The following is a 53,969-nucleotide window of genomic DNA, read 5'->3' as shown; positions in this document are numbered from 1 at the left end:
CCTTAACGATCGGCGTCAGCAGGGCGGCACGGGCCTTCCAGCTTTCGTCACCCGTTGCGGTGGCCATGTCGATGGCTTTGGACAGCGACAGCGCCATGGCGCGGGCGGCGAACAGTTCGCAGCGCATTTGGGTCAGCATCCGGCGCACATCGGCGAAATCGATGATCATGCCGGTGCCGTTTTCGCCAAGAGGGGTGCGGCCCTGTTTGCGTTCCAGCGCGTAGGCCAGAGCCTTCTGATACGCGCCTTCACCTGCACCCAGACCCTGCACGCCCACACCCAGACGGGCGTTGTTCATCATGGTGAACATGGCGGCCATGCCCTTGTGCGGCTCGCCAATCATCCAGCCCTTGGCGCCTTCAAACGACATCACGGCGGTCGGGCTGCCGTGCAGCCCCATCTTGTGCTCTAGGCTGACCACGCGCAGGTCGTTCTGTTCGCCGGGGTTACCATCGGCATCGGGGATGAACTTTGGCACAAGGAACAGCGAGATGCCTTTGGTGCCGGGGACGCCATCGGGCAGACGTGCCAGAACAAGGTGGCAGACATTTTCCGTGATGTCATTGTCACCCCAGCTGATGAAGATCTTTTGGCCAGTCACCGCATAGGTGCCATCGCCGTTGTCTGTGGCTTTCGAGGTTAGCGCGCCCACATCCGACCCGGCCTGCGCCTCGGTCAGGTTCATGGTGCCTGCCCATTCGCCGGAAATCAGCTTGGGCAGGTAGAGCGACTTGATTTCGTCCGAGGCGTGATGCTCTAGCGCCTCGATCTGGCCTTGGCTCATCAACGGACAAAGCTGTAGCGATAGGTTCGCAGCCGACATCATGTCATTCACGGCGGTTTGCAGCGTCAACGGAAGGCCCATGCCGCCATATTCGGGGTCTGCGGCCATGCCGATCCAGCCACCCTCGGCGATCGCTTGATAGCTGTCTGCAAAGCCCGGCGAGGTGCGCACAACGCCGTTTTCCAGCACGGCGGGGGTCAGATCACCGTCACGGTGCGAGGGGGCCAGTTTGTCTTCGCACATCTTGCCCGCTTCAGTCAGAACGGCAGTTGCCATATCGCTGGGCGCATCAGAAAACAGGTCGGTTGCAGAGATGTCGTCATAGCCAATGATGTGATCGAATAGGAATTGAAAGTCGTCGGTTGTGGCGCGATAAGTCATGTTCGATCCTTGGCGTCATAGGCATTGACCCTTATCAGGGCTTTAATGATCCCATACCGAAGGTCATTTGAAGGGCAAAGGAAAACGCAGCGTCATGGTTGAACGCGAGTTGAAAACCGAGCATTTGCAAGACAACGCGGGGGGGATTTCCCGCGCCGCCGAATTGCTGCGCGCGGGGGCGCTGGTGTCTTTCCCGACCGAAACGGTCTATGGGCTTGGCGCAAATGCGACGGATGACCGGGCCGTTGCACGGATTTTTGAAGCTAAAGGCCGCCCGCATTTCAATCCACTGATCGTGCATCTGCCATCGGTGGATGCGGTTTCGGAATATGCCGAGCTGTCTGGGATCACGCATGATCTGGCGCACGCCTTCTGGCCGGGGCCGTTGACACTTGTGTTGCCTTTGAAACCCAATGGGCCTTTGTCAGCTTTGGTGTCCGCCGGCTTGCCGACCGTCGCGGTCCGCGTTCCTGCGCATGCGTTGGCGCAAAAGGTGCTAGAGGCTGCAGGCGTGCCTGTGGCGGCACCGTCGGCCAATCCATCTGGCCGGATCAGCCCGTCGACCGCACAGCATGTGTTGGATGGGCTGTCGGGCCGGATAGAAGCGGTGCTGGATGGTGGCCCATGTGGCGTGGGGGTGGAAAGCACGATCGTGGGCATCGAACCCACGCCCGTGCTGCTGCGCCCCGGCGGCTTGCCGGTCGAAGCGCTTGAAGCGGCTTTGGGGGCTCCGCTTGCGGTGCGTGGTGACGGCGCAGCGATTAACGCTCCGGGTCAGATGACATCGCATTATGCGCCCAATGCGCAGATGCGATTGAATGCCGAACGTGTTCTGGAGGGCGAGCGCCTGTTGGGGTTTGGGCCCGTTGATGCCGCACTGAACTTGTCACCCTCGGGCGATTTGGTCGAGGCTGCGGCGAATCTGTTTGGCTTTCTGCACCGCTTGGATGCCGAGGGGGACGCACCGATTGCGGTGTCTCCTATTCCCGACCATGGGTTGGGACGTGCGATCAATGATCGATTGCGCCGGGCAGCGGCTCCGCGTGACTGATCGCGATTAGGCGTGACCGCCTTCGGCTGACAAAAGCAGTGGATCGACACCCAATTGCGCCAGCGCAGCAGACCATTTCCCGTCGTCATCTGCCGCAAAGACAATCGCCTTCTCGGCGTCACAGGTCAGCCACGCATTTTGCTGGATCTCATCCTCGATCTGGCCGGGCGACCATCCGGCATAGCCCAAAGCGGCCAGCGCCTCTTCCGGGCCTTCGCCATGCGCCATCGCTTCCAGAATGTCGCGGGTGGCGGTCATGGAGAACTCGTCATCCACTTTCAGCGTCGAATCGTCGTTGTTATATTCGCCTGAATGCAGAACAAAACCGCGACCGCCTTCGACCGGACCGCCGAAAAACACTTTACCTGCCTTGGTGATCGAGCTTGCATCGATGTCCAGCTGGGTCAGTACGTCGCCCAAGGAAAGCTCGGCCGACGGCTTGTTCACGATCAATCCCATCGCCCCTTCCGGCGAATGGGCGCACATGAAGACCACGGAATTTTCGAACCGTGGATCCCCCATGCCCGGCATGGCAATCAACAGCTTACCGCTGAGATTCATTTCGGTGTTTTTGGTGTCGCTCATAGTAAATAGAAAAGCGACCCGACGGGCATATTGCAAGGGGTGGTCACAACTTATCCAGTTTTTGTGATTTTACACTGGGCGCTGGCGGCTTATGTATTGCGGTATGAAGATTAAACATGCTTTCCTTGCGGCCTGCCTTGGGGCTGTGTCGCTGGTGTCTCCGGCGATCTCGCAATCCGGTGCGCCCATTTCGGCCGAGGATATTGCGCAGATCGACATTCTGCCCGGCTGGCGCGATGCGTCGGGCAAGCATATGGCGGCGCTGCGTGTCCGGCTGGCCGATGGCTGGAAAACCTATTGGCGCAGCCCCGGTGACGCGGGAATCCCACCTCGTCTGGATTGGCGCGGATCGGGCAACCTGCAAGGTGTGACCTTCCATTGGCCCGTGCCCGAGGTATTCGACACCGCCGGGATGCAGACCATTGGCTATACCCATGACCTGATTCTGCCGATCAGTTTGACACCGCAGCAAGCGGGTAAGCCGATTACGCTGAAAGGCAAAGTGAACCTTGGCGTTTGCAAGGACGTTTGCATGCCGATGGATGCGCGGGTTTCGGTTACGTTGCCAGCGCAGGCTGGGGGCGAAACCCGCCAGATCAAACGTGCGCTGAGAGATCGTCCCGACACCGCATCCGAGGCTGGGTTGCGCAAAGCAATTTGTCAGATCGAGCCCACCAAGGACGGGTTGCGCCTGACCGCCCAGATCGACATGCCCCGCGTTGGACGCGGCGAGGTGGTCGTGGTGGAAACCTCAGATCCGTCGCTTTGGGTGAATACGTTGTCGACGGCGCGCAGTGGTAAGGTTCTAACCACGGTGGCCGAGCTGGTGCCAACCTCGGGCAAGCCGTTTTTGCTGAACCGTTCGGATGTACGGCTGACTGTTCTGGCGGCCGGGCGTGGCGTGGATATTCGCGGCTGCACGGGCGGGTAACGCCTGTTAGCGCCCAAACCCCGATCGGATGTCGCCAAACGGCCCTTCTGTGCCGTCTTTCCCATTGCGCCGCCCCCCTGTGCTTTCTATAGAAAACCCAACGAAGCCCATTGGGGCCAGAGAGGTTGGCTGTCGACGATTGACCCAGATAGGGGATCAGACACAGCGTCGTTGAACGAAAGAGGCAGCCTCTTTGCGCCCGCTTTATGCGTGAAAGGATGCCGCATGACCCGTTTTGCTCTTGTTGTTCTTGGCCTTCTGGCCGGTCCGGCCATTGCCCACCCCAGCCATATCGGAGAGGTCGCAGGACATGACCATATCGGGGCGATTATCCTGATTGGTCTGGCAGCAGCCATTGGCCTCTGGGCGGCGCTGAAAGGTCAGAAAAACAATGACGCCAAGGCCGAAGACGCCGAGGCAGACGAGACTGATAACGAACCGCAGGAGGCATAACCCGTGTCGAAAATTGGTGTGATGATCTGCGGGCATGGCTCGCGTAGCCAGGACGCTGTTGATCAGTTCGCAGTCCTAGCTGAAAAACTCCCGGCCTATTTCCCGGACGACTGGATGACCGACTATGGCTATCTGGAATTTGCCAACCCTGTGATCCGCGATGGCTTGGACCGTCTGCGTGAAGCGGGCTGCGACCGCATTCTGGCCGTGCCGGGCATGCTGTTTGCGGCGATGCACACCAAGAACGACATTCCGACGGTTCTGAACTCCTATGCTGAAAAGCATGGGGTCGACGTGACCTATGGGCGAGAGCTGGGCGTGGATCCCAAAATGATCGCTGCCGCCGGTGCGCGCATTCAGGAAGCTGTCGAGGCTGCTAATGCCGAGAAAGGCGACGTGCCGCTGGAAGAGACCTGTCTTGTGGTCATCGGTCGTGGTGCCTCGGACCCCGACGCCAACGGCAACGTCGCCAAAGTGGCACGTCTGTTGCAGGAAGGTATGGGCTTTGGGTGGCTGGAAGTGGGCTATTCCGGCGTGACCTTCCCGCTGGTCGAGCCGTGCCTGAACCACGTAACCAAGCTGGGCTATAAGCGCGTCATCGTTTTCCCGTATTTCCTGTTCTCGGGCATTCTGATCGACCGGATCTATGGCTTCACTGATAAGGTGGCTGCTGAAAATCCGGACATCCATTTCGTGAAAGCGGGCTATCTGAACGACCACCCGAAAGTGCTGGAAACCTTCGCCGAGCGCGTGACCGAGCAGTTGGGCGACGTGCGCCCGCCGAACTGTGGCACCTGTGGCTATCGCACGCAGGTTCTGGCGATGGATGGCGGTGAAGAGAAAACCATTTCTGTCGAGGATCGCGAGAAGCACCCTGCTTTCGCAGATGTCCCGCCGCCCACTTGCGTGATGTGCAAATACCGCGTGGAAGTTCTGGGATTTGAGGCCGAGGTCGGCGCCATTCAGGAAAGCCACCACCACCACGTTGAAGGGCAGGGGGCATCGGCGCCGGGTTCGAACGTGGCGGATTGTAAGATGTGTGACGCCTTCTGCACAGGCGAATGCCGCCTGCATATGGGGCATCACCACCACCATGATCATGATCACAGCCACGATCACGGGCATGACCATGGCCATCACCATCATCACCACGATCATGACCACGACCATGTGCACGCGGAATACCCCCATGCGAAACACCCGCATGGCCCAGAATCGGCACGCTCGAAATGAGCACGGGACGCCCCCCTTTGCGCTATGAACGCGACCCAATGGCGATCTATGCCGAAAGCTTCGCGACCCTGCGCCGCGAAGCTCGGCTAGAGCGTTTCCCGGGCGGCATGGCGGCCTTGGCGACGCGCGTGATCCACGCCTGTGGCATGGTCGAGGTTGCGGACCGTCTGGCCTTCTCGGCGAACGCCTATGAGGTTGGGCATGCCGCGCTTAAGACGGGCGCGCCGATCTTTTGCGACTGCGAGATGGTCGGCGCGGGTATCATTCGCCGCTATCTGCCTGCCGAGAACGAGGTGATCGTCACCCTAAACGACCCGCGTACGCCTCCGCTTGCGAATGAGATCGGCAACACGCGCTCTGCCGCTGCGGTCGAACTGTGGGCGGACAAGCTGGAAGGTGCTGTCGTCGCCGTCGGCAACGCCCCCACTGCGCTGTTCCACCTGTTAGAGCTGATCGACGCAGGCGGACCAAAACCCGCCGTGATCCTTGGCTTCCCGGTGGGGTTTGTAGGTGCGGCGGAAAGTAAGGCAGAACTGGCGAACAACCCGCGTAGTTGCGAGTTCGTTGCCCTGCGCGGACGACGCGGCGGCTCGGCGATTGCATCCGCTGCTGTAAACGCGCTGGCGGCGGGACTTCCGGAGGAAAACGCATGACCCAACCTTGGTTGCATATCATCGGTATCGGTGAAGATGGCGTCGACGGGCTGGCCCCGGCGACCCGCGCGGTTCTGGATGCGGCCGAGGTCATCGTGGGCGGCAAGCGCCATCACGAGATGCTGGAGACCGAGGCCGAGCGCCTGGCCTGGCCCTCGCCCTTTGACAGCCTGATCGCTGAGTTGGAAATGCGGCGCGGCAAGCGCGTGGCCGTGCTGGCGACGGGGGATCCTTTGTGGTTCTCGGTCGGGGCCAAAATTGGCCGCCACTTCGATGCGTCCGAAATCGTCTATCACCCGCAGGTCGGCGCGTTCCAATTGGCCGCGGCCCGCATGGGCTGGTCGATGGCGGATCTGGAAACCCTGACGGTGCATGGCCGCCCGGTCGAGCAGATGATTGCCTTCATCCAACCCGACGCCCGTCTTCTGGTTCTAACCACCGGCGCCGAGACCCCGGGCCAAATCGCAACCTTCCTGACAGAACGTGGCTTTGGAAAATCCCGCATGACGGTTCTGGCTCATATGGGCGGCGACAAGGAAGCGCGGTTCGATGGGCTGGCGGAAAGCTGGGACCATGAGGTGCCCGAGTTCAACACGCTGGCGGTTGACTGTGTTGCCGCGCCCGACGCTGCGCTTTTACCGCGCGTACCAGGTCTGGCGGACGAGCTGTTCCAATCCGACGGCACCATGACTAAGCAAGAGGTCCGCGCGATTACGCTGGCGAAGCTGATGCCGATGCGCGGTGCGCTTTTGTGGGACATCGGAACGGGCTGTGGGTCGGTCGCTGTGGAATGGATGCGCGGTGCACGCTATGCCCGCGCCATCGGGATCGAACCGAAGCCCGAACGCCGCGCTATGGCCGCCGCGAACGCATTGGCGCTGGGCGTGCCGCGTTTGGAACTGATCGACGGCATGGTCCCTGCTGCTCTGGACGGGCTCGATGCCCCAGATGCCGTATTCATCGGCGGTGGTCTGACCGAAGAAACCTTCGACGCCGCATGGGCCGCGCTGCGCCCGCTGGGCCGTTTGGTCGCCAATGCCGTTACCATCGAAAGCGAGATGTGCCTGACTGCCCTGCACAAGAAGCACGGCGGACAGTTGGTGAAACTGTCCGTGGAGCGCGCGGAAGCGCTGGGGTCATTATCCGGCTGGAAACCCCTGCGACCTGTCACCCAATGGAGCCTGATCAAACGATGAACGGAACCCTCTATGGGATCGGCCTTGGCCCGGGAGACCCCGAGCTGATGACGCTGAAGGCTGCGCGTCTGATCGCGGCGGCGAAGGTCGTGGCCTATCCGACGCTGGAGCGTGGCGACAGTTTTGCCCGCGCGATTGCCGCCGGTCTGATATCGGAAGATGCCTATGAAATCCGAATCCCGGTGCCGATGAGCGTCGAGCGTGCGCCGGCACAAGCCGCTTATGATGCCGGCGCTGCGAAAATTGCCGATCGTCTGGCCGCTGGCGATGATGTGGTCGTGCTGTGCGAGGGCGACCCGTTCTTCTATGGCTCGTTCATGTATCTCTTCGCGCGCCTCTCGGACCGGTTTGATTGCGAGATCATCCCCGGCGTGACCTCGATCACCACCGTTGCTGCCCGTGCGCAAAAGCCTTTGGTCGCCCGCAATGAACGCCTGACCGTTTTGCCCGGCCCGCTGGACGAAGCCGAACTTCGGTCGCGTATCGAAGGCGCAGAGTCGGTGGCAATCATGAAAGTGGGCCGCCACCTGCCCAAAATCCGCGCAGTCATAGAAGACCTCGGCCTGACGACGAAAGCCACATATGTGGAACGCGCAAGTCTGCCGGAAGAAGTCGTGCTGCCCCTGTCCGAGGCCCCTGAAAAGGCCCCCTATTTCTCGATGATCCTGCTTGCGAAAGGAACTGACCCATGGCTGTAACGCCTGTTGTAATTTGCCTGAACTCTTCGGGCGAGGCTTTGGCCCATCGGGTCGCCGAACACCTAGGCGCACAGGTCCATGGGCGTGAAGGCCGTGTGGAAAAGGCCGATGCGTTCTTTCCTAATGCGCTGGATCACGTGCGGATGCTGTTCGCGGCGGGCACACCGATTGTGGGTGTTTGTGCTGCGGGCATCCTGATCCGCGCGGTTGCGCCGATCCTTGCCAATAAACTGGCCGAGCCTCCCGTTGTGGCCGTGGCCGATGATGGTTCTGCTGTGCTGCCATTGCTGGGCGGGCATCGCGGGGCGAACCGTCTGGCCAGCCAGATCGCAGCCGAGATCGGTGCCACTGCTGCCGTGACCACTGCGGGCGACGTGTCGATGGGCGTGGCGCTAGACGAGCCACCTGTGGGCTATCGTCTGGCAAACCAGAAAGACGCCAAGGAAGCGATGGCAGAACTCTTGTCCGGCGCTGGCGTGTCCATCGTGGGCGAGAACATCTTTGACATCGAGGATGCAGGCGGTTCGGTCGAACTGGTTGTGTCTGAGGCCCCGGTCGAGACCGGCCCGACCTGTTTGGCCTATCACCCGCAGCGCTTCGCGCTGGGCGTGGGCTGTGCGCGCAATGCGGACCCGGAAGAGCTGTGGCAGAACGTGTCTGAGCAATTGGTGGCTGCCAATATCGCGCCCGATGCGATTGCCTGCGTCACGTCGCTGGACCTGAAAGCTGACGAGCGCGCGATGAACGATCTGGCGCGCCGTCTGGGTGTGCCGTTCCGTGTGTTTACCGCAGAAGAACTGGAAGCTCAGACCGCACGTCTGGCGAATCCCTCAGACGTCGTGTTCGACGAAGTGGGCTGCCACGGTGTATCGGAAGGTGCCGCGCTGGCCGCTGCCGGACCGGACGCCGAACTGGTTGTCGAAAAGGTCAAAACCGCCAACACAACCTGCGCCATTGCCCGCGCGCCCGAACCGATCACCGAGATGCGTGGCCGGACCCGTGGCAAGCTGTCCATCGTCTCGATCGGGCCGGGCCAGCATACATGGCGCACGCCGGAAGCCAGCCACCTGCTGCAAGAGGCCGAGGAACTTGTGGGCTACGGTCTGTATATCGACCTGATCGGCCCGCTGGCCGCTGGCAAAACCCGCTCGGACTTCCCGCTGGGCGGCGAGGAAGATCGCTGCCGTTATGCGCTGGAACAGGCGGGCAAAGGCAAGAACGTCGCGCTGGTTTGCTCGGGCGACGCAGGCATCTACGCGATGGGCGCGTTGGTGTACGAACTTCTGGACCGTACCGCCGAAGAAAAAGGCGTTTCGGATGCAGCGCGTCGGGTCGAGGTTGTGTCCACACCCGGCGTGTCCGCGCTGCAGGGCGCAGCTGCCCGCGCAGGCGCACCGTTGGGCCACGACTTCTGCGCCATTTCTCTGTCGGATCTGCTGACCCATCGCGAGGACATCGTGAAGCGTCTGCACGCTGCCGCTGAGGGCGATTTCGTCATTGCCTTCTATAATCCCGTATCGATGAAGCGCCGCACCCTTCTGGCCGAGGCCCGTGACATCCTGTTGAAACACCGTCCGGCAGACACGCCCGTCATGCTGGCCTCGAACCTAGGTCGCCCGACCGAGAACATCCGCTATCGCCGTCTGGACGAATTGCAGGTGGACGAGGTTGATATGCTGACCGTGGTGCTGGTGGGTTCGTCGAACTCGCGTCTGGCGCAACTGGGCGAAGGCCCCCGTATGTTTACCCCGCGCGGCTATGCCCGCCGCATTGATGGAGATCTGTCATGACCGTCTATTTCATTGGTGCCGGCCCCGGCGATCCCGAGCTTCTGACCCTGAAAGCGCAGCGAGTGATTGGCGAATGCCCCGTGTGTCTGTACGCTGGATCTCTGGTCCCGCCGCAGGTCGTTGCTTGCGCACCCGACGATGCGAAAGTCATGGATACCGCAGCGATGACGCTGGACGATACGCATGCCGAGATCAAAGCCGCCCATGAACGCGGTGAAGATGTGGCGCGCGTGCATTCCGGTGACCCGTCGCTGTACGGAGCAATCGCCGAACAGATCCGCCGTCTGAACGCCGACGGCATCGACTATCAGGTCATTCCCGGCGTGCCTGCCTATGCGGCAGCCGCCGCGGCCTTGGGACAGGAACTGACCATCCCCGAAATCGCGCAGTCCATCGTGTTGACGCGGATGTCGATGCAGTCGACCTCGATGCCCGAAGGTGAAACGCTTGAGAATTTTGCCAAGACGGGCGCGACGCTGGCCATTCACCTTGCCGTGCGCAACATGCGCGAGATTGAGCGCGTGTTGACGCCCTATTACGGCGAGGATTGCCCGGTGGTTGTCGCCTATCGCGTCGGCTGGCCGGACGAGATGTTCATTCGCGGCACCATCGCGGATATCCGCAAGAAAGTCCGGGCTGAGAAGATTACGCGCACTGCGTTGATTCTGGTTGGTCCTGCCCTGGATCGCGGTCGCGACTTCAAGGATTCGGCGCTCTATGATCCCGAGAAGCCTCACGTTCTGCGCCCGGTGGTGGGTGTTGATCTGGTCGAAGATCACAATACCTGATCTAAATGCGGGGGCGGGGCGTATACGGTACGTCCCATCCACGAGGTTTTCATGACCACACCCCGCCCCGCAATCCTGTTGTTCCGCAATGACCTGCGTTTGTCAGATCACCCCGCCCTGACTGTCGCTGCGGCAGGTGGAAAACCAGTTATCTGCCTTTATGTGAATGATCCCGACGCGCCCGATCCGATCGGGCGCGCTCAACTGTGGTGGCTGCACCATTCTTTGGCAGCGCTGGGGAGGCAGATTGCGGACCTGAGCGGGCAATTGGTGTTGCGGGCCGGTAAGACACGGGATGTTCTGGGCGACGTGATCCGCGCCACGGGTGCGGATGCGGTGCATTGGTCGCGTCGCTATACGCCGAATGCCATCGCTGCGGATACGGCGTTGAAAGCCCATCTGAATGATCGCGGAATTCACGTTGAAAGCCATGCGGGTCGATACCTGTTCGAGCCGTGGCAGATCGCGACCAAAGCGGGCACGCCGTTTCGCGTCTTCACCCCCTTCTGGCGGTCCTGTCTGGCGCAGTTGGATGCGGCCCCGGCACCTTTGCCCGCGCCTGATGCGTCGTTCATGCGAGATCTGCCTTCGGAGACCCTTGAGGGCTGGGGGGGCCTGCCAACGCGCCCGAATTGGGCCGCTGGATTCGGGTCACTCTGGACGCCCGGCGAAGCCGGCGCAATGGCACGGTTGGACAGTTTTCTGGACAAACGCGCGCAGGGCTATGCGCAGGGCCGTGATTTTCCGGCGGCGACGAACGTGTCGAATCTGTCGCCTCATTTGCAAATGGGTGAAATCACGCCGCGCCAGATTTTGGCAAGCCTGCGCCGTGCCGAGGTTCTTGGCGATGTCGGGCAGCGGGATGGGGCTAAGTTTCTGGCCGAAGTTGGCTGGCGCGATTTCTCGGCCTATTTGCTGTATCACAATCCGACCCTGCCATTGGAGGAATTTCAGCCAAAATTCGCCCCCTTCCCTTGGCGTGATGATGCGAAAGATCTGACCGCGTGGCAGCGCGGGCAGACAGGCTATCCCATCGTAGATGCGGGTATGCGCGAGCTGTTGCAGACAGGGACCATGCACAATCGCGTGCGGATGATCGTGGCGTCGTTCCTGATCAAGCATCTGCGGATCAACTGGCGGGCCGGGCTGTCGTGGTTTCACGACACGCTTTTAGATGCGGATGTGGCATCGAATGCCGCAAGTTGGCAATGGGTGGCGGGCTGCGGGGCGGACGCAGCGCCTTATTTCCGAATTTTCAACCCGATCACGCAAGCCACAAAATTTGACCCGGATGGCACCTATATCCGCCAATGGGTGCCCGAGATTGCAGCGCTTCCCGACAAGTATCTGGGGGCACCATGGAAGGCCCCAAGTGCTGTCCTACAGGCAGCTCATGTGACGCTTGGCATGACCTATCCCCATCCGATCGTTGATCACGCGCGCGCGCGGACCGCAGCGCTTGCTGCGTTTGAGGGACTGTCAGCATCGGCGGAAAACGTTGCCATTGGGGATGGTTAACTTGACCGCAACAATTCTTGTGGCATGATGTTCTTCGGCGAAAAGGGGATGAAGCGATGCTTGAGTATTTGCCAAAAGAAGTGCGTGAGGGGTTGGAAGCTGCGCGCAAAAAAGACCTGAAAAAGAAAAGCCGTTTGCGGATTCGGGTGAATGAGGAAGTATTTCCAATTCTGAAATTCTGGGAGACAGGCTTTGCGCTGGATGCTGAACGTGCGCCGCATCTGCGTGGGCTGGTCGACCTGTATGACGGATCGCGGCACCTGTATCAGTGCCTGATCATCGCCTCGGAAGAGGAAGAGGGTCAGATGAAATACGAATTCAAACGTAAGGCTGAAGCCCACGACGCTGTGCCGCGCGATTATGCCCGTGAAGATGACGCACCCGTTGCATTGATCGAAGGATCGTGATGCGGGCTAGGGCCTGATTTCGACCTCGGTTCCAATTGGTGTAATTGACCAAAGCTCTTCAATCTCGACATCGGAAACGGCAATGCAGCCCGCCGTCCAGTCGCGCTTGATTGTTCCAAATTGCCCCATTCCATTGGGTTGTCCGTGAATGAAGATGTCACCACCCGGGCTGACACCGGCTTGGCGTGCACGCGCGATGTCTTCTGGCCGCGGATAATCAAGCCCAAGCGAAAGATGGAACGCGCTTTTTCCATTCCGGCGATCGATCTTGAATGTACCTTCCGGGGTGCGTCCGTCCCCTTCCTGTTCCTTATCGCCGTCTGGTGCGAACCCAAGCGCAATCTGATAGGTGCGCACAGGGGTACCGCCCTGAAACACGGTCATCGTGCGCGCTGCTTTTGCAACCACGATCCGATCAATCCTGCCTTCGATGGGCACAAGCGTCGGCGGAGGTGCAGGCGGGACGAACCGTTCCCACAAAATGACACCGACAACGCCGATAATGGCCAAAAGAAAGAGGCGAGAAAATGCGCGGGAAATCCGGTTCATGCCCCGGTTTCATCCAGGAAAACAATGGGATCAAGTGTTTCGCACGGCGCTGGTCACACCGCGCGATTTATTGCCGTTTTCTTATTGAAGATCGTCGAACGCAGCCTTCAGCCGTGCACAGGCCTCATCCACATGGGCGCGCGGCGTGGCCAGGTTGAATCGCAGGAAACTTTCGCCGCCCTTGCCGAAAGTCTCGCCGTGGTTCACGGCCAGTTTGGCGACCTTCTCGACGCGGCGACGATATTCTGCCACCTCCATCCCAGTGCCCGAGAAGTCGACCCACGCCAGATAGGTGGCCTCCATCTCCATCGACGCAAGGCCGGGGATTTCAGCAATGGTGGCATCAAAGAGTTTGCGGTTTTCATTGATATAGTCGACGACACCATCCACCCATTCGGCCCCGTCGGGCGAATAGGCGGCCTCGGCCATAACAATCCCGAACGAGTTCGCCGACAGGCCCATCGCCGCCATGCGCCCCGCAAATTTTGCGCGAAGATTGGGGTCGGGCACGATGACATTGCCGGAATGCGACCCGGCAATGTTGAACGTCTTGGTGGTGGCGGTCATCATCACCAGTCGATCCTCGATCCCGTCAATCTTGGTCATGGGAATGTGCGTCGCGCCGGGGAACACAAGATCGTGGTGAATTTCGTCTGAGACGATGATCAGGTCATGGCGGCGGGCGAAATCAGCGACGCCTTCCAGTTCATCCCGGGTCCAGACACGCCCACCCGGATTGTGTGGCGAACACAGGATCAGCATCTTTTCGTTGCCCTGCATCATTGCATCATAGGCTGCGAAATCCATTTCATAGCGGCCATTGTTGTTGACCAAAGGGCATTCGCGCAAGTCACGCTCAGCGGCGCGGATAACGCGTGCGAAGGCGTGATAGACCGGGGTGAAGAGAACAACGCCATCACCGGGATTTGTGAAGGTGTCGACGCACATGGCCGTCCCGTTGACCAGACCATGGGTGGTAAAGATCGCAGCCGGATCAATCTGCCAGTCATGGCGGGTTTTCATCCACCAGCAGATGGCATCTTTGTAGCTGCTTTCATCGCCGTAATATCCATAGATCCCGTGATCTAGCATCCCCTGTAATGCGTTTTGGACAGCCGCAGGTGGGCGAAAATCCATGTCCGCCACCCACATCGCGATTCCATCATCCTTGGGGACGCCATAGATCTTTTCCATCATATCCCATTTGGCGGAATGGGTGCCGCGGCGTTCGATGATCTCGTCGAAATTCATGGTCTCTCCTTCGGGGTCGCGTTTGGGGCACGTTAGCGGCTTTGACAGCGGGTGCAAGCCAGCCATTGCACCAAACGGGTGCATGTCCTAAATGCAGCATATGACCATCAAACCGATCCTGATCCACCCCGACCCGCGCCTGAAGAAGGTGGCCGATGCTGTGCCTGATCTGTCCGACGATCTGCGCGTACTGGCCGACGACATGTTGGAAACCATGTATGACGCGCCGGGCATCGGTCTGGCCGCGCCGCAGATAGGCATTCTGAAGCGCCTGATCGTGCTGGATTGCGTGCGGGATGAAGACGCTCCACGCGAACCGGTGATCATGTTCAATCCTGAAGTCATCCGCGCCTCGGACGAGACGAATGTTTATGAAGAAGGCTGCCTGTCGATCCCTGATCAGTTCGCCGAAGTCACCCGCCCGAAAGAGGTCGGTGTGCGCTGGGTAGACCGCGACGGAAATGTGCAGGAACAGGAATTCGACGGGTTGTGGGCGACCTGTGTGCAGCACGAGATTGATCACCTGAACGGCAAGCTGTTCATCGACTATCTGAAGCCGCTGAAGCGCCAGATGATCACCCGCAAGATGCAGAAACTGAAGCGCGAGCTGGCCCGGTCGTGACCCACCGCCCTTATGTGAAATACCCGCATAAATGCCTGCGCACGGTGGCTGAACCGGTCGAGGCTGTGACGGACGAGGTCCGAGCCATCTGGGACGAGATGATTTTTGCGATGGACGCCATGCCCGGCGTTGGCTTGGCCGCGCCCCAACTGGGGATCATGCAACGTCTGGCGGTTGTGGATGCATCCGACGAACGCGGGCAAGCCGTTCGGATGGCGAACCCCGAGATCCTGCATGCTTCGACCCAATCGCGTGAGCATGAAGAGGCCAGCCCGAACCTGCCCGGTGTCTCTGCCGTAATCAGCCGCCCCCGCGCTGTAACCGTACGGTTTTTGAACGAAGCAGGCGAGGTCGAGGAACGGGATTTCGTGAACATCTGGGCGACCTCGGTGCAGCATCAGATCGACCATTTGAACGGCAAGATGTTCTTGGATCATCTGTCGCGCACGAAGCGTGACATGTTGGTGAAAAAGGCAAGGAAACTGGCGCGATGAGACTGGTATTCATGGGCTCGCCCGACTTCTCGGTTCCAGTGCTGGACGCTTTGGTTGATGCCGGACATGACATCGTCGCCGTCTATTGTCAGCCGCCCCGTCCGGCTGGACGCGGGAAGAAGGATCGCCCCGGTCCGGTTCATGCGCGTGCGCTGGAATTGGGGTTGAAGGTCCGTCACCCGGTGTCCCTGAAAGGGGCGGACGAGCAACAGGATTTTGCCGATCTGAATGCTGATGCGGCGGTGGTCGTAGCTTATGGATTGATCTTGCCTCAGGCCATATTGGATGCGCCGAAACATGGCTGTCTAAACATCCACGCTTCGCTTTTGCCGCGCTGGCGTGGGGCTGCACCGATCCATCGTGCGATTATGGCGGGCGACGCAGAAACCGGTATCTGCATTATGCAGATGGAGGCCGGTTTGGACACTGGTCCGGTTCTGTCGCGCGAATCGACCTCCATAGGGGCTGAGGAAACCACGGCGCTTCTACATGACCGGCTGGCCGCCATGGGGTCACGCATGATCGTTGATGCGCTGGCGCGGTTGCATGACCTGACGGCAGACGTGCAGCCCGAGGATGGCGTGACCTATGCCGCCAAGATCGACAAGGCCGAGGCGCGGATTGATTGGAGCCGTCCGGCGATTGAGGTCGATCGCTTGATCCGTGGCCTGTCTCCGTTCCCCGGCGCGAAATGTGACATGGCGGGCGAGCAGGTGAAGCTGCTGGCCTCGCGACTGGCGGATGGACAGGGTGCACCTGGGCAAGTTCTGAACGGTTTGACCATTGCTTGCGGTGAAGGTGCCGTGGACGTCCTGCGCGCCCAACGTCCCGGAAAACGCGCGATGGAGGCCGAAGATTTCCTTCGCGGATTTGAGATACCGGATCAGGTCACTTGAGCCTTTCAATTCTGTAAGCAAGTCGCCATATTGCCCTTATGCCTATTATTCTTTTGATCATCGTCGGAGCCGCTGCAGGTTTCCTTGCCACCCGCATCATGGATGTGCGCACAGATGTGCCGACGACCGTCGCCATTGGGGTGGGCGGCGCGCTGCTTAGCGGTTTGCTGATGCGTTTCCTTCTTACCATTGGTAGCTTTGCCTTTGGCGCTATTGGGGCCGTGTTGGGGGCGATGCTGGTGATCTGGTTATGGCAGCGCCTCTCGGGGCGCGGTTAACACGCGGTTAACCTTCCTGCTGCACTGTGAACCTATGGTGGTTCGTGCGCTCTTTTTCTGTTTCTTTGCTGTGATCTCGGCCGGGTCGATGTCCTTTGCCGGGGCGTGGCCACGCGAGCAGGGGCAAGTGTTCCTGTCGGTGACTGCGGTTCAGGACACGGACAGCTTGCAGGATTATCCGCGCGGGATGGCCTATGTCGAATATGGGTTGCGCCACAACATCACGCTTGCGGGCAAGATCACCTATGATTTCGCGATGCTGGAGCTGACCGAATATGCGCTGTCTGCCCGTTGGCATTTCCCCGAGAATGATCAGCCGCTGCGCAAAGCGTTAAGCCTGACCTTAGCAGGACCAGAGGACGACCTTCGGATTGAGCCGGCTGTGCATCTGGGGCGTGGGTTTGACACGGCATTTGGGTCTGGGTGGGCGGATCTCGAGCTTTTTGCGAGCGTATCAACCGATGGGCGCCCAACCGACTATGGCGGCTATGGTGTGCTGGGTGTTAAACCCCATGATCGACTGATGGCGATGCTTGGAGTCGATGTGATGGTGACCCCGGATGAAACCGTTGTGAAAGCCATCCCGTCGGTCGCGTGGGAGCTGCGCGAGCACCGGCATCTGACGGCTCAATACACAAAAGGTTTGCACGGGAACAACGAAAGCGAGCTTGGCTTGGGGCTGTGGCTGCAATTCTAGCGACGCAATCTAGCCTTTGAACGGAGCCATTCCCGCGCGGGCCAGCTCGTCTGCCCGTTCATTTTCGGGATGACCAGCATGCCCTTTTACCCATTCCCACGTCACGTGGTGACGTGCTTGGGCGGCATCAAGGCGCTGCCACAATTCGGCATTTTTGACGGGTTTCTTGGCGGCCGTCTTCCAACCGTTGCGTTTCCAGCCGTGGATCCACCCTGTGACGCCATTCTTCACATACTGGCTGTCGGTGACGACCGTGATTGCGCAGGGTTTTCCCAGAGTTTCAAGCGCCATGATGGCGGCCATAAGCTCCATCTGGTTGTTGGTGGTCAACGCCTCGCCGCCCTTCAGCTCGCGTTCCTTGACGACCGTGTCGCCTTCCTTGGCCTGCAAAAGAGTGCCCCAGCCACCTGGGCCGGGATTGCCGGAGCAGGCCCCGTCTGTATATGCAAAAAAATCTGCCATCTGTTGTCGCTTATTGTTGGATGTCTTATGCGCGCTCGAACGCCAGTTTCGCGCCAAGTCCCGCAAAACTGGCTGCAAAGACCCGCCGCAGCCAAGCCAATGCGCGAGGGCTTTGGAGAATCTTGTCTCGTGCCGCTGACGCGAACCAGCCATAGACCACGAAAACCACGAATGTCATGGCCATGAACACACCACCCAAGATCATCATTTCCGAGCTCGCGCTTTCTGGGTTCCCGGTCAGGAACTGAGGTAAGAACGCTAGGAAAAACAAGGACAACTTCGGATTTAGAACGTTCAGCAGAGCACCCCGCACTGCGATCTTGCCCAGACCACCTTGGTCGGGGTGCGAATTGAACGCCAGCGGACCATGATCCCGCAGCGTCTGCCATGCCATGTAAAGAAGGAACGCAACGCCCGAAAATTTAACGATCTGAAACATCAAAGCCGAACTGTGCAGAATCGCCGCAAGTCCAAGTATCGCCGCCAGCAACGCGGGAACGATACCAATCGTGCATCCCAGACTGGCAGCGACTGCTGCGCTTTTGCCGCGGCTCAACCCGATGGCCAGCGTATAGATCACTCCTGTTCCGGGGGCCAGAACGACGATCAATGCGGTTAGCAGGAACTCAGGTGTCATCAGGATGCGCCAACCGGTTGGCGCAACACGCGCGGGACTTTGAACTCGATGTTTTCCTGTGCGGTTTCGACCATCTCGACTGTCACGTCATAGCGGTCGCGGAAGGCGTCGATCACCTCGTCCACCAGAACTTGCGGTGCGGATGCACCTGCGGTCAGGCCGACGGTGCGGATGCCCTCAAGCGAGCGCCAGTCGATTTCTGATGCGCGCTGTACCAGCATGGAATAGTCGCAACCATTGGCACGGGCGACTTCGACCAATCGGCGCGAGTTTGAGCTGTTGGGCGCGCCGATGACCAAAAGCGCGTCGGATTGCGGCGCAATGGCTTTGACCGCGTGTTGGCGGTTCGTAGTGGCATAACAGATGTCTTCTTTGTGCGGGCCAACGATGGCGGGGAAACGGTTGCGCAGGGCGGCGACGATCCCAGCCGTGTCATCCACAGATAGGGTGGTCTGGGTGATATAGGCCAGTTGGTCCGGGTCGCGCGGGGTCAGCGTGGCGACATCTTCGGCGGTTTCGACCAACAGGACTTCACCGTCAGGCAGTTGGCCCATCGTGCCGACTGTCTCTGGGTGGCCTTCATGGCCGATCATGACCATCTGAAGGCCGTTGTCGTGATGGCGCTCGGCCTCAATATGCACCTTCGAGACAAGCGGGCACGTGGCGTCGACATAGACCATTTCGCGGCGTCCAGCCTCGGCGGGAACGGATTTGGCTACGCCGTGGGCTGAAAAGATCACCGGGCGGTCGTCGGGGCATTCGTCCAGCTCTTCCACAAACACGGCACCCTTGTCGCGCAGCCCATCCACAACGAATTTATTGTGAACAATCTCGTGCCGCACATAGATTGGCGCCCCCCATTTTTCGATCGCCATCTCAACGATCTTGATGGCGCGATCAACGCCAGCGCAAAAGCCGTTTGGGGCGGCAAGATACAGGGTTAGGGCGGGTTTGGTCATGGCGTCCTCCGATCATGGTCAGAGGTAAGGGGTTTCGTGCGGATCGTCCAGAGCTGCCCCTCAGAGGAAACAGGCCAGAGCGATTGCCCTGGCCTGCTTTTGCAGATCAATCTTGGTCTTCGGGACTGTCAAATTCGCGTGGCGGGCGGCCAATGACGTCTTTCAGCTCTTCCAATTCGATGAAGTTGTCTGCCTGACGGCGCAGTTCATCTGCAATCATTGGCGGTTGGCTGCGGATGGTCGACACGACCGATACGCGCACGCCTTTGCGCTGAAGGGCTGCCGCCAGCGGGCGAAAATCCCCATCGCCCGAGAACAGCACGGCATGGTCGATATGATCAGCCAATTCCAGCGCATCGACGGTCAGTTCGATGTCCATGTTGCCCTTGACCTTTCGGCGGCCCATGGCGTCGGTGTATTCCTTCGCAGGCTTTGTCACCATCGAGAAGCCGTTATAGTGGAGCCAGTCAACCAGCGGACGAATGGGCGAATATTCGTCATTCTCCAAAAGTGCAGTATAGTAGAATGCACGCAGCAGCTTGCCACGGCGCATGAATTCCTGACGAAGCAGTTTGTAATCGATATCAAACCCAAGCGACTTAGCCGCCGCGTAAAGGTTCGAGCCGTCGATGAATAGTGCGAGTCGCTCGTCGCGATAGAACATTAATTATCCTTTCCAATTACCTTCGCCGAGCCATTCCGTGAGTGGTAGGATAGAAATCACTTAACGAAGAAAACACCCGTCGTAATCTAGGGAAGACGCGCCGTGCCGCAAGCTAAAAATCACTCAAAAACCTATTCAAAGGCCTTGGTTTTGTTAGGAAGTAACGTCACTTATGCGCTAAATGAATCTGCTGAACTGGTGCGCGATGCGGTGAAATGCCTTTCAGCGCGCGGTTTAAGAATCACCTCCATAAGTCCATATTATAGCACAGCTTGTTTTCCTGAAGGGGCGGGGCCGGATTTTATTAACGTGGCGGCGCAATTAGAAGTCGAAAGCGACCCGGATCAGATCCTGTCAGAGCTGCACCAGGTCGAAGATCTGTTCGGTCGCGAGCGTCCTTCGCGTTGGGCGCAGAGATCTTTGGATATTGATCTGATTGCCTATGATGATCGCATCGCACCTAATCGCCAGACGTTTCTGCATTGGATGAACTTGCCGTTGGAGCGGCAGATGAAAGAGACGCCGGATCAACTGATTTTGCCCCATCCCCGGCTTCAGGATCGCAGTTTTGCGCTGATTCCTCTGGCGGATGTCGCGCCGGATTGGCGGCACCCAGTTCTGGGTAAAACCATCAAAGAGATGGCAGATGCCTTGTCGGATGACGCAAAAAACGAGGTTTCGCCCTTTGAATTGGGCTAATATGGGGCGTTTGTGCTTGTCATTGCCAATTCTGGGGCATAGATAGGCGTTTCACATCCCCTTGCAAGGAATGGAGCGGACATGGCCCGTGTGACGGTTGAAGATTGCGTTGATAAAGTGCCGAACCGGTTTGATCTGGTAATGCTGGCATCGCATCGTGCGCGTGAGATTTCGGCAGGTGACCAGATCACTGTTGATCGCGACAATGACAAGAACCCTGTAGTGGCTCTGCGCGAGATCGCAGACGAAACCCAGACGGCGGACGAACTGCGCGAGCGCATGATCGAAGACCATCAGACTCAGATCGAGGTGGATGAGCCCGAAGAAGACAGCATGGCGTTGCTTATGGGTGCTGAAGCCGCTGACAAACCTGCTGACGACGACATGTCGGAAGAAAAGCTTCTGCGTGCGCTGATGGAAGCGCAGGGTCAGGGTTAACCGAAAGCGAACGGGGGCGTCACGAGTGACGAGCTGGAAAGACGAGCTTGTTGATCTCGATATCGACGGTCTGATCGAACGCATTTCGACGTACAATCCTAAATCCAGTTCGGATCTACTTATGGCCGCCTATGAATATGGCGGCCAAATGCATTTTGGGCAGTATCGCCATTCGGGCGATCCCTATTACATGCATCCCTTTGCAGTGGCCGAGATCTTGGCGGATATGCAGCTGGACGATGCGACCATCGTCACCGCGTTTCTGCACGACACGATCGAAGATACGGGTTCGACCTATTCAGAAGTGGCCGAGCTGTTCGGAAAAGAGATCGCCGAGCTGGTCGATGGCGTCACCAAGCTGACCAATCTTCAGCTGTCCTCGTCCGAGACGAAACAGGCGGAAAACTTTCGCAAGCTGTTCATGGCAATGTCCAAGGACATGCGCGTCATTTTGGTGAAGCTCGCCGACCGTCTGCACAATATGCGCACGATCAAGGCCATGCGCCCAGATAAACAGGTCCAGAAATCACGCGAGACGATGGATATCTACGCGCCTTTGGCAGGCCGCATGGGTATGCAGTGGATGCGGGAAGAGCTGGAAGATCTGGCTTTCCACGTGCTGAACCCCGAGGGGCGCAGTTCGATCATGCGGCGGTTCCTGCGGCTTCAGAAAGAAAGCGGCGATGTGATCGAAAAGATCACCGGCGACATCCGGCTGGAATTGGACAAGGCGGGCATCACGGCCCAAGCTTTCGGACGCGCGAAGAAGCCCTATTCCATTTGGCGCAAGATGGAAGAAAAGGGTCAAAGCTTCTCGCGCCTGTCTGACACGTATGGCTTCCGCGTGATCACTGAAAATGATGCCGATTGTTACCGTGTTTTGGGCGCAATCCACCAGCGTTGGCGCGCTGTGCCCGGACGGTTCAAAGACTATATCAGCCAGCCCAAATCGAATGGTTATCGTTCGATCCACACGACGGTGTCCGGGCGCGATGGCAAACGGGTCGAGGTCCAGATCCGGTCGCGCGAGATGCACGAGGTGGCAGAAACCGGCGTTGCTGCGCATTGGTCCTATCGTGACGGGATCCGGGTTGAAAACCCCTTTGCGGTTGATCCGGCCAAGTGGATTGCCTCGCTGACGGAACGGTTCGAGACGGCGGATGATCACGACGAATTCCTCGAGCATGTGAAGCTTGAGATGTATCAGGACCAAGTGTTCTGTTTCACCCCGAAGGGTGAGGTGGTCAAGCTGCCACGGGGCGCTACGCCGTTGGACTTTGCTTATGCCATCCACACACGGATCGGGGACAGCTGCGTGGGTGCAAAGGTCGACGGCATCCGTGTGCCGCTATGGACGCGCGTGAAAAATGGCCAGTCGGTCGAGATCATGACCGCAGAAGGTCAAAGCCCTCAGGCCACGTGGATCGATATCGTCGTGACCGGCCGTGCCAAGGCTGCGATCCGCAAGAAATTGCGCAACGATGACCGCGAACGCTATGTCCGTCTTGGACGCGAGCTTGCGCGTCTTTCATTCGAACATGTCGGGCGCAAGGTCACCGACAAGGCGCTGGCCACAGCGGCCAAGCAGTTGCGATTAAAGGACACGGACGAGATGTTGGCGCGTCTTGGATCAGCTGAACTTCAGGCGCGGGACGTGGTGGGGGTTTTGTACCCCGAGGCCGATCAGGACGGCGATGAGGTAGATGCAGATGTCGCTGTTATCGGGCTGGAAGCAGGGCAGGATTTTACCCCCGCGCAATGTTGTCAGCCAGTGCCAGGTGAACGGATTGTGGGGATTTCTTATCGCGGCAAAGGCGTGATGGTGCACACGATCGACTGCGATGCGCTGGCCGATCTGCATGATGACAGCTCGCGTTGGGTGGACCTGCATTGGCATTCCGGCAAGCACCCGCCGATCCATATTGTCAGCATCGAAATCACGATTGCCAATGACGCGGGCGTTTTGGGACGCATCTGCACCTTGATTGGAGAGCAGAAGGCCAATATCTCAGATCTGAGATTCGTGGATAGGAAACCGGATTTTTACCGTTTGCTTGTTGATGTGCAATTGCGCGACATCGAACATCTGCATGCCATCATGCTGGCGCTTGAGGCCGACAGCGACGTGGCAACGGTACATCGTCACCGGGATCTGGACCGCAAACCATAACCCACCCGACCGGGCAGGCGGAAGGAAGCACACGTGTTTAAACGAAATCCGCGATCGTATCTGCGAATCGTAGCGGAGTTCTTTTACCCGCGCGGCGGCTGGTACCGCGCGGCACAATACGTGATTCACCGCCTGCGTCGCCTGCCAGATCCGGCACATCGGATTTCGCGCGGGATTGCGGCAGGGGTGTTTGCATCTTTTACGCCGTTTTATGGTCTGCATTTTCTGACGGCAGCGATTTTGTCGTGGCTTGTTCGGGGAAATGTACTGGCGTCGTTATTGGCGACATTTGTGGGTAACCCTTTGACCTTCCCGCTCATCGCCGAGCTGTGCGTTAATCTGGGCCATGCCATGATGGGGCAGAATGTGGTCGTGCACCTGCCTGAAATCGTGTCCAGTTTTGCGGGCGCCACCAATGGTTTGTGGGCAAATTTCAAGTCGATCTTTACGGATGACATTGCGAACTGGTCTCAGATCCATCTGTTTTATGATCGCGTGTTCCTGCCTTACTTGGTGGGGTGTCTGATCCCAGGGATCGCGGCAGGGACTGTGGCCTATGTGCTGGCGAACCCCTTGATCCACGCCTATCAACGTCGTCGGATCAACAAGCTTAAGACGCGATATGAAAAACGTATGGCCGAGCGGTTTACCAAGGGTGGTGATCCCACGAAAAACGAGTAACACTTTCCCAAACGGTATAAGTTCAGGAGCACGTACATGACCCAGACGGCTGATAAGCTTCGGCTTGGTGTGAACATTGATCACGTGGCAACCGTGCGCAACGCGCGCGGGTCGGCCTATCCCGATCCGGTGCGGGCTGCCGAAATGGCGCAAGAGGCTGGCGCCGATGGCATCACCGCGCATCTGCGTGAAGACCGCCGCCACATTCGGGACGAAGACATAGACGGGCTGATGGCTGCCCTGACGGCTCCGCTGAACTTCGAATGCGCCGCGACGGACGAAATGCAGGCGATTGCACTGCGGTATAAACCTCATGCGGTGTGTTTGGTGCCCGAGAAGCGCGAAGAGCTGACCACGGAAGGTGGATTGGATGTGGCGCGTAATGACAATCGCTTGGGGGATTATATCTCGCCTCTGCGTGATGCTGGGTGCCGCGTATCGATGTTCATTGATGCAGACGCCGATCAGATCAGAGCCTCGGCCCGGATTGGCGCGGCTGTGGTGGAACTGCACACCGGTGCCTATTGCGATTTCCACGCGGAAGGCGAATTTGCCAAGCGCGATGCCGAACTGGAACGTCTACGCGACGGTGCGGCGTTCGCGCATTCCCTCGGGCTTGAGGTGCACGCGGGCCATGGCCTGACCTATGACACAGTCGCTCCCATCGCCGCCATGCCAGAGGTGGTCGAGCTGAACATCGGACACTTCCTGATCGGCGAGTCCATCTTCCGCGGCATGCCTGACGCCATCGCTGAAATGCGCCGCCTTATGGATGAGGCTCGGAGGTGAGCTGGCTCGACACCCTTTTTCAAACAGTGTTGGTCGCGGTTGGGTTGGCGCAATGTCCAACGTCAGCCGATTTAGATGCTGGGGTTGTCCTTGTCTCGAACAATGGCGCCACCGAGAGTACCTTCACGCATCGTCGGGTTTCTGGCGAGCTCTATTTAGATACGCAAGTTTCGTCTGTTTTCCCAGATCGTTGGGTTTCTTTTCGAGAGCGTGGGGCGTTCCTGCTTTATCAGCAAAAAGAAAGTGGGACCGCTAAGAAAGATCAAACTTATGACCCCGCCCCGCATGAGATTGGCGAAATCGCACCTGGAAACGAGTTTGTGCAACGTCAAAATTGGGGAAACCCCGACGGGTCACGACGATGGCAGATCGAAATGACGACCGCGATTGTGCAATCCGATCAGATTCAGATTGGGTCGTGCGCATATGACGCCGTCGAAATTCAGGATTCTGGCACGTTGCGCTACCCCGATGGCTCGGAAAAGCGCTACGCTAAACGATCCAAATTCTTGCCCGAACTGTCCTTTCTGCTTCCGAATAATACCGAATTTTCGCATATCAGAGCCGCAAAGGTTAAGGACGGTCTCCCGAGCAACCGGGATTTGTGGTCGCAGGCGTCGTCTGCTGCCGGCGTGAAGGCTGTTCTGCTCATGCATCGGGTACCTCAATGATCCTTGGCATCGGCACAGACCTTGCAAATATCGAACGCATTCAAGGCACGCTCGAGCGTTTCGGCGACCGTTTCCGCACCCGTGTTTTTACGGATCGCGAGCTGGCCAAGGCCGCCCGACGCAAAGATGAAGCGGGCACTTTGGCCAAGCGCTGGGCCGCGAAAGAAGCGTGTTCAAAGGCGCTGGGCACCGGTCTTGCCATGGGGATCAGCTGGCGCGACATGGCAGTATCAAACCTGCGCACCGGGCAGCCCGTGATGGAGGTCACAGGCTGGGCGAAAGAGCGTTTGGACGAAATGACCCCCGCCGGGCACGAGGCTGTGATCCATGTCACGCTGACCGACGACCACCCTTGGGCGCAAGCATTTGTGGTGATTGAGGCGCGGCCCGCGTAAATCCCTGTTCAAACCCGCTGAAACAGGGCGCAAAACTTGACTCTATCCCCCTGTCCGCCCATATCGCCCCCAATAGATTTCGGCCCCCGCGGCCTGACAAACAAAAGGCAGTTACATGACCGAGAAGCAGAAAGATGGCCTGTGGGAGAACGTGAAAACGATCTTTTGGGCGCTGATTATCGCCGGGATTTTCCGCACCCTGTTCTTCCAACCTTTCTGGATCCCGACCGGGTCAATGAAAGACACGCTTCTGATCGGGGATTTTCTGTTCGTCAATAAGATGGCCTATGGCTATTCCCAGCATTCTTGCCCATTTTCGGCCTGCCCGATTTCGGGGCGTATCTTCGGGTCCGAGCCCGAGCGCGGTGACGTTGTTGTCTTCCGACACCCAACCCTTGGTACAGACTATGTGAAACGTCTGGTTGGCTTGCCGGGCGATAAAATTCAGGTGAAAAACAGCGTCCTGTGGATCAATGGCGAAGAAGCCAAGCAGGTGCCTGCTGGGATGTTCTCGGAAACCAAGCTGCCGCAAGGGCGGTTCCGTACCAATCCTCAATGTATCAATCGCCCGGTGGGTGAAGGTGCCGAGTGTCTGAAGGAAAAATTCATCGAAACTCTGCCCGGTGGTGTGTCTCATTCGATCCTGAATTTCGCCAACCGCAGCGTCGACAACACGAATGTGTTTACCGTGCCGGAAGGTCACTATTTTTTCATGGGTGATAACCGCGATAACTCGATCGACAGCCGTGTCAGCCCGAATGCTGGCGGCGTGGGCTTCGTGCCGGCCGAATACCTGCTGGGTCGCGCAGACCGCATCATGTTCTCGGCCGCTGGCAAGCGCTTGTTCTATTTCTGGACGTGGCGGTCGGATCGCTTCTTCAAGGAAATCGAGTGAAACTGTCCGCCGACCTCATCGCCTTCACGGCGCGTATCGGGTACGAGTTCTCGCAGCCCGATCTGCTGATACGCGCCCTGACGCATGGATCGATCTCATCAGCCACGCGGCCTGACAACCAAAGGCTTGAATTCCTGGGTGATCGGGTGCTTGGGCTGGTCATGTCGGAAAAGCTTCTGGCGGACGATCCCAACGCCCCTGAAGGCACGCTGGCCCCCCGCTATAACGCGCTGGTGCGCAAGGAAACTTGTGCGGACGTTGCTACGCAGGTCGATCTGGGTGCTGTGCTGAAATTGGGCCGGTCTGAAATGAAGACCGGCGGGCGGCGCAAGCTGGCGCTTTTGGGCGACGCGATGGAGGCGGTGATTGCTGCCGTCTATCTGGATGGTGGTCTGGACCCTGCGCGGGACATGATCCTTCGCTTGTGGGGTGAGCGTATCAATAAGGTCGAAGCTGACGCGCGCGACGCAAAAACAGCCCTGCAAGAATGGGCGCAAGCGCGTAAGATGGCCGTACCCAAATATGTTGAAACAAGTCGCGAAGGCCCGGATCATGCCCCGGTCTTCACCATCGAGGCGCAGTTGTCTGATGGGCGCGTGGCACAGGCGAAAGCCAACTCAAAACGGGCCGCCGAGCAAGCTGCGGCCAAAGCGCTTTTAGCGCAGGTTGAAGGATAAAAGATGTCGGATGCGAACACACGGGCGGGCTTTGTCGCCCTGATTGGCGAACCCAATGCGGGCAAGTCGACGCTGACGAACCATATGGTCGGGGCCAAGGTCTCGATCGTGACGCACAAGGTGCAAACGACGCGCGCGCGTATTCGCGGCGTGGCCATTGAAGGCGACGCGCAGGTCGTGTTCGTGGACACGCCCGGCCTGTTTCAACCGCGCCGCCGTCTGGACCGCGCGATGGTTGCTGCGGCATGGGGCGGGGCGGCGGATGCCGACATCACCGTGTTGCTGATCGAGGCGCATCGGGGCGTGACCGAGGGTGTCAAAACCATTCTCGAAGGGTTGGACGAGATTGGTAAGGGCCGCACAATTGCGCTTGCGATCAACAAGATCGACAAGGTCAAAGCCGAAACGCTTCTGTCCCTGACGAAAGAGCTGAATGAACGCTTTGATTTTGCCGAGACTTTCATGATCTCGGCTGAAAAAGGGCATGGGGTCGCGGCGCTGCGAACTTGGCTGGCCGAACGTTTGCCCGAAGGTCCGTGGCTGTACCCGGAAGATCAGATCGCCGACCTGCCCATGCGCATGATTGCCGCCGAGATGACCCGTGAAAAGCTGACCCTGCGCCTGCATCAGGAACTGCCCTATCAGTTGACGGTCGAAACCGAAAACTGGGAAGAACGTAAAGACGGCTCTGCCCGCGTGGATCAGATCATTTATGTCGCGCGCGATGGCCACAAAGGGATTATCCTTGGCAAACGTGGCGAGACGATCAAGGCCGTCAGCCAATCCGCCCGCGCCGAGCTGGAAGAGTTCATGGGCCGCAAGATTCACCTGTTCCTGCAGGTGAAAGTGCGTCCGAATTGGCTGGAAGAAAAAGAGCGTTATTCGGAAATGGGGCTCGATTTCCGCGACGGGAACAAGTGATGCGCCTGACCGCCGATGTTTGGGTCTCGGCCTATCTGACGCGGTTGCGCCTGTCTGACATTCCGGCTTTCGTGACCCAAAAAGGCGACGCGACTGCGGGTGCCGTTCTGGTCAAGATGAACACGCTGGACGGGCAGGCCGTGGCCTATCAACGCAGCTTTGATCTGATGACGGGCGAGCGCTGTTGGATGGTGTTGTCTGAGGGCGTAGAGGCCGACGTGGATGCCGCTTTGACGCGCCAGAAAGGCTTTGACCCGGACCTTTGGGTGATTGAGGTCGAAGACAAACAGGGCCGCCATCTTCTGGACGAACCGGGGCTTTCAGACTGACGCCGATCCCGCTAGGCTACGATCAGGAGGATCGCGATGGATTGGCGAGATCAGGGGGCATTGCTGTCCGTGCGAAAGCATGGCGAAACCTCTGTCATCATTGATGTTTTCACGGCCGAACATGGTCGTCACGCGGGCGTGGTGCGTGGCGGTGTAAGTCGTAAGATTGCACCAACCCTTCAGCCCGGTGCGCAGCTTGATCTGACATGGCGTGCACGTTTGGAAGAACACATCGGCAGCTATACGGTCGAACCTCTGCGCAGTCGCGCGCTGGTTCTTTCAGACCGGACCGCGCTGGCTGGGCTGAATGCGATTACGGCGCTGTTGGCCTATGCCATGCCTGAACGTGAACCCCATCCTGTTATGTACAACCGGACGCAATCCATGCTGGACCTTTTGGGGGTCAACGAAGCATGGCCGACGGCCTATCTGAAGTGGGAACTCGCATTGCTCGAGGAGCTGGGCTTTGGTCTGGACCTGACCGAATGTGCGGTGACCGGCACGCGGGATGATCTGACCTATGTCTCGCCCAAAACCGGGCGGGCTGTGTCTGTTGACGGGGCAGGGGATTGGGCGGAGCGTCTGTTGCCTCTGCCGCCCGAGCTTTTGGGTGTTGGGGATGGATCGTTGGCAAACGTTCTGGACGGCTTGGTGACCACGGGGCATTTCCTGACCCATGGCATTGCACATGCGCTTGGTGACAAACCGCTGCCCGAAGCCCGGGCGCGGTTGTTGGATCGTCTTAGACGTAACGCGATCAGCGCGGAGCGGTCATAAACACCAACTCGTGCCCATCTTTGTTCGAAAGGATCAGGGTGCCACCGGACACTTCGGCAATGTTCACCTGGCCCAGCGCGGTGAAAAAGTCGGCCTCAGCGCCCAGATCCGCACAAGCGCGTTCCGTGGCGACGATTGGGCCAGCCTCAAACCAGGGATAAGGCGCGGTCTGCGTCGCCGAATAGCTGTTACACGGGCCGTCACCCTCGATCTGTCCCTTTTTGGGGAAGGTGATGGTGGCTGTGGCGGGGAAGGCCATGCCGTTCAACTCGATTAAAGCCCACGTGGCTGTGCTGTCAGCATAGCCAGAAATGGTTTCGTCTTTGCAGGCGGACAGAAGCGTCAAGGCGGCGGGGATCAGAAGCAAATGTTTCATACGGCGAAGATGGGGGTGCTGCGCCTGAATTGCCAGCTCTATGCGTCCCGCAATGCCAGAAGGGCTGCCAAAAGTGTGCTCATGGCGTCTTTGTTGTCCGCTCCATCCTTCGCAGACAATGTGCCCATGCCGATATAAGCGCCATAGATCAGGCGCGCGAAGTCCGGGTTGGTAAGCTCGAGGTCGGCCAGAATACCCGCCAGATAATCCAATCGTTTTTGATCAACGCGCGTTACAACGTCCGCCACCGTATGGTTTCCTTGCGCCCATGCCCGAATGGCAGGTTCAGCGGCGTGGCCCCCATGTTCCGCACCTTCCGAAGTTGATATTTCGCCAAGCGCATAAAGCCGGCGCACGGGGTCGCGTTCTTGGTCCAAAGACTGCGTGATCTCATCCACCGCCCGCTTTTCCCACAGTTCTAACATCTGCGCCTGAAAGCTTGGTACATCTTTGAAATGCCAGTAAAAAGACCCTTTCGTGGTTCCAAGATCGCGGGCCAAGGCCTCGGCTTTCAGGGCTTGTGGACCAGATCGCGCCAGCGCGCGAAACCCCGCCATCAACCAGCTTTCAGCGCTTAGTCGTTCTTTCTTTTGGGTCAACCTGTCGCTCCATACGTTTGCGTATTGACAAGCTACGCCATTGCGACAACATACGCAACCGTATGGAAACGGAGATGACTATGAATAAACCAATGTTAGCTGCGGGTGGGCTTATGGCTGTGACCTGCCTTGTGCATGTTTTTTCGGGTGGGCCGGAGATTCACCACCCCATCCAAGCAAGTGACTTAACAGTAGAGCTGCGGGCCATCTCGGCCGTAATCTGGCACGCGATTACGGTGATCTTGGCGGCATTCTCGGCAGCCTTGTTCTGGCTGGCAATCCGTCAGAACAGGGCCCTGGCTTGGCTTACGATTGTGGTGCAGCTTGGATTCACTGGCCTGTTTTTGTTCTACGGCCTGACGATGCTGGGCAGCCCGTGGCCAATGCCGCAGTGGATCGCATTTCTTCTGATCCCTGCACTGACGCTTTTGGGTCTTAGGAAGCGCGCCTCATGACCCTGCTACCAATTTTTCTGTCTTCGACGCTTTTGGCGATCGCTGCGTTGCATTTTGCGTGGGGTGCTGGTGTGAACTGGCCGGTCGCGGACGAAGAGCGACTGGCCAAACTGGTGGTCGGCGCACGTGGGATTACCAAAATGCCGCCGGGCTGGGCGGCCATGATGGTCGCCGCAGCTTTGTGTGTCGGGGCTGGGCTGGTCTTGGGGTTGGGCGGTCTGGTCGCAGTCCCGCTTCCATCCCAAATCCTGTCCGGCTTGGGCTGGATCATGGCAGCCGTGTTCACCTTTCGCGGGCTGGCGGGATTTTTGCCGGTGTGGCAACCAAAGCTGGAGCCCGAGTTTGCACGCCTGAATACCCGCTATTACAGCCCCCTATGCCTGCTGATTGGCGCGGGGACTGTAGCTTTGCTAGTCTGAACTAGCCCAGCAGGCGGCGCGCGATGACCTGAGCCTGAATTTCGGCAGCCCCTTCGAAGATGTTTAGGATACGCGCGTCGCACAGCACGCGGCTGATCTGGTATTCCAGTGCAAAGCCGTTGCCACCGTGGATCTGCAGCGCGTTGTCTGCGCAGGCCCACGCGATACGTGCACCCAGCAGCTTGGCCATACCGGCCTCAAGGTCACAGCGCTGGTCGTGGTCTTTTTCCCAGGCCGAGAAATAGGTCAGCTGACGCGCGACCATGATCTCGACCGCCATCATGGCCAGCTTGTTGGCAACGCGGGGGAAGTTGATAAGAGACTTGCCGAACTGCTTGCGATCCTCGGCATATTGCATGCCAATTTCCAGCGCGTTCTGCGCCACACCAATGGCGCGGGCGGCGGTTTGAATGCGTGCGGCCTCAAAAGTTTTCATCAGCTGCTTGAAGCCCTGACCTTCTTCGCCACCCAAAAGGTTTTCGCCCTTTACTTTGAAACCATCAAAGCCCAGCTCGAATTCTTTCATGCCGCGATAACCCAGCACCTCGATCTCGCCGCCAGTCATGCCGTCGGTCGGGAACGGGTTTTCGTCGTCGCCCGGGGTTTTCTCGGCCAGGAACATGGACAGACCACGGTGATCTTTGCTGTCCGGGTCGGTGCGCGCCAGCAGCGTCATCACGTGGGTGCGCGCGGCGTGGGTGATCCAGGTCTTGTTGCCGGTGACTTCATAGTCGCCATCGGCGTTCTTCACGGCGCGCGTGCGCAGTGACCCGAGGTCTGACCCGGTGTTGGGTTCAGTAAACACGGCGGTTGGCAGAATCTCGGCGGACGAGATTTTCGGCAGCCACTGTTCTTTCTGCTCATCTGTACCGCCCGCCAGAATCAGTTCGGCCGCGATTTCCGAACGGGTGCCCAGCGAACCCACACCGATATACCCGCGCGACAGCTCTTCCGAGACCACAACCATCGACGCTTTCGTCAGGCCCAGCCCGCCGTATTCCTCGGGGATGGTCAGGCCGAAGACGCCCATTTCCGCCAGCTCCTCCAGAATTTCCAGCGGGATGTAGTCATCCTTCAGGTGCCATTCATGGGCATTCGGGGTCACGCGCTCGTCCGCATAGCGGCGGAACTGTTCGCGGATCATCTCAAGCTCTTCGTCCAGACCGGTTGCGCCAAATGTGGCGTGGCCTGCGTTGTCTTGCATCAGCTCGACCAGACGGGTGCGGGCGGCTTGGTTGTTGCCGTTCGCGACCAACGCTTTGATGGCGTCGGTGTCCAAGGTGGCGCCATCCACACCCATGTCGGACAAACGGGCCATTTCATTCTGGCTCATCATCATGCCGCCCTTCATTTGGGCAAGGTATTCGCCAAAGGCGATTTGCAGGATCAGTTTTTCCATCTCGCCGAAGCGGCCTGCGTCGTTTAGGCGACCAGCCCAAGCGTTCATCTGACGCAGACTTTCGGCATAGGTGGCAAGCCATGACAGCGCGTGCGCGGCGGCCTGATGTTCTTCCAATTTCGCGCCCGAAACGCGGTCACCATCCAAGACCCGCGCACGGACGTTTTCCTTGGCGGCGTCAAAAGTTGCCTCAACCGGGGCAAGGGCCGCGCCGGTTAGGTCAAGAAGGTTATCGATCAGGGCGCTGGTCATCGTGGTCTCCTGTCAAAGGACGCCCAGATTCGGCGTCCATTTTGCGTCTGCAGAGAGATAATCTTTTTGCAGTTGCAGCGCAATAAAAATACAACATCATGTGGAATTTCGAACATATATAACGCAACGGAGTTTTGCGTGCGGGGGATCGAAAGTTTCGATAGAAGACATTGAACGCGGAGGATGCGCATGGGAATTCTGGCCGATCTGACCTTGTCGACGCTGTGTTTTGCTGTCGTAATCACGGCTTTCGCAGGCGTGGTGAAAGGCGTTGTCGGGTTCGGACTTCCGCTGATCATGATCTCGGGGCTTGCATCTTTCCTTCCGGCCGAGGTCGCCTTGGCTGCGCTGATCCTGCCAACCGCTAGTACCAATGTTCGGCAAGCGTTGCGGCAGGGGCCGCATTCGGCGTGGCGGGTCGTGCGCAAGTATCGCGTCTATCTTTTGGCGCTGTTCGTCACCTTGGTCTTCAGCGCGCAATTGGTGTTGTACATGCCTCAGAAGGTATTGTTCATCCTGATCGGGAGCCCTGTCGTGTTGTTCTGCCTGATGCAGTTGCGGGGGTGGGCGCCGTCCCTGCGGCCAGAAAACCGCGTGCGGGATGAAAGCATCATCGCATCCATATCGGGGCTGGTTGGGGGAATTTCGGGCGTGTGGGGGCCGCCCTTTGTGGCTTACCTGACCGCGACGAACACCTCGAAAACCGAGCAGATGCTTGCGCAAGGCGTCGTATATGGATTCGGAGCGATGGTTCTGGTGGGCGCGCATGTGCAGTCGGGTGTGTTTAATGCTCACACTGCCCCGCTATCAGCCATGCTGCTGGTTCCTGCGTTTCTGGGCATGGCGGTGGGGTATCGCTTGCATGACAGGATGCCTCAGAAGACATTCAAACGCGCGACGCTGATCGTGTTGACCGTTGCCGGGCTGAACCTGATCCGACGTGGGCTTATGGGCTAGGCGATGATCGCGGGCCAGAGCTTGGCGTTCTCGCGCCGGAAGGCATCAATATGCCCGACTTTTGTCAAGCCAAACTGCTGAGGCGTTAGCGCAAGATGTTCAGTGTCAGTGCCGGGATATAGTTCGGTCATTCGCTCTACGGCAATTGGCGGGACGGATGTGTCATCTGATAAGGAAACCGTGCGGACCGGGCAGGAAAAAGCGGCCTCTGTGGCTTCGGGGATAAGCGGATCTTTGGCAGGGTATCCGTGTGTCGTGCACCAGCGCTTCCACTGCTTGAAGACCGGGCCGGGAATGTCGCTCCCCAAGCCCGAAGCCTGCTTGGGTACGTATCCAAAGGTCGCGGTCGACAGTGGGCCAACTGCAAACCACAAGGCGCGCACCGTGGCTTGGAATGGCCAGGGGTGATCCGTGGTGTGTACTGGCCCCGTACACACTGTGATGACGCGTGCGACATCCTTGGTGCGTTCCTGTCGCGCCAGCATAAGCCCGCCCAATGAGTGCCCCATGAGCCAAAGTGGCAGCCCTTCTGCGCGGGCCTCTAACCAATCCCTTGCGGCTTGGGTGTCATGCAATCCCCAATCCAGCATGGTCGCCGTCACATCCCGCATCGGACGGCGCGCCGACGCCCCGAAGTCACGATAGTCATAAGTCAGGCACGAGATGCCTTGGTCCTCGGCCAACCACGCCGCGAAGTGTCGATAGAAGCGGTGCGGCACACCTGTCGCGCCGTTCAGAACCGCGAAGGCACGCGGGGTATCGGCGGGGAAGTACGTGCCGGTCAGCGGGGCGGGGCCATCTATGGTGACGGTCTGGGTCATGCCCCCATGCAAGCGCAAAGCTTACGTTCGCGTAAAGCATGACTGCGCGTCAGGCCACAAGAAAACGCCCCGGCGATGAACCGGGGCGTTTGTCAGAATACTCTGTACGGCTTAGCCGATGGCGACGGCTTTCACGTCGTCATCAATGTCGCCTTCGTACTGGACGAAGTTGTCAGCGAACATCTTGACCAGCTTGGCAGCCTGCGCGTCATAGGCGTCTGCGTCCTGCCATGTGCGGCGCGGATCCAGCAGCAGGTCAGCAACGCCTTCTACTTTCACAGGAACCTCGAAGCCGAAGTTTTCATCCTTGCGGAATTTGGCTTCAGCCAGCGAGCCGTCCAAAGCAGCGGTCAGCAGGGCGCGGGTTGCACGGATCGGCATCCGCGAACCGGTGCCGTACGCTCCACCAGTCCAGCCAGTGTTGACCAGCCAGCAGGTTGCGCCGTGTTTGGCAATTTTGTCGCGCAGCAATGCGCCATACTCGGCCGGGCGGCGCGGCATGAAGGGCGCACCAAAGCAGGTCGAGAATGTCGGCTCGGGCTCGGTCACACCTTTTTCGGTGCCAGCCACCTTCGAGGTGAAGCCCGACAGGAAGTGATACATCGCCTGCGCAGGTGTCAGGCGCGCGATCGGAGGCAGAACACCAAACGCATCACAGGTCAGCATGATGATGTTCTTGGGATGCCCGCCAATGGCAGTGTCCGAAGCGTTGGCAATGTAATGCAGCGGATAGGCGCAACGCATGTTGGCCGTCAGGCTGTCATCTTCAAAGTCCAGTTCCTTGGTCTCTTCGTCATAGACCATGTTCTCGATCACAGTCGCGAACTTTTGGGTCGTGGCGTAGATCTCGGGTTCCGCTTCAGCCGACAGGTTGATCGTCTTGGCATAGCAGCCACCTTCGAAGTTGAAGGTGCCGGTGTCCGACCAGCCGTGTTCGTCATCACCGATCAGCGTGCGTTCTGGGTCAGCCGACAGGGTGGTTTTACCGGTGCCCGACAGGCCAAAGAAGATGGCGGTGTCGACCGGGTTGCCGGTGGCATGGTTGGCCGAGCAGTGCATCGGCATGATGCCTTTTTCGGGCAGCATGTAGTTCAGCAGCGTGAAGACCGACTTCTTGTTTTCACCAGCGTACTCGGTGCCGCCGATCAGGATCAGCTTGCGGTCGAAGTTCAGCGCGATCACCGTTTCCGAACGACAGCCGTGACGCTGGGCGTCGGCCAGGAAGGTCGGGCAGTTGATGATGGTGAACTGAGGGTCGAACTCGTCCAGCTCGTCACGGTCGGGGCGGCGCAGCAGGTGACGGATGAACAGGTTATGCCAGGCCAATTCCGAAACCACGCGCACATCCAAGCGGTGTGCCGGGTCGGCACCACCGAAAAGGTCCTGAACGTAATAGTCCTTGCCCTTCATGTGCTCCAGCATGTCTTCGTAAAGAACGTCGAACTTGGCCGGATCCATCGGGGGGTTGTTTTCCCACCAGATATGTGGCTCGACGCTGGGGGTCTTAACGACAAATTTATCCTTGGGAGAACGGCCCGTGTGCTTGCCGGTCTCGACCAGGAAAGTCCCGCCTTGTCCAAGCTGGCCCTCGCCGCGGTCCAGTGCGGCTTCGATCAGAGCTGGCTCCATCAGGTTATAATAGACATTGCCCAGCCCGGTGATGCCTTGATCTTCCAAGCGGCGCGCTGGGTTTACCCGTCCAGTGGTCATTTATTTGCTCCTGTCGCCGGTCCGTCTGTTGTCCCCGGCGTATCTGTTTCACATGAGAGCGCAGTGTTTTTCCGCGCGCCAACCCTCATGTGAACGAGGGCCGGTATTCGGGCTATAACACGCAGACTTTCTTCTGGAACAGCGCGCATTGTGCAGTTAGCGCAACCAAATCCGTGTTTGCGCAATCAAAAGTTTCGTTTGTGGAATATTCAACAGAAACAAATACGTTGATTTCCCTCTGGTGACGTAAGAAACCTGCGCAGGGCGGTTTCGAATCGCAATTCTCAGTTGATTCGCCGCTGAGAACGCGAGAAGATGACGTCTAGAATTCACAACTTAATGCAGCGCCTGACTATTGGCAGCGCGCGCAGTGCGAGGGAAGCCCATGTCCAGGATCGCCTTGGTTGACGACGACAGAAACATTCTGACGTCAGTGTCGATTACACTTGAAGCCGAAGGGTTCGAAGTAGAGACCTATAATGACGGCCAAAGCGCCCTTGACGCATTCGCCAAGCGACTGCCGGACTTGGCGGTATTTGACATCAAGATGCCACGTATGGATGGAATGGATCTGCTGCAACGTGTGCGCCAGAAGACCTCGACCCTGCCGGTGATTTTTCTAACCTCAAAAGATGACGAGATTGACGAAGTGCTGGGCCTTCGCATGGGGGCGGATGACTATGTCACGAAACCCTTCAGTCAACGCCTGTTGGTCGAGCGTATCCGCGCACTTCTGCGTCGCCAGGAAGTGATCGAAAACGACGAGGCCGGCGAGGCCGAAGAAGGTCGCCTTCTGGAACGTGGCGAGCTGCGGATGGACCCATTGCGCCATGCCGTTTCGTGGAAGGGCATTGATGTGTCCCTGACCGTGACCGAGTTTCTGCTGCTGCAGGCGTTGGCACAACGCCCCGGGTTTGTGAAAAGCCGCGATCAGTTGATGGACGTCGCATATGACGATCAGGTCTATGTGGACGACCGTACCATCGACAGCCACATCAAGCGCCTGCGCAAGAAAATGCGCATGGCTGATTCAGATTTTTCGGCGATCGAGACGCTATACGGCATCGGATATCGTTATAACGAAGAATGACCTTCATGAAGTTTGCGCCGGGCAGAAAGCAAAAACGCCTGAAGGCCGAAGAGAACCCGACTGAAAGTGATGTTGTGCTGGGAGAAGACTGGATGTCTCTTCCCGACGATTATGACGCGGCGATGCGTAGCACGCGGCGCGAGCGTGGTCTGATATCGATCAACCGCTCGCCGCTGGCGCGAAAAATTATTACATTCAACTTGCTCGGTTTGGTTATTCTGGTTGCCGGAGTTTTGTATCTGAACCCGTTTCGCGACAGCCTTCTGTTCCAGCGAGAGCGCGGTTTGGTGGTTGAAGCCGAGTTGATCGCAGATGTGTTCGAGGCGCAGCTGACACAGGCCGGAGAAGCAGCGCGTATCGTTGAAGAGACTTTGTCCGAAGCATCCGATGGCGTGACGCAGGAAAGCCTTGCCGAGCAGCAAAAAATCGACACGATTGAGGCCGATATAGCGGTGCAAGCGCCTGCAGATTTTGCTCGGACACTTTCAAATTTGCACTTGCCAGTGGGTCTGGAGGTCTTTGTATTTGACGATTCCGAAGCGATGATCGCCACAACTGTTGGTCGCGACCGCGGCGAGCAGACCCCCGTCGACGGACTGCAGCGCAATATCGGCTCAACGATCATCACGGACATTTTGAATTCGATCTGGGAAGCGACTTCGGGGTTCGCAGGGGGCGGGGGCGTTCAAGACCAGCCACTGGACACTGAAAGTATGGCGCGTAGCCTCTATTTCCGTGCTATGTTGGGGGCAACTCAAGTCGCGAATGGGGTTGACCAGAATGGCGGGACGGTCTTCTCGGTTGCGACCCCAATATTGCAGCAGGGACGACCTGCGGGGGTGGTTGCAATTACAAGTGCAGCAGGTGAGCTTGACATGCTCGTTCGGGCCGAGCGCGAACAGCTTTTGCAGATGTTTGTCATCGCGATAGTTGTTTCGATTGGTCTTAGCCTTGTACTAGCATCGACCATAGCGAACCCTCTGTCGGATCTGGCAAAAGCCGCCGAGCTAAGCGGTGAGAACGATCCACGCAACGTGAAAACACGACGGGTCCGCATTCCGGATCTGACGGGTCGCCCCGACGAGATTGGCCGACTTTCTGGCGCGCTTCGCGGCATGGTCAATGCACTTTATGACCGGATTGACGCCAACGAACAGTTTGCCGCGGATGTGGCACACGAGATTAAGAACCCACTGGCCAGTTTGCGCTCGGCTGTGGGCACATTGCGTCTGGCCAACAAAGAAGAGCAGCGCGTGCGCTTGCTTGATGTGATCGAGCACGATACCCGCCGGCTGGACCGTCTGGTAAGCGACATTTCGAATGCATCGCGTTTGGATAGCGAACTTGTGCGCGAAGCCGAGGAGGAGTTCGATCTGCTACACATGCTGCGTAGTTTGTCGGATTATCTGGGTGGAGAGGCGCGGGAGAAAGGTGTCGACTTCATTACCGACATGCCCGACAACCCGATCGTGATCAGCGGGTTGGAAGCGCGTCTGGCACAGGTTTTCGTGAATCTGATCACCAATGCGCTAAGCTTCTGCGAAAGCGGTGACGCAATCCGCGTATGGGCGCGTCGCCGCGAAAATCGAATTCTTGTAGTTGTGGAAGACACTGGGCCCGGAATTCCCGATCAGGCTTTGGCGAAGATTTTCGAACGCTTCTATTCGGAACGCCCCCAAAACCAGTTTGGTAACAACTCCGGTCTTGGGTTGGCGATCTCGAAGCAAATCGTCGAAGCACATGGCGGTGTGATCTGGGCCGAAAATATTCGCCCCACCGATGCGGATCTGACCTCGGATCCACTGGGCGCACGCTTTGTGGTCGGATTGCCTGTATGACGGTCAAGCCGGTCGTTGCCCGCTATCACGCCACCACGGTTGCCGTGGACGGTGCTGCGGTGATGATCACGGGGCCATCAGGTTCCGGCAAATCCGCACTGGCTTTAGAATTGATCGGGCTGGGCGCACTGCTTGTCGCGGACGACCTGAGCCAGATTGTGATGCAAGATGACGCCCCGGTTGTGATCGCCCCGCCCGAGTTGCCGGGTGTGATCGAAGCGCGTGGTGTGGGCCTGATCAACGTACCGCATTGTCCCGAGGCCCAACTGAAGCTGGTGGTGGATATGGGGCAGATCGAAATGTCGCGCTTGCCGACATCACCAGCGATCACGGAAGTTAACGGTTGCGCGATTGAGTGCCTTTTCCGCGTCGACGCACCCTATTTCGCAATAGCGATCTTCAACCTGTTGCGTCACGGACGCCACGCGCCAGCAGAATAACCGCGCAGGGCTTTGGCCGGGTGCAGAACTGCGCTATATGCGCCAGACATGCTGCGGACGCCTGTTCTATAAGGAAGGGCAATGACGGATCAAAAAACGAAATCTGGACAGAAGATCGTTCTGGTCACCGGCCCCTCTGGGGCTGGCCGAACGACCGCGATTCGTGTTCTTGAAGACATCGGGTACGAGGTGATCGACAACCTGCCTTTGTCATTGATTGACCGCGTATTGTCTGGTCCCGCGCTGACGCGTCCGCTTGCTTTGGGCGTCGATGTGCGAAACCGTGATTTTTCGACCGAGATGCTGTTGCAGGTGATCGAAGACCTGCGAGAGGACGATGGTTTCGCCGTCGAAGTGCTGTATCTGGACTGTTCGCGTGACGTGCTGGTGCGCCGGTATTCGGAAACCCGTCGCCGTCACCCATTGGCGCCGGATGAAACCCCGGAGCTGGGGATCATGCGCGAGATAGAGCTGTTGATCCCGATCCGAGGGCGCGCAGATGTTCTGATTGATACATCGGATTTGTCGCCCCATGATCTGAAGGACGAAATCATGCGCTGGCTGTCCGTGTCGGGCGCGGAAGAGCTGGCCGTCTCGGTCCATTCGTTTTCGTATAAACGCGGGGTGCCGCGCGGGTTGGACATGGTGTTTGACGCGCGCTTTTTGCGCAATCCGCACTGGGAGCCTGCTTTACGTGCATTGGATGGCCGAAGTGACGCTGTCTCGGGCTATGTGGCGCAAGATCCCCGGTTTGAGAAATTCTTTGATCAGGTGCAGAATCTGGTCGAATATCTGATCCCCGCCTTCGGAGAAGAAGGCAAAGCCCATCTTTCGATTGGGTTCGGCTGTACTGGGGGGCAACATCGGTCAGTTGCCCTTACGGAAAACCTTGCAAAGGCGCTTGCAAGTAAGGGGTGGCAGGTGTCAATTAGACATCGGGAATTGGAACGCCGCGCCGGGACAGCAGCGGCATCAACATCGAGGGTATAGCGTGATCGGTATCGTGATCGTCGCGCATGGCGGGCTTGCAACTGAATATCTGGCGGCTGTCGAACATGTGGTCGGCAAACAGCCGGGCATGTGCGCCATTTCGACTGCCGCGGAATGTGATCGCGACAACAAGCGATCCGAAATCGCAGCCGCTGCAAACAGCGTGGATCAGGGCGACGGCGTTGTGATCGTTGTCGATATGTTTGGCGGCTCACCCGCCAATCTGTCGCTGCCTGCCTGCTGCAAATCTGATCGCAAGATCCTTTACGGCGCGAACCTTCCTATGTTGCTGAAGCTAGCCAAGACCCGCCATCTGTCGGTCGAGGCCTCGACCCAGAAAGCGCTGGCTGCGGGTCGCAAGTATATTGATTGCATTGATGTGAGTGAGGATTGACACGCTATGAGTAACAACCGTCAGCTTGAGATTATCAATGTAAAGGGTCTGCATGCGCGGGCCTCGGCGAAGTTTGTCGATACAGTTGAAAACCACGACGCCCGCGCCCGTGTGTCGAAGGACGGGTTGGATGCGGATGGCGATTCGATCATGGGACTTCTGATGCTTGCGGCCTCGCAGGGGACCAACATTCAGGTGGAAACTTCGGGCCCTCAAGCGACCGAGCTGATGGATGCGCTGGAAGCGCTTGTGGCTGACAAGTTCGGCGAAGGTATGTAAAGCTACGACGTGGTAAGGAAAACCAAAACGTGACTCACGACGCCGAGAACCACTTGGAACAGGCCAATCCAACAGACGCGACTGCGCAACAGTATGATCGCGGCAGCCTGACCTATGCCAATTCGTTCAATAATCCTGTACAGAGTCTGGTCATTCGTTCTGTTGAATGGATGACGGGGAAAATCTCTATCCTGCGTATGGTCCGCAAACTGGAACGACGCGGTGCGCCCAAGGGGCAGGCGTTTTGGGGGGCATGTCTGGATGTCATGGGTGTGCAGGTGCGGACCCCAGATGACCAGCTTGCAAATATTCCCGAAGACGGCCCCGTCGTTGTTGTTGCCAACCATCCACACGGGCTGACCGATGGCATGGTGCTGGCCGAGCTGATCGGCCGTCGCCGGAATGATTACCGCATCCTGACCCGATCGGTTCTGGATGGCCTGGACGAGGTCGCGTCCTCTTACATGATCACGGTCCCGTTTCCACATGATCCAGAAGCGCAACAGAAGATGGTCGAGATGCGCGCGCAGGCGATGGCGCATCTGAAACAGGGTGGCCTGATCACGCTGTTTCCATCCGGCGTCGTGGCGTCCTCGGACAGCTTGATGGGCCCTGCGATCGAGCGTGAGTGGAATGTCTTCACGGCACAAATGATCCGCCGCTCTGGCGCACGTGTCGTGCCGATTTTCTTCCCTGGCGCCAACACCCGTTGGTACCAGATTGCCAATCGCTTGTCTGCGACCATGCGTCAGGCGCTATTGCTGCATGAGATCGTCAAAAGCTGCAACAGGGTCCATTCGCCGGTCGTTGGCAAAGAACTGACGGACGAGCAGTTGGCAACGGTGAAATCAGACCCGCGCGGCTTCATGGCATGGCTCCGAGATCACACGCTGGCGCTGGCTGGAAAGTAAGAAAAAGGCCCCAGCGGGGCCTTTAGTACTTCGGGTCTTAGCGCGTCGGAACCGGAACCTCGCCGCGATAGTCATAAAAACCACGCCCGGCTTTGCGTCCAACCCACCCGGCCTCGACATATTTTACCAGCAGTGGGCAGGGGCGATATTTGGTGTCTGCCAGCCCATCGTGCAGCACATTCATAATCGCCAGACAGGTATCCAGGCCGATGAAATCCCCCAGTTCGAGCGGGCCCATTGGGTGGTTTGCACCCAGTTTCATCGACGCGTCAATCGATGCCACCGATCCCACGCCTTCATACAGCGCATAGCAGGCTTCGTTGATCATCGGGATCAGAATGCGGTTCACGATGAAGGCGGGATAATCCTCGGCGCTGGCAGCGGTCTTGCCCAGTTTCTCAACCACGGAAAAACAGGCCTGATATGTCGGTTCGTCGGTTGCAATGCCGCGGATCAGCTCGACCAGTTTCATCAGGGGGACCGGGTTCATGAAGTGGAACCCCATGAAGCGTTCGGGGCGGTCGGTACCGCTGGCCAGACGGGTGATGGAAATCGACGAAGTGTTCGACGTCAGGATTGTATCCGGGCTTAGATGCGGCAAGAGCGTATCAAAGATCTGCTTCTTGATCGCTTCGTTTTCCGTGGCGGCTTCGATCACCAGATCAGTTGGGCCAAGATCGGGCAGCGCCAATGTGGTGCTGATCCGCTTCATCGCATCGTCCCTGTCCTGCGCCGAAATCAATTCGCGCGAGACTTGGCGATCCATATTCTTGGTGATGCGGGTGATGGCGGCATCCAGACTGTCTTGGCTGATGTCGTTCAGACGAACTTCGTAGCCGGCAAGGGCCAAAACATGTGCGATGCCGTTGCCCATTTGTCCGGCGCCAATAACGCCCACTGTCTCGATGCTCATATATATTTCCTTCTGACCAGAACACACCGGTGTGGCCTCGCAGTTCGTTTGATTGAGCACAGACTATGCGGCGCATGGATGGCGGTGCAAGGGTTAAGCGGCGCCTAAGGGAATATCGCGCATTCTAAGTTTAGTTATTTGGCAAGATTCGTCTGACACGCTGCTTCTGGGTGAATTTAAAAGGAGTGGGTGGCATGGCCTATGATATCCTTGGCAAAGGGGAATTAGACTATTCCCCGTGCCAATACAGTGGTTCGAAATTGTTGTTTCGCGGGCCGAAACGAAAGCTTAACGATCCCTATATGGTCGCGCTGGGCGGGACCGAGACCTATGGGAAATTCACGCGGAAACCCTATCCGGACCTTTTGGAAGATATGCTTGGGCGCAAGGTCGTGAATTTGGGATGCGCGAATGCTGGGCTGGATGTGTATCTGAACGATCCCGCATTGCTGGATATCTGCAATAAGGCCGAGGCGATTGTGCTGCAGATCCCCGGTGCGCAGAATATGTCGAACCGTTATTACGGCGTGCATCCGCGTCGAAATGATCGCTTCCTGCAGGCGTCGAGCTTGCTAAAGATGATTTATGCCGATGTGGATTTCACGGATTACAGCTTTACCCGGCATCTGCTGAGCGCCCTGCATTCGGCGTCGGAAGACAAGTTTGAACTGGTCAAGCAAGAGCTAAAAGAGGCGTGGGTTGGGCGGTTGAAGAACCTGCTGTCGCAGTTCGAAACCCGCGTGACGCTACTTTGGCTATCTGACCATTCAATTGCGGAAGCCGAGGATGATATCAATGCATCCGACCCGCTATTCGTCGATTATGCAATGGTTGAAAACGTGCGCCCCTTTGTGCACGAGCTGGTCGAAATCAAAGCAAGCGCAGATCAGATCAAGGTGGGGCAGGCCGGACTTGCCTATTCCGAAATGGATCAGCCAGCTGCATGCCAAATGCTGGGCACCCACGCCCACATGGCAGCGGCGGAAGGGTTGGCCGAGGTTTTGGGCAGATAGCCTAAACCGGTTGCCTCAAGACAAAAGGCCCGCCAGTAGGCGGGCCTTTCCTGATATGTGGTGCGTTGATCAAACGGCGTCGGTCAGGGCCGGCACAGCGTCGAACAGGTCAGCAACCAGGCCGAAGTCTGCCACTTGGAAGATCGGAGCTTCTTCGTCTTTGTTGATCGCGACGATGATCTTCGAGTCTTTCATACCAGCCAAGTGCTGGATGGCACCCGAGATGCCCACGGCGATGTAAAGCTCTGGTGCTACAACCTTACCGGTTTGACCAACCTGCAGGTCGTTCGGAGCATAGCCCGAGTCAACCGCTGCACGCGACGCACCAACTGCGGCGCCCAGCTTGTCTGCCAGTTTCTCGATCAAGGCGAAGTCCTCTTCCGAACCCACGCCACGGCCACCCGACACAACAACGCCAGCCGAGGTCAGCTCGGGGCGGTCGCTTTCGGCAACCTTGTCTTCAACCCATTCCGACAGGCCGGGGTTGTCAGCAGCGCCGATGCTTTCAACAGCAGCCGAACCGCCTTCGCCAGCGGCGTCGAAGGTCGACGTCCGGAAGGTGATGACCTTCTTGGCGTCGTTCGATTTGACGGTCTGCATGGCGTTACCGGCATAGATCGGGCGTACGAAAGTGTCAGCGTCAACCACTTCGGTTGCGTCCGAGATCACCATGACGTCCAAGAGGGCCGCTACGCGCGGCATAACGTTTTTGGCGTCGGTGGTCGCGGGTGCAACGATGTGATCAAAGTCGCCAGCCAGCGATACGATCAGGGCTGCTGTCGGCTCGGCCAGGCGGTGGCCCAGCGATGCGTCTTCGGCAACCAGAACTTTGGCCACACCGTCGATTTTCGCAGCAGCTTCACCAGCAGCGGCGGCAGATGCGCCAGCGGCCAGTACGGTCACATCACCCAAAGCTTTCGCAGCGGTGACAGCCTTGGCGGTGGCGTCCAGCGCCAGTTCACCATTGTTGACTTCAGCAAGAAGAAGAACAGCCATTATACAGCCCCCGCTTCCTTAAGTTTCGATACAAGCTCGTCCACCGAGCCAACGATGATGCCGGCGGCGCGCTCGGCCGGCTCCGAGGTCTTCACGATCTCGAGGCGCGGGGTCACGTCAACGCCATAGTCAGCAGCGGTCTTTTCATCCAGCGGCTTCTTTTTGGCTTTCATGATGTTCGGCAGCGACGCATAGCGCGGCTCGTTCAGACGCAGGTCAACGGTAATGATGGCAGGCATCGAAACCTTGATGGTCTGCAGACCGCCATCCACTTCGCGGGTCACAACGGCGTTGTCGCCATCAATGTCCAGCTCGGACGCAAAGGTGCCCTGCGACCAACCCAGAAGGGCGGACAGCATTTGACCGGTGGCGTTCATGTCGTTGTCGATGGCTTGCTTGCCTGCCAGAACGATGCCCGGCTGTTCTTCTTCAACAACTTTGGCCAGGATCTTGGCAACGGCCAGCGGCTCGATGTCTTGATGTACATCGTCCGCGGCATTTACCAGAATGGCGCGGTCTGCGCCCATCGCCAGCGCGGTGCGCAGCGTTTCCTGAGCCTGCTTGACACCGATGGACACGACGACGATCTCGTCAGCCTTCCCGGCCTCTTTCAGGCGGATGGCCTCTTCGACGGCAATCTCGTCAAATGGGTTCATCGACATTTTCACGTTGGCAAGATCGACACCGCTTCCGTCCGCTTTCACACGAACTTTCACGTTATAGTCGATCACGCGCTTCACAGGCACAAGCACCTTCATTGGCGTGTATCTCCCAGTTATGCCCACAAGGGGCGGTAATGCTCTCGCAACTGGTTTACCGAAATGCTGCATGTGAAAACAGCGTAAAATCGACACCGAATAGGTCCACGACGTCGCGTTTTTCGGTGGAATGGCGCATAGTAGGCCTGTGTTACCGCGAACAGGAGGTTCATATGCAGAAAGTTGACGGAATCGGCGGGCTGTTTTTTCGGGCACATGACCCGGCGGGATTGGCTGCGTGGTACGAACAGCATCTTGGGATTAATCCGGTGCCAACCAGCGCAGAAGGCACGCCCTGGACGCAGAATGCGGGGGCTACGGTTTTCGCGCCTTTTCCGGCAGATACCGAGTATTTTGGCGCGTCCGACCAAGCCTTTATGATCAATTTCCGCGTATCCGATTTGGATGCGATGATCGTCCAGCTAAAGGGGCAGGGCGTACAGATCGCATCGCGGGAAGACATGGACGGTGTCGGCCGTTTCGCGCGGATACATGACCCGGAAGGCAACCCGATAGAGTTGTGGGAGCCTGTGGCCTAGGCACCCGCGTGCTATCTGTTGGCGCCCGGAACCCAAAGAACATCTGACTTGCCGTCGTCATTGGCGACGCGGGCGGCGACGAAGCACCAGTCGGACAGGCGGTTCAGGTATTTCACAGCGACGGGGTTCACGTCTTCCTGCGTGGCCAATTCTGTTGCTAGACGTTCGGCGCGGCGGGATACGGTGCGTGACAGGTGCAGATGTGCCGCCAGTGCCGATCCGCCCGGCAGGATGAAGCTGCGCAGCGGTTCAAGCGCCTTGTTTATCGCGTCGATTTCCGTTTCCAGCCGGTCGACCTGTTCCTGTGCCATGCGCAGCGGCGGGTATTCAGCTTCGACGTCTTTTGCCATGTCGGGACGGCAGAGGTCCGCGCCCAGATCAAACAGGTCGTTTTGAATGCGGGCCAAAGCTGCGTTCATGTCACCCTCGGCGTGCAGGCGGGCCATGCCGATGGTGGCGTTGGTTTCGTCGACGGTGCCATACGCCTCGACCCGCGCATCGTGCTTGGGACGGCGCGAGCCATCACCCAAAGCCGTTTCGCCGTTATCGCCGGTCCGCGTGTAGATTTTATTCAAAACAACCATCAGTTTCCTCCGCGCAGCCAGACGAACAGAAGGATTAGGGCAATGGCAACTGCCTGCGCCCCAATCCGCCAACGCATCAATTTATTCGAGTATTTATGGGCCGTCTTGCCGCCCACGCCGAATGATCCAATGCCCAGCATCAGGATGATCAAAACGGCAGCGCAGGCCACCACGACGAGTATGAATAGGGGATCGTCTGCCATGCGTCCTCACTTGGTTTGTAGGATCTGAAATAGACCTGATGGTGCGAAATTGCGAGGGGCAATGCGCCGTACCTAGCCGTTGGGCAGGATCCTGTCGCTCATACGGGTCGACAATATGCGGCGCATGATTCCAGCGATATAGGTGGATGTGGTCACATAGTAGCGCGGCTTGGGATTGCGATGTTCAAGCGCGTGGATCAGCTTTTTTGTGACGGCCGACGCAGGAAGCTCGAATGTATCAAGCTTGCCGCTGTCATCATAAAGCCGTACGCGCAGTTTGGCATATAGACTGCTAACCCGGCTGTTTTCCCAATCGACCCAACGTTCGAAATGCGGCTGAGCGTTTTTGCGGAAATCGGTGGTGATCGGGCCGGGTTCGACAAGAATAACTTTGATCGGCGTGCCTCGCATTTCTAACCGCAGCGTGTCCATTAGCCCTTCCAGTGCGAATTTGGTTGCTACGTAGGCACCGCGCCATGGCATGGCCGTAAAGCCCAGAACGGACGAGTTATGGATCACGCGACCATGGCCCTGTTTGTGCATTACTGGAAGGACGAGACGGGTCAGATGATGGTAGCCGAAAACATTGGTCTCAAAAATCGTGCGCAACGCGTCGGTGGGCAGATCCTCGACCCCGCCGGGGATCGCAAAGGCACCGTTGTTAAACAGCGCATCCAACGTGCCGCCGGTGCGCGACAGAATTTCGGCCACGGCGGCTTCCATGCCGGCCTCGTCCGAGTGATCCAGCAGCAAACTTTCAAGCCCCTCTCCACGCAGCCTTTCGCAGTCTTCTTCTTTGCGGCAGGTGGCGAAAACGCGCCAGCCGCGTTTGGCCAAAGTGTGGGCGGCGTCATACCCAATTCCCGAGGAACATCCGGTGATTAAAATAGATTTCTGTGTCATATGTACTCTCCTGCCTCGCATGGAATGGGTACGGGGTCGATCGGGTAGGGGTCAACAAAAAAGAGGCGCCGAATGGCGCCTCGAGTTGCTCTTGAAAGGGAGCCGCTAATTACAGTTGCGGCTTTAGGAATCTTGAGGCGATGAAGCCACGTTCTCCGGTGTCGACCACTTTGATTTGGCTCCAGCCATCGTCGGTCTGACCGGTCTCGAACACCTCGGTGCCCCGGGTCAGTTTGGTGACGATGCCATGCTGGGTCGACGGACCGCCCCGCATATTTACCGTACTTCCGCTTACGAACATGGTTGTGAAGCCGCTGGGCAGGCGGTTTGACGCGGCTGGTTCTACCAGAGCAGGGGCGTTGGCCGCCATTTCACGAGCCGCCGCTTCGGCCAAGGCGGCCGGGCTATCATCTTCGCCATTAGCTGCGACTTTGATGGCAAAGACCTGTGGTGTTGCATGTGCAGACCCGTCTGGAATCGTCGCAGCAACCGGGATTACTGCCGATGCATCTGTTTCCTGTACTTTGGCGGAAACGGGAACAATTGTATCTTGTTTGACGCTAGGCTCGCGACCGATGCGATCGGTTGGCAGACCGTCATCTCGACCAAAATGCATCATGCCTGCGCCCATCACGCCGACCGTCAGCAACGTCATTCGAATAATACCCATAGTATCCCCCTTAATTACGCACCAGTTAACATCGTGTGTTCAAAAACATCGCGGGGAATGTAATACGATTTTCCCCCGACAAACCCGCTTGGCAGCTTTACGCGAGTCGCCCTCAAGGATACACCAAACGCATGACTGATGTAACCGACAATCCCGAAAACGAAGGCAGCGAACTGGCCGAACCGCTGCGCCGCGCCATTGGTGATCGCTATCTGACCTATGCGCTGTCCACGATTATGCACCGCGCTTTGCCAGATGCGCGTGACGGTTTGAAACCCGTTCACCGTCGCATCCTGTACGCGATGAGCCGACTGAAGCTGGCTTCGGGCGGCAAGTTTTTGAAATCGGCGAAGATTTCAGGCGATACGATGGGGGATTTTCACCCTCATGGGGATGCTGCGATCTATGACGCGATGGCACGTTTGGCGCAGGATTTTGCGGTGCGGTATCCGCTGGTCGATGGGCAAGGGAACTTCGGCAATATCGACGGTGATAACCCGGCTGCCAGCCGCTATACAGAAGCGCGCATGACCTTCGTCGCCGAGGCGATGTTGCAAGGGCTGGACGAGAATGCGGTCGACTATCGCGATAACTATGACGGACGTCTGACCGAGCCGGTTGTATTACCCGCCGAGTTTCCGAATCTGTTGGCAAACGGATCGTCAGGCATTGCCGTGGGGATGGCGACCAATATCCCGCCACACAATATCCCTGAACTGATCGATGCCTGTCTGCACCTGATCAAGGTGCCAGATGCCCGCGATGACACGCTTTTGAACTATGTGCCCGGCCCGGATTTCCCGACGGGCGGCGTAATTGTCGAGCCTCAGGAAAACATCGCAAACGCGTATCGCACAGGGCGTGGATCGTTCCGTCTGCGCTGTAAGCACGAGGTCGAAGATCTTGGTCGCGGCCAGTGGCAGATCGTTGTCACCGAAATTCCGTATCAGGTTCAGAAGTCAAAACTGATCGAAAAGATTGCCGAGCTGATCCAGACTAAGAAGGTTCCGATTCTGGGCGACATCCGCGATGAAAGTGCCGACGATATCCGTATCGTGCTTGAACCGAAGTCAAAGAATGTCGATCCCGAGCTTCTGATGGGCCTGATGTATCGCAACTCGGATCTCGAGACGCGATTCAGCCTGAACATGAATGTGCTGATCGACGGGGTGACACCGAAAGTGTGTTCGATGAAGGAAGTGCTGCGTGCTTTCCTTGATCACCGTCGTGATGTGCTGGGGCGCCGCTCGCGTCACCGGTTGGCCAAGATTGATCACCGGCTTGAGGTGCTTGAAGGCTTTATCGTTGCCTTCCTGAACCTCGATCGTGTGATCGACATCATCCGCTATGACGACGATCCCAAAGCCGCGTTGATGCGCGAAGATTGGGGCATCGAACATGTGCGGGCCATGTCAGAAGACGACTATGTCAGCCCTGCGCCGGGTACGGGCGAACTGTCCGAGGTGCAGGCCGACGCGATTCTGAATATGCGACTGCGTAGTTTGCGCCGTCTTGAGGAAATCGAACTGGTTCGCGAGCGGGACAAGTTGATGGAAGAGCGTGCCGCGCTTGAGGATCTTCTGGACAATGAGGACCTGCAATGGGGCAGGATCTCGGACCAATTGCGCGAATCGAAAAAGCTGTTTGGCAAAAACTTCGAAGGCGGCCAGCGCCGCACGCAGTTCGCAGAAGCGGGCGAGGTGGAAGAGGTCCCGCTGGAAGCCATGATCGAGCGAGAACCGATCACCGTTGTCTGCTCGCAGATGGGTTGGATTCGTGCCATGTCGGGCCATATCGACCTGACCCGCGAGCTGAAGTTCCGCGATGGCGACGGTCCGCGTTTTGTCTTCCATGCCGAAACCACCGACCGCTTGCTGGCCTTTGATTCACACGGCAAGTTCTTCACACTTTCATGCGCCAACCTGCCCGGCGGGCGCGGTATGGGCGAACCCCTGCGTCTGATGGTTGATCTGCCAAACGAGGCCGAGATCGTGGATCTGTTTATCCACCAACCCGATCGCAAGTTGCTGGTTGCCTCGAATGAAGGCAACGGCTTTGTGGTCAACGAAAATGATGTGCTGGCCCAGACCAAGAACGGCAAGCAGGTGCTGAATGTCGGTGACGCAACCGCGAAAATCTGTGCGCCCGTCTCGGGTGATCACGTTGCCATCATCTCGGAGAACCGGCGCTTGCTGGTCTTCCCTGTGGCCGAGATCAACGAGATGACGCGCGGCAAAGGGGTCCGGTTGCAGAAGTACAATTCAGCCCGCGGCAAACAGGGTATCCTAGAGCTGGACGGCGGCTTGTCTGACGTGAAGACATTCAATCTGGAAGAGGGCCTGTCCTGGCCCGCAACCGGGGACCGCACCCGCACGGAAAGCGATATGTCGCCGTGGGTGGGTAAACGTGCGGGTGTCGGTAAGGCCCCACCCCACGGCTTCCCCCGCAACAACAAGTTCGAGTGATCGCTTTTGCCTCCTAGCTTTTTGAAGATTGCATATTCAGGCGAAAAGGGGCCGGTATTCTGGCTGGCCCTGCGCACCAGCATCCTGACGGTTCTGACCCTTGGGATTTACCGGTTCTGGGCCAAGACACGCTTGCGTCGGTATTACTGGAGCGCCATTCGACCGGGCGGGTCGCCGTTGGAGTATGTGGGGGATCCGCTTGAAAAACTTCTGGGCTTCTTGGTCGCCGTTGTCTTCATGGCGTTCTACATCGGGATCGTGAATTTGATCTTGATGTATTTCAGCTTCGCACTTTTCAACGCCAATTTCGCCGCCTATGGGCTTAGCTTTCTGGGGCTGACCCCGATCATCTTCTTCGCTCAGTATCGTGCCCGCCGATACATTCTGGCCCGCACGCGCTGGCGCGGCATCCGCTTCGGGTTAGAGCCGGGGGCGTGGGGCTATAGCTGGCGCGCGATGCTTCACTGGGCTTTGGCGATCTGCACACTTGGCCTGACATGGCCGCTGACCACCCTGTGGCTCGAGAAATACCGCGTCTCGCGCACGTTCTATGGGGATCAGGGCTTTGTGCAGGGCGGGTCCAAGTGGATGCTATTTGGCGCAATGCGCCATGTCTATTACGGTCTTGGTTTGACCTTGATCGCGACTGCGATGACAGGGCTTTATGAGAATCCGGCGTGGTTGATGGTGTATCTTCTATCTTTGCCGTGGCTTATCTATGGGTGGGCCTACTGGCGTGCTGAAAGCTTCAAGCGCATGACCGAGGCGAAAGAGGTGGGCGAGTTGCGCTTTACCGCCAAGCCGCGCCCGTGGCGGATCATCGGGATCTACGCCTTGGGCGGGTTGATGATGAATATCGCGATGTCTGGTGTCTTCATGGTGGCGTTCATTCTGGTTGCGGTGGTTGCTGGTACGGTGGATCTGGATACGATTGATCTCGAAACGCTGGACCCTGCAACGACCGCGCTTATTCCCGGTGCGCTTTTGGTCTATTTCCTGCTGATCATCCTGACCCGAGCAATGACACATGCCTGGATCACATTGCCGCTGGCCGAGCACTTCTCGGAAGTGACTGAACTGACAAACACGCAGAATATTGCCCAGATCAAGCAGCGTGACCGGGACGAGTTCGCCGAAGCCGAAGGCTTTGCCGAGGCACTGGACGTGGGGGCCGCGATATGAGCACGCATGCACAGGAATGGGTCTTTGCAGATCTGGCACAGGGTGAACGTGCCCACCTGACACGTGTGCGGATTGCCTGCCACCCCGAAGCTTTGGTCATCGGAATGCCCGAAGGCGATCAGGTGACCTGGCGATGGGATGATGTGCGCCGCTTACGTGATCAGGCTGATCGCCGTGCCATGGTTTTGTCGCGCAAAGGCGATCCTCTGACCCGGCTTTATCTGACGGACGCATCGGTGCAGGGCTATGTTACGCGGCATGCCAAATATATGGGGCGACGTCACAGTGGGACGCGTTTGTCCAAGGTCGCAGTCTGGGCCGGTGGCGCGGTTGCTTCGGTTGCGGTGATCATCTTTCTTCTTGTGCCGCTTATGGCGGCGCAGTTGGCAGAAATCCTGCCGCCCGAGGGTGAAAAGGCGCTGGGCGACACCACATTCGAACAGATCCGCACTGCGCTGTCGGAAACAGCCTTCGAAGATCGCCTAAATATCTGTGATGACCCGGCGGGAAATGCCGCCATGCAATCCATGTACACGCGCCTGAACCCGGAGGCAGACCTGCCCTATGATGTCCAGATCCATATTCTGGATCACCCGATGGTCAACGCCTTCGCGCTGCCCGGTGGGCGGATCGTTTTTTTCCGCGGTCTGTTGGAAGAAGCTGAAAATCCAGACGAGGTTGCCGCCGTTCTGGCCCACGAAATTGGCCATGTGGTCCATCGCGACCCAACACGGGATGCGCTGCGCTCTGCCGGGTCGCTTGGGGTGTTGGGTCTGTTGTTTGGGGACTTCGCGGGGGGAACCATCACGCTGTTCTTGGCCAATCAGCTGATCAACGCGTCCTACAGTCAGGCGGCTGAAGCTCGTGCGGATGACTATGCCCATGGTCTGCTTGAAAAGGCGAATATCTCGCCCGTGGCGCTGGGCACGTTCTTTCAGCGCTTGCACGAAGAGCATGGAGACGCAGAAGGCATCGTGGCCCATTTTGCATCCCATCCACAGATGGCCGATCGCATTTCGGCAGCGCAAGCAGCGGTCGATCCGGACCGGTCTTATGACACGATTCTGGACGCACAGGCATGGCGCAGTCTACAGACGGCCTGCGGTGGCGCAAAAGATGCTACGGAAACCACCGAAGAATTCTCTAAAAAGGCTTGGCCGGCGACGGATTGACGCTTGGGCACCGCTTGCGGTCAACCCTTTGGCAATCCCGCGAAATTCCGTGCCGCGCGGGAAAGGCGCTTTGAATTGTGTCATTTCCTTACATTGGAATGCACGCAAGCCTTGATTTTCTCTCGCCAAAGCTTTAGCTAGCGCGCGATATTGAACCACGGGGTCGGTGACCCCCCCAGACACGAGGCGTAGGGCTCATGGCTAAGGAAAAGTTTGAACGCG

General features: G+C 58.3%; 63 protein-coding genes (1 of these 63 running past the window's edge). 43 read left to right on the top strand and 20 right to left on the bottom strand.

Annotation, left to right across the window (positions count from 1 at the left end; all coding sequences use genetic code 11):
* On the bottom strand, positions 1–1,165 hold the 5' portion of the coding sequence (locus FIL88_RS13525) for an acyl-CoA dehydrogenase (RefSeq protein WP_142854414.1). The gene continues 557 nt to the left of window position 1, outside the view; 1,165 of the gene's 1,722 nt are visible here — the first part of the coding sequence; its start codon is at positions 1,163–1,165; the stop codon falls past the left edge of the window.
* A 94-nt stretch (positions 1,166–1,259) separates the two neighbouring features.
* Here FIL88_RS13525 and FIL88_RS13520 point away from each other — a divergent pair, with 94 nt between their 5' ends.
* The gene (locus tag FIL88_RS13520) at positions 1,260–2,216 is read left to right on the top strand and encodes an L-threonylcarbamoyladenylate synthase (RefSeq protein WP_142854413.1); all 957 of its coding nucleotides are present in this window, start codon (positions 1,260–1,262) and stop codon (positions 2,214–2,216) included.
* A gap of 6 nt (positions 2,217–2,222) precedes the next feature.
* Here the strand turns inward: FIL88_RS13520 and FIL88_RS13515 are convergent, their stop codons facing one another.
* Positions 2,223–2,801: a YqgE/AlgH family protein gene (locus FIL88_RS13515; RefSeq protein WP_142854412.1), complete on the bottom strand. Its 579-nt coding sequence runs from the start codon at positions 2,799–2,801 to the stop codon at positions 2,223–2,225.
* A 103-nt stretch (positions 2,802–2,904) separates the two neighbouring features.
* On the opposite strand from FIL88_RS13515, the gene FIL88_RS13510 reads away from it, so the two are divergent.
* From FIL88_RS13510 to FIL88_RS13465, 10 genes are all read left to right on the top strand, one after another.
* Complete coding sequence (locus FIL88_RS13510) at positions 2,905–3,732, top strand: protein-disulfide reductase DsbD domain-containing protein (RefSeq protein ID WP_185960947.1); 828 nt, start codon at positions 2,905–2,907, stop codon at positions 3,730–3,732.
* A 225-nt stretch (positions 3,733–3,957) separates the two neighbouring features.
* Positions 3,958–4,185: a DUF6732 family protein gene (locus tag FIL88_RS13505; RefSeq protein ID WP_142854410.1), complete on the top strand. Its 228-nt coding sequence runs from the start codon at positions 3,958–3,960 to the stop codon at positions 4,183–4,185.
* A gap of 21 nt (positions 4,186–4,206) precedes the next feature.
* Complete coding sequence (locus tag FIL88_RS13500) at positions 4,207–5,418, top strand: sirohydrochlorin chelatase (RefSeq protein ID WP_142854502.1); 1,212 nt, start codon at positions 4,207–4,209, stop codon at positions 5,416–5,418.
* Positions 5,415–6,071, top strand: a complete 657-nt coding sequence (locus FIL88_RS13495; protein WP_142854409.1) for a precorrin-8X methylmutase — start codon at positions 5,415–5,417, stop codon at positions 6,069–6,071. Before FIL88_RS13500 ends, FIL88_RS13495 begins: the two co-directional genes overlap by 4 nt.
* Positions 6,068–7,267, top strand: a complete 1,200-nt coding sequence (gene cbiE, locus FIL88_RS13490; protein WP_142854408.1) for a precorrin-6y C5,15-methyltransferase (decarboxylating) subunit CbiE — start codon at positions 6,068–6,070, stop codon at positions 7,265–7,267. The genes FIL88_RS13495 and cbiE overlap by 4 nt, the downstream gene beginning before the upstream one ends.
* Complete coding sequence (cobI, locus tag FIL88_RS13485; RefSeq protein WP_142854407.1) at positions 7,264–7,965, top strand: precorrin-2 C(20)-methyltransferase; 702 nt, start codon at positions 7,264–7,266, stop codon at positions 7,963–7,965. Before cbiE ends, cobI begins: the two co-directional genes overlap by 4 nt.
* Positions 7,956–9,755, top strand: coding sequence for a precorrin-3B C(17)-methyltransferase (gene cobJ, locus FIL88_RS13480; RefSeq protein ID WP_142854406.1), 1,800 nt, complete (start codon positions 7,956–7,958; stop codon positions 9,753–9,755). The genes cobI and cobJ overlap by 10 nt, the downstream gene beginning before the upstream one ends.
* Positions 9,752–10,543 (top strand): precorrin-4 C(11)-methyltransferase, encoded by a 792-nt coding sequence (cobM, locus tag FIL88_RS13475; protein WP_142854405.1) that lies wholly within the window; start codon positions 9,752–9,754, stop codon positions 10,541–10,543. Before cobJ ends, cobM begins: the two co-directional genes overlap by 4 nt.
* 51 nt (positions 10,544–10,594) lie before the next feature.
* Positions 10,595–12,061 carry a cryptochrome/photolyase family protein gene (locus FIL88_RS13470; RefSeq protein ID WP_142854404.1) on the top strand — a complete coding sequence of 489 codons (1,467 nt, stop codon included), beginning with the start codon at positions 10,595–10,597 and terminating at the stop codon, positions 12,059–12,061.
* A 56-nt stretch (positions 12,062–12,117) separates the two neighbouring features.
* On the top strand, positions 12,118–12,468 hold the full coding sequence (locus FIL88_RS13465; protein ID WP_142854403.1) for a hypothetical protein: 351 nt from the start codon (positions 12,118–12,120) through the stop codon (positions 12,466–12,468).
* Positions 12,469–12,474: 6 nt separating this feature from the next.
* On the opposite strand, the gene FIL88_RS13460 is transcribed toward FIL88_RS13465, so the two are convergent.
* Both FIL88_RS13460 and FIL88_RS13455 read right to left on the bottom strand, forming a co-directional pair.
* The gene (locus FIL88_RS13460; protein WP_142854402.1) at positions 12,475–13,017 is read right to left on the bottom strand and encodes a L,D-transpeptidase family protein; all 543 of its coding nucleotides are present in this window, start codon (positions 13,015–13,017) and stop codon (positions 12,475–12,477) included.
* 81 nt (positions 13,018–13,098) lie between these two features.
* Complete coding sequence (locus tag FIL88_RS13455) at positions 13,099–14,268, bottom strand: MalY/PatB family protein (protein ID WP_142854401.1); 1,170 nt, start codon at positions 14,266–14,268, stop codon at positions 13,099–13,101.
* 100 nt (positions 14,269–14,368) lie between these two features.
* Between FIL88_RS13455 and def (FIL88_RS13450) the strand changes: the two genes are divergently transcribed.
* From def (FIL88_RS13450) to FIL88_RS13430, 5 genes are read left to right on the top strand one after another with little or no spacing between them, the layout of a single operon-like run.
* Positions 14,369–14,890, top strand: a complete 522-nt coding sequence (def, locus tag FIL88_RS13450) for a peptide deformylase (RefSeq protein ID WP_407642368.1) — start codon at positions 14,369–14,371, stop codon at positions 14,888–14,890.
* The gene (def, locus tag FIL88_RS13445) at positions 14,887–15,384 is read left to right on the top strand and encodes a peptide deformylase (protein WP_142854399.1); all 498 of its coding nucleotides are present in this window, start codon (positions 14,887–14,889) and stop codon (positions 15,382–15,384) included. The genes def (FIL88_RS13450) and def (FIL88_RS13445) overlap by 4 nt, the downstream gene beginning before the upstream one ends.
* A complete protein-coding gene (gene fmt / locus FIL88_RS13440) occupies positions 15,381–16,280 on the top strand; it encodes a methionyl-tRNA formyltransferase (RefSeq protein WP_142854398.1) in 900 nt (299 codons plus the stop codon). The genes def (FIL88_RS13445) and fmt overlap by 4 nt, the downstream gene beginning before the upstream one ends.
* 38 nt (positions 16,281–16,318) lie before the next feature.
* On the top strand, positions 16,319–16,558 hold the full coding sequence (locus FIL88_RS13435; RefSeq protein ID WP_142854397.1) for a GlsB/YeaQ/YmgE family stress response membrane protein: 240 nt from the start codon (positions 16,319–16,321) through the stop codon (positions 16,556–16,558).
* Positions 16,559–16,592: 34 nt separating this feature from the next.
* A complete protein-coding gene (locus FIL88_RS13430; RefSeq protein ID WP_185960946.1) occupies positions 16,593–17,255 on the top strand; it encodes a hypothetical protein in 663 nt (220 codons plus the stop codon).
* Positions 17,256–17,264: 9 nt separating this feature from the next.
* Here FIL88_RS13430 and rnhA read toward each other — a convergent pair whose 3' ends face one another.
* The 4 genes from rnhA to FIL88_RS13410 form a co-directional block, all read right to left on the bottom strand.
* Positions 17,265–17,717: a ribonuclease HI gene (gene rnhA, locus FIL88_RS13425; protein ID WP_142854395.1), complete on the bottom strand. Its 453-nt coding sequence runs from the start codon at positions 17,715–17,717 to the stop codon at positions 17,265–17,267.
* Between the two features lie 25 nt (positions 17,718–17,742).
* Positions 17,743–18,357 (bottom strand): LysE family translocator, encoded by a 615-nt coding sequence (locus tag FIL88_RS13420; protein WP_142854394.1) that lies wholly within the window; start codon positions 18,355–18,357, stop codon positions 17,743–17,745.
* The gene (ispH, locus tag FIL88_RS13415) at positions 18,354–19,313 is read right to left on the bottom strand and encodes a 4-hydroxy-3-methylbut-2-enyl diphosphate reductase (RefSeq protein WP_142854393.1); all 960 of its coding nucleotides are present in this window, start codon (positions 19,311–19,313) and stop codon (positions 18,354–18,356) included. The genes FIL88_RS13420 and ispH overlap by 4 nt, the downstream gene beginning before the upstream one ends.
* A 106-nt stretch (positions 19,314–19,419) precedes the next feature.
* The gene (locus tag FIL88_RS13410) at positions 19,420–19,977 is read right to left on the bottom strand and encodes a LabA-like NYN domain-containing protein (protein WP_142854392.1); all 558 of its coding nucleotides are present in this window, start codon (positions 19,975–19,977) and stop codon (positions 19,420–19,422) included.
* A 102-nt stretch (positions 19,978–20,079) separates the two neighbouring features.
* Between FIL88_RS13410 and folK the strand changes: the two genes are divergently transcribed.
* The 12 genes from folK (at position 20,080) to recO (ending at position 29,419) form a co-directional block, all read left to right on the top strand.
* Positions 20,080–20,676: a 2-amino-4-hydroxy-6-hydroxymethyldihydropteridine diphosphokinase gene (gene folK, locus FIL88_RS13405; RefSeq protein WP_281281312.1), complete on the top strand. Its 597-nt coding sequence runs from the start codon at positions 20,080–20,082 to the stop codon at positions 20,674–20,676.
* Positions 20,677–20,757: 81 nt separating this feature from the next.
* Positions 20,758–21,114 carry a DNA-directed RNA polymerase subunit omega gene (rpoZ, locus tag FIL88_RS13400; RefSeq protein WP_108857617.1) on the top strand — a complete coding sequence of 119 codons (357 nt, stop codon included), beginning with the start codon at positions 20,758–20,760 and terminating at the stop codon, positions 21,112–21,114.
* A gap of 61 nt (positions 21,115–21,175) precedes the next feature.
* The gene (locus FIL88_RS13395; protein ID WP_246066728.1) at positions 21,176–23,284 is read left to right on the top strand and encodes a RelA/SpoT family protein; all 2,109 of its coding nucleotides are present in this window, start codon (positions 21,176–21,178) and stop codon (positions 23,282–23,284) included.
* A 33-nt stretch (positions 23,285–23,317) separates the two neighbouring features.
* Positions 23,318–23,965 carry a DUF2062 domain-containing protein gene (locus FIL88_RS13390; RefSeq protein WP_142854391.1) on the top strand — a complete coding sequence of 216 codons (648 nt, stop codon included), beginning with the start codon at positions 23,318–23,320 and terminating at the stop codon, positions 23,963–23,965.
* 36 nt (positions 23,966–24,001) lie between these two features.
* Positions 24,002–24,754, top strand: a complete 753-nt coding sequence (locus tag FIL88_RS13385) for a pyridoxine 5'-phosphate synthase (RefSeq protein ID WP_142854390.1) — start codon at positions 24,002–24,004, stop codon at positions 24,752–24,754.
* Complete coding sequence (locus FIL88_RS13380) at positions 24,751–25,425, top strand: hypothetical protein (RefSeq protein WP_142854389.1); 675 nt, start codon at positions 24,751–24,753, stop codon at positions 25,423–25,425. Before FIL88_RS13385 ends, FIL88_RS13380 begins: the two co-directional genes overlap by 4 nt.
* The gene (acpS, locus tag FIL88_RS13375; RefSeq protein ID WP_142854388.1) at positions 25,422–25,820 is read left to right on the top strand and encodes a holo-ACP synthase; all 399 of its coding nucleotides are present in this window, start codon (positions 25,422–25,424) and stop codon (positions 25,818–25,820) included. Before FIL88_RS13380 ends, acpS begins: the two co-directional genes overlap by 4 nt.
* Before the next feature lie 115 nt (positions 25,821–25,935).
* On the top strand, positions 25,936–26,715 hold the full coding sequence (gene lepB / locus FIL88_RS13370; protein ID WP_142854387.1) for a signal peptidase I: 780 nt from the start codon (positions 25,936–25,938) through the stop codon (positions 26,713–26,715).
* Entirely contained in the window at positions 26,712–27,392 is a 681-nt protein-coding gene (gene rnc / locus FIL88_RS13365; protein ID WP_142854386.1) for a ribonuclease III, read from the top strand. Before lepB ends, rnc begins: the two co-directional genes overlap by 4 nt.
* A 3-nt stretch (positions 27,393–27,395) precedes the next feature.
* A complete protein-coding gene (gene era, locus FIL88_RS13360; RefSeq protein ID WP_142854385.1) occupies positions 27,396–28,313 on the top strand; it encodes a GTPase Era in 918 nt (305 codons plus the stop codon).
* A complete protein-coding gene (locus FIL88_RS13355) occupies positions 28,313–28,642 on the top strand; it encodes a DUF1491 family protein (RefSeq protein ID WP_142854384.1) in 330 nt (109 codons plus the stop codon). The genes era and FIL88_RS13355 overlap by 1 nt, the downstream gene beginning before the upstream one ends.
* A 36-nt stretch (positions 28,643–28,678) precedes the next feature.
* The gene (recO, locus tag FIL88_RS13350; RefSeq protein WP_142854383.1) at positions 28,679–29,419 is read left to right on the top strand and encodes a DNA repair protein RecO; all 741 of its coding nucleotides are present in this window, start codon (positions 28,679–28,681) and stop codon (positions 29,417–29,419) included.
* Here the strand turns inward: recO and FIL88_RS13345 are convergent.
* Both FIL88_RS13345 and FIL88_RS13340 read right to left on the bottom strand, forming a co-directional pair.
* Entirely contained in the window at positions 29,400–29,795 is a 396-nt protein-coding gene (locus FIL88_RS13345) for an META domain-containing protein (RefSeq protein WP_142854382.1), read from the bottom strand. The genes recO and FIL88_RS13345 overlap by 20 nt on opposite strands.
* Before the next feature lie 38 nt (positions 29,796–29,833).
* Positions 29,834–30,394, bottom strand: a complete 561-nt coding sequence (locus FIL88_RS13340) for a TetR/AcrR family transcriptional regulator (RefSeq protein ID WP_142854381.1) — start codon at positions 30,392–30,394, stop codon at positions 29,834–29,836.
* 80 nt (positions 30,395–30,474) lie between these two features.
* Here FIL88_RS13340 and FIL88_RS13335 point away from each other — a divergent pair, with 80 nt between their 5' ends.
* Together FIL88_RS13335 and FIL88_RS13330 are read left to right on the top strand one after the other, a co-directional pair.
* Positions 30,475–30,849 carry a hypothetical protein gene (locus tag FIL88_RS13335; RefSeq protein WP_142854380.1) on the top strand — a complete coding sequence of 125 codons (375 nt, stop codon included), beginning with the start codon at positions 30,475–30,477 and terminating at the stop codon, positions 30,847–30,849.
* Positions 30,846–31,268, top strand: coding sequence for a DUF3995 domain-containing protein (locus tag FIL88_RS13330; RefSeq protein ID WP_142854379.1), 423 nt, complete (start codon positions 30,846–30,848; stop codon positions 31,266–31,268). The genes FIL88_RS13335 and FIL88_RS13330 overlap by 4 nt, the downstream gene beginning before the upstream one ends.
* A 1-nt stretch (position 31,269) precedes the next feature.
* Here FIL88_RS13330 and FIL88_RS13325 read toward each other — a convergent pair whose 3' ends face one another.
* On the bottom strand, positions 31,270–32,919 hold the full coding sequence (locus FIL88_RS13325; protein ID WP_142854378.1) for an acyl-CoA dehydrogenase family protein: 1,650 nt from the start codon (positions 32,917–32,919) through the stop codon (positions 31,270–31,272).
* A 189-nt stretch (positions 32,920–33,108) separates the two neighbouring features.
* On the opposite strand from FIL88_RS13325, the gene FIL88_RS13320 reads away from it, so the two are divergent.
* Positions 33,109–33,876, top strand: a complete 768-nt coding sequence (locus FIL88_RS13320; RefSeq protein WP_142854377.1) for a sulfite exporter TauE/SafE family protein — start codon at positions 33,109–33,111, stop codon at positions 33,874–33,876.
* Here FIL88_RS13320 and FIL88_RS13315 read toward each other — a convergent pair.
* Both FIL88_RS13315 and FIL88_RS13310 read right to left on the bottom strand, forming a co-directional pair.
* Complete coding sequence (locus tag FIL88_RS13315) at positions 33,873–34,697, bottom strand: alpha/beta hydrolase family protein (RefSeq protein ID WP_142854376.1); 825 nt, start codon at positions 34,695–34,697, stop codon at positions 33,873–33,875. The genes FIL88_RS13320 and FIL88_RS13315 overlap by 4 nt on opposite strands.
* Before the next feature lie 111 nt (positions 34,698–34,808).
* On the bottom strand, positions 34,809–36,407 hold the full coding sequence (locus FIL88_RS13310) for a phosphoenolpyruvate carboxykinase (RefSeq protein WP_142854375.1): 1,599 nt from the start codon (positions 36,405–36,407) through the stop codon (positions 34,809–34,811).
* A gap of 385 nt (positions 36,408–36,792) precedes the next feature.
* Here FIL88_RS13310 and FIL88_RS13305 point away from each other — a divergent pair, with 385 nt between their 5' ends.
* The 7 genes from FIL88_RS13305 to FIL88_RS13275 all read left to right on the top strand — a co-directional run bounded on the left by FIL88_RS13305 (position 36,793) and on the right by FIL88_RS13275 (position 42,349).
* Entirely contained in the window at positions 36,793–37,497 is a 705-nt protein-coding gene (locus FIL88_RS13305) for a response regulator transcription factor (protein WP_142854374.1), read from the top strand.
* Between the two features lie 5 nt (positions 37,498–37,502).
* Positions 37,503–39,335 carry a sensor histidine kinase gene (locus FIL88_RS13300; RefSeq protein ID WP_142854373.1) on the top strand — a complete coding sequence of 611 codons (1,833 nt, stop codon included), beginning with the start codon at positions 37,503–37,505 and terminating at the stop codon, positions 39,333–39,335.
* Positions 39,332–39,775: an HPr kinase/phosphorylase gene (locus FIL88_RS13295; RefSeq protein WP_142854372.1), complete on the top strand. Its 444-nt coding sequence runs from the start codon at positions 39,332–39,334 to the stop codon at positions 39,773–39,775. The genes FIL88_RS13300 and FIL88_RS13295 overlap by 4 nt, the downstream gene beginning before the upstream one ends.
* Positions 39,776–39,856: 81 nt before the next feature.
* On the top strand, positions 39,857–40,765 hold the full coding sequence (gene rapZ, locus FIL88_RS13290) for an RNase adapter RapZ (protein ID WP_142854371.1): 909 nt from the start codon (positions 39,857–39,859) through the stop codon (positions 40,763–40,765).
* 1 nt (position 40,766) lies between these two features.
* A complete protein-coding gene (locus FIL88_RS13285; protein WP_142854370.1) occupies positions 40,767–41,159 on the top strand; it encodes a PTS sugar transporter subunit IIA in 393 nt (130 codons plus the stop codon).
* A gap of 6 nt (positions 41,160–41,165) precedes the next feature.
* The gene (locus FIL88_RS13280; protein WP_142854369.1) at positions 41,166–41,438 is read left to right on the top strand and encodes an HPr family phosphocarrier protein; all 273 of its coding nucleotides are present in this window, start codon (positions 41,166–41,168) and stop codon (positions 41,436–41,438) included.
* 29 nt (positions 41,439–41,467) lie between these two features.
* Positions 41,468–42,349 (top strand): lysophospholipid acyltransferase family protein, encoded by an 882-nt coding sequence (locus tag FIL88_RS13275; RefSeq protein WP_142854368.1) that lies wholly within the window; start codon positions 41,468–41,470, stop codon positions 42,347–42,349.
* 37 nt (positions 42,350–42,386) lie between these two features.
* Here the strand turns inward: FIL88_RS13275 and FIL88_RS13270 are convergent, their stop codons facing one another.
* Positions 42,387–43,262 (bottom strand): 3-hydroxybutyryl-CoA dehydrogenase, encoded by an 876-nt coding sequence (locus tag FIL88_RS13270; RefSeq protein ID WP_142854367.1) that lies wholly within the window; start codon positions 43,260–43,262, stop codon positions 42,387–42,389.
* A 194-nt stretch (positions 43,263–43,456) separates the two neighbouring features.
* Between FIL88_RS13270 and FIL88_RS13265 the strand changes: the two genes are divergently transcribed.
* Positions 43,457–44,275, top strand: coding sequence for a DUF6473 family protein (locus FIL88_RS13265; protein WP_142854366.1), 819 nt, complete (start codon positions 43,457–43,459; stop codon positions 44,273–44,275).
* A gap of 69 nt (positions 44,276–44,344) precedes the next feature.
* On the opposite strand, the gene FIL88_RS13260 is transcribed toward FIL88_RS13265, so the two are convergent.
* Both FIL88_RS13260 and FIL88_RS13255 read right to left on the bottom strand, forming a co-directional pair.
* Positions 44,345–45,271, bottom strand: a complete 927-nt coding sequence (locus tag FIL88_RS13260; RefSeq protein ID WP_142854365.1) for an electron transfer flavoprotein subunit alpha/FixB family protein — start codon at positions 45,269–45,271, stop codon at positions 44,345–44,347.
* On the bottom strand, positions 45,271–46,029 hold the full coding sequence (locus tag FIL88_RS13255) for an electron transfer flavoprotein subunit beta/FixA family protein (protein WP_142854364.1): 759 nt from the start codon (positions 46,027–46,029) through the stop codon (positions 45,271–45,273). The genes FIL88_RS13260 and FIL88_RS13255 overlap by 1 nt, the downstream gene beginning before the upstream one ends.
* A 173-nt stretch (positions 46,030–46,202) precedes the next feature.
* On the opposite strand from FIL88_RS13255, the gene FIL88_RS13250 reads away from it, so the two are divergent.
* A complete protein-coding gene (locus tag FIL88_RS13250; protein WP_142854363.1) occupies positions 46,203–46,568 on the top strand; it encodes a VOC family protein in 366 nt (121 codons plus the stop codon).
* An 11-nt stretch (positions 46,569–46,579) separates the two neighbouring features.
* On the opposite strand, the gene FIL88_RS13245 is transcribed toward FIL88_RS13250, so the two are convergent.
* From FIL88_RS13245 to FIL88_RS13230, 4 genes are all read right to left on the bottom strand, one after another.
* Positions 46,580–47,152 carry a cob(I)yrinic acid a,c-diamide adenosyltransferase gene (locus FIL88_RS13245; RefSeq protein WP_142854362.1) on the bottom strand — a complete coding sequence of 191 codons (573 nt, stop codon included), beginning with the start codon at positions 47,150–47,152 and terminating at the stop codon, positions 46,580–46,582.
* Positions 47,152–47,355 (bottom strand): twin transmembrane helix small protein, encoded by a 204-nt coding sequence (locus FIL88_RS13240; RefSeq protein WP_142854361.1) that lies wholly within the window; start codon positions 47,353–47,355, stop codon positions 47,152–47,154. The genes FIL88_RS13245 and FIL88_RS13240 overlap by 1 nt, the downstream gene beginning before the upstream one ends.
* Positions 47,356–47,427: 72 nt before the next feature.
* Positions 47,428–48,258 carry an SDR family NAD(P)-dependent oxidoreductase gene (locus FIL88_RS13235; protein ID WP_142854360.1) on the bottom strand — a complete coding sequence of 277 codons (831 nt, stop codon included), beginning with the start codon at positions 48,256–48,258 and terminating at the stop codon, positions 47,428–47,430.
* Positions 48,259–48,367: 109 nt separating this feature from the next.
* Positions 48,368–48,928, bottom strand: coding sequence for an SH3 domain-containing protein (locus FIL88_RS13230; RefSeq protein WP_142854359.1), 561 nt, complete (start codon positions 48,926–48,928; stop codon positions 48,368–48,370).
* A 131-nt stretch (positions 48,929–49,059) separates the two neighbouring features.
* Here FIL88_RS13230 and parC point away from each other — a divergent pair, with 131 nt between their 5' ends.
* From parC to FIL88_RS13215, 3 genes are read left to right on the top strand one after another with little or no spacing between them, the layout of a single operon-like run.
* Positions 49,060–51,393 (top strand): DNA topoisomerase IV subunit A, encoded by a 2,334-nt coding sequence (parC, locus tag FIL88_RS13225; RefSeq protein ID WP_142854358.1) that lies wholly within the window; start codon positions 49,060–49,062, stop codon positions 51,391–51,393.
* A 21-nt stretch (positions 51,394–51,414) separates the two neighbouring features.
* Positions 51,415–52,575 (top strand): DUF898 family protein, encoded by a 1,161-nt coding sequence (locus FIL88_RS13220; protein WP_246066722.1) that lies wholly within the window; start codon positions 51,415–51,417, stop codon positions 52,573–52,575.
* Positions 52,572–53,747: a M48 family metallopeptidase gene (locus FIL88_RS13215; RefSeq protein WP_142854356.1), complete on the top strand. Its 1,176-nt coding sequence runs from the start codon at positions 52,572–52,574 to the stop codon at positions 53,745–53,747. Before FIL88_RS13220 ends, FIL88_RS13215 begins: the two co-directional genes overlap by 4 nt.
* The last annotated feature ends 222 nt before the right edge of the window (positions 53,748–53,969 follow it).

Origin of the sequence: Aliiroseovarius halocynthiae (assembly GCF_007004645.1) — a bacterium.
Classification (GTDB): Bacteria; Pseudomonadota; Alphaproteobacteria; order Rhodobacterales; family Rhodobacteraceae; genus Aliiroseovarius; species Aliiroseovarius halocynthiae.
Note: the sequence above shows the minus strand (reverse complement) of the source record. Positions and strands in the feature narration are given on the sequence as shown.

What these genes read in the sequence shown, in the direction of transcription:
- FIL88_RS13245 (WP_142854362.1), bottom strand. Translation starts at nt 47,152, where the DNA reads ATGGTTGTTTTGAATAAAATCTACACGCGGACCGGCGATAACGGCGAA.
- lepB (WP_142854387.1), top strand. Translation starts at nt 25,936, where the DNA reads ATGACCGAGAAGCAGAAAGATGGCCTGTGGGAGAACGTGAAAACGATC.
- parC (WP_142854358.1), top strand. Translation starts at nt 49,060, where the DNA reads ATGACTGATGTAACCGACAATCCCGAAAACGAAGGCAGCGAACTGGCC.
- FIL88_RS13305 (WP_142854374.1), top strand. Translation starts at nt 36,793, where the DNA reads ATGTCCAGGATCGCCTTGGTTGACGACGACAGAAACATTCTGACGTCA.
- FIL88_RS13335 (WP_142854380.1), top strand. Translation starts at nt 30,475, where the DNA reads ATGAATAAACCAATGTTAGCTGCGGGTGGGCTTATGGCTGTGACCTGC.
- FIL88_RS13260 (WP_142854365.1), bottom strand. Translation starts at nt 45,271, where the DNA reads ATGGCTGTTCTTCTTCTTGCTGAAGTCAACAATGGTGAACTGGCGCTG.
- FIL88_RS13255 (WP_142854364.1), bottom strand. Translation starts at nt 46,029, where the DNA reads ATGAAGGTGCTTGTGCCTGTGAAGCGCGTGATCGACTATAACGTGAAA.
- cobM (WP_142854405.1), top strand. Translation starts at nt 9,752, where the DNA reads ATGACCGTCTATTTCATTGGTGCCGGCCCCGGCGATCCCGAGCTTCTG.
- FIL88_RS13455 (WP_142854401.1), bottom strand. Translation starts at nt 14,268, where the DNA reads ATGAATTTCGACGAGATCATCGAACGCCGCGGCACCCATTCCGCCAAA.
- acpS (WP_142854388.1), top strand. Translation starts at nt 25,422, where the DNA reads ATGATCCTTGGCATCGGCACAGACCTTGCAAATATCGAACGCATTCAA.
- FIL88_RS13355 (WP_142854384.1), top strand. Translation starts at nt 28,313, where the DNA reads ATGCGCCTGACCGCCGATGTTTGGGTCTCGGCCTATCTGACGCGGTTG.
- cbiE (WP_142854408.1), top strand. Translation starts at nt 6,068, where the DNA reads ATGACCCAACCTTGGTTGCATATCATCGGTATCGGTGAAGATGGCGTC.
- recO (WP_142854383.1), top strand. Translation starts at nt 28,679, where the DNA reads ATGGATTGGCGAGATCAGGGGGCATTGCTGTCCGTGCGAAAGCATGGC.
- FIL88_RS13510 (WP_185960947.1), top strand. Translation starts at nt 2,905, where the DNA reads ATGAAGATTAAACATGCTTTCCTTGCGGCCTGCCTTGGGGCTGTGTCG.
- FIL88_RS13460 (WP_142854402.1), bottom strand. Translation starts at nt 13,017, where the DNA reads ATGAACCGGATTTCCCGCGCATTTTCTCGCCTCTTTCTTTTGGCCATT.
- FIL88_RS13430 (WP_185960946.1), top strand. Translation starts at nt 16,593, where the DNA reads ATGGTGGTTCGTGCGCTCTTTTTCTGTTTCTTTGCTGTGATCTCGGCC.
- ispH (WP_142854393.1), bottom strand. Translation starts at nt 19,313, where the DNA reads ATGACCAAACCCGCCCTAACCCTGTATCTTGCCGCCCCAAACGGCTTT.
- FIL88_RS13505 (WP_142854410.1), top strand. Translation starts at nt 3,958, where the DNA reads ATGACCCGTTTTGCTCTTGTTGTTCTTGGCCTTCTGGCCGGTCCGGCC.
- cobI (WP_142854407.1), top strand. Translation starts at nt 7,264, where the DNA reads ATGAACGGAACCCTCTATGGGATCGGCCTTGGCCCGGGAGACCCCGAG.
- cobJ (WP_142854406.1), top strand. Translation starts at nt 7,956, where the DNA reads ATGGCTGTAACGCCTGTTGTAATTTGCCTGAACTCTTCGGGCGAGGCT.
- FIL88_RS13520 (WP_142854413.1), top strand. Translation starts at nt 1,260, where the DNA reads ATGGTTGAACGCGAGTTGAAAACCGAGCATTTGCAAGACAACGCGGGG.
- FIL88_RS13270 (WP_142854367.1), bottom strand. Translation starts at nt 43,262, where the DNA reads ATGAGCATCGAGACAGTGGGCGTTATTGGCGCCGGACAAATGGGCAAC.
- FIL88_RS13465 (WP_142854403.1), top strand. Translation starts at nt 12,118, where the DNA reads ATGCTTGAGTATTTGCCAAAAGAAGTGCGTGAGGGGTTGGAAGCTGCG.
- FIL88_RS13470 (WP_142854404.1), top strand. Translation starts at nt 10,595, where the DNA reads ATGACCACACCCCGCCCCGCAATCCTGTTGTTCCGCAATGACCTGCGT.
- FIL88_RS13320 (WP_142854377.1), top strand. Translation starts at nt 33,109, where the DNA reads ATGGGAATTCTGGCCGATCTGACCTTGTCGACGCTGTGTTTTGCTGTC.
- FIL88_RS13295 (WP_142854372.1), top strand. Translation starts at nt 39,332, where the DNA reads ATGACGGTCAAGCCGGTCGTTGCCCGCTATCACGCCACCACGGTTGCC.
- rpoZ (WP_108857617.1), top strand. Translation starts at nt 20,758, where the DNA reads ATGGCCCGTGTGACGGTTGAAGATTGCGTTGATAAAGTGCCGAACCGG.
- FIL88_RS13280 (WP_142854369.1), top strand. Translation starts at nt 41,166, where the DNA reads ATGAGTAACAACCGTCAGCTTGAGATTATCAATGTAAAGGGTCTGCAT.
- FIL88_RS13235 (WP_142854360.1), bottom strand. Translation starts at nt 48,258, where the DNA reads ATGACACAGAAATCTATTTTAATCACCGGATGTTCCTCGGGAATTGGG.
- FIL88_RS13215 (WP_142854356.1), top strand. Translation starts at nt 52,572, where the DNA reads ATGAGCACGCATGCACAGGAATGGGTCTTTGCAGATCTGGCACAGGGT.
- FIL88_RS13310 (WP_142854375.1), bottom strand. Translation starts at nt 36,407, where the DNA reads ATGACCACTGGACGGGTAAACCCAGCGCGCCGCTTGGAAGATCAAGGC.
- FIL88_RS13515 (WP_142854412.1), bottom strand. Translation starts at nt 2,801, where the DNA reads ATGAGCGACACCAAAAACACCGAAATGAATCTCAGCGGTAAGCTGTTG.
- FIL88_RS13435 (WP_142854397.1), top strand. Translation starts at nt 16,319, where the DNA reads ATGCCTATTATTCTTTTGATCATCGTCGGAGCCGCTGCAGGTTTCCTT.
- era (WP_142854385.1), top strand. Translation starts at nt 27,396, where the DNA reads ATGTCGGATGCGAACACACGGGCGGGCTTTGTCGCCCTGATTGGCGAA.
- FIL88_RS13325 (WP_142854378.1), bottom strand. Translation starts at nt 32,919, where the DNA reads ATGACCAGCGCCCTGATCGATAACCTTCTTGACCTAACCGGCGCGGCC.
- FIL88_RS13265 (WP_142854366.1), top strand. Translation starts at nt 43,457, where the DNA reads ATGGCCTATGATATCCTTGGCAAAGGGGAATTAGACTATTCCCCGTGC.
- rnhA (WP_142854395.1), bottom strand. Translation starts at nt 17,717, where the DNA reads ATGGCAGATTTTTTTGCATATACAGACGGGGCCTGCTCCGGCAATCCC.
- FIL88_RS13345 (WP_142854382.1), bottom strand. Translation starts at nt 29,795, where the DNA reads ATGAAACATTTGCTTCTGATCCCCGCCGCCTTGACGCTTCTGTCCGCC.
- FIL88_RS13250 (WP_142854363.1), top strand. Translation starts at nt 46,203, where the DNA reads ATGCAGAAAGTTGACGGAATCGGCGGGCTGTTTTTTCGGGCACATGAC.
- FIL88_RS13410 (WP_142854392.1), bottom strand. Translation starts at nt 19,977, where the DNA reads ATGTTCTATCGCGACGAGCGACTCGCACTATTCATCGACGGCTCGAAC.
- FIL88_RS13500 (WP_142854502.1), top strand. Translation starts at nt 4,207, where the DNA reads ATGATCTGCGGGCATGGCTCGCGTAGCCAGGACGCTGTTGATCAGTTC.
- FIL88_RS13300 (WP_142854373.1), top strand. Translation starts at nt 37,503, where the DNA reads ATGAAGTTTGCGCCGGGCAGAAAGCAAAAACGCCTGAAGGCCGAAGAG.
- FIL88_RS13230 (WP_142854359.1), bottom strand. Translation starts at nt 48,928, where the DNA reads ATGGGTATTATTCGAATGACGTTGCTGACGGTCGGCGTGATGGGCGCA.
- FIL88_RS13385 (WP_142854390.1), top strand. Translation starts at nt 24,002, where the DNA reads ATGACCCAGACGGCTGATAAGCTTCGGCTTGGTGTGAACATTGATCAC.
- FIL88_RS13240 (WP_142854361.1), bottom strand. Translation starts at nt 47,355, where the DNA reads ATGGCAGACGATCCCCTATTCATACTCGTCGTGGTGGCCTGCGCTGCC.
- rapZ (WP_142854371.1), top strand. Translation starts at nt 39,857, where the DNA reads ATGACGGATCAAAAAACGAAATCTGGACAGAAGATCGTTCTGGTCACC.
- FIL88_RS13495 (WP_142854409.1), top strand. Translation starts at nt 5,415, where the DNA reads ATGAGCACGGGACGCCCCCCTTTGCGCTATGAACGCGACCCAATGGCG.
- FIL88_RS13330 (WP_142854379.1), top strand. Translation starts at nt 30,846, where the DNA reads ATGACCCTGCTACCAATTTTTCTGTCTTCGACGCTTTTGGCGATCGCT.
- FIL88_RS13315 (WP_142854376.1), bottom strand. Translation starts at nt 34,697, where the DNA reads ATGACCCAGACCGTCACCATAGATGGCCCCGCCCCGCTGACCGGCACG.
- def (WP_407642368.1), top strand. Translation starts at nt 14,369, where the DNA reads ATGACCATCAAACCGATCCTGATCCACCCCGACCCGCGCCTGAAGAAG.
- fmt (WP_142854398.1), top strand. Translation starts at nt 15,381, where the DNA reads ATGAGACTGGTATTCATGGGCTCGCCCGACTTCTCGGTTCCAGTGCTG.